This is a genomic window from Neobacillus citreus, assembly GCF_018343545.2.
Lineage (GTDB): Bacteria > Bacillota > Bacilli > Bacillales > Cytobacillaceae > Neobacillus > Neobacillus citreus.
Genome location: NZ_JAGYPE020000051.1, coordinates 1 through 40642, shown reverse-complemented (window position 1 = coordinate 40642; position 40642 = coordinate 1). Strand labels below are relative to the sequence as shown.

Below are 40642 nucleotides of genomic sequence, written 5' to 3'. Positions count from 1 at the left end.
TTTTTTTTTTTTTTGAAAAACTATTTTTCTTTTAAGAGAGAATAATCAAAACGGAATGGGAAAAATAGAATGTAAACCACGTTGTCCAAGGCCACAATGCGTAGTTTATTAAGGTGTTGCAAGTGAAAGTTGATATTTTTCCATTCTTGTGTGGTGACTGTTGAAAAAATAAACAAAATCAATCTATTTTATCCTATTGACAAGATTATTCGTTACAGTATAAAATGATAACGTTCCCAATGTGATGCAAATACCAACGTTATTTTAATTTTGGTATTGTCCGAAACATTGAGTGGATACATGTGTTGCAAATATTATCTATTTACCATGATTTAGGTAAAATGCACCAAAGTTTAAAAAAGGCTTTCACAAACGACTCTAACAAGTCTTTATTTTTTCTTCTTATTTGTAAGCACTTGCATGTGTGATAAGAGAATTCGGTGAAAGTACAGAAACGTTGAAGGCATGACAATTCTAAAAGCATCATGTGTAAAATGAAAAGTTGCAGCATAAAAAATAAAAAAATACTACATGGGGGATGACATTATGCCTTTAGTCATAATTGCTATCGGGGTACTATTATTACTTCTTTTAATTATGCGATTCAAATTGAACACATTTGTATCCTTAATCATTGTGTCTTTTATCGTCGCGCTTTTACTGGGCATTCCAGTGAAAGATGTTGTTCATTCAATTGAAACCGGTTTAGGCGGAACGCTTGGACATATCGGTATCATTTTTGGTCTTGGCGCCATGCTTGGCCGATTAATCGCTGACGCTGGTGGTGCGCATCGTATCGCCTCAACGTTAATTGACAAATTTGGTGAAAAACGAATTCAATGGGCTGTTCTAATCGCTTCATTCATATGCGGAATTGCCCTATTCCTTGAGGTTACCATTGTATTATTAATTCCGATTATCTTCTCAATCGCAAAAGAAGCAAAAGTTTCGGTTGTCAAATTAGGTCTTCCGATGGTAACGGCTGCGTTGGCTGCACATGCTTTCTTGCCGCCGCATCCAGGCCCAATTGCTGTTGCTGCTGAATATCATGCAAATGTTGGTCTAATGTTACTGTACGGAATCATTGTTGCGATCCCAACTGTTATTATTGCAGGTATTTGGTATCCAAAATTGGCTCAAAAAATTGTTCCATCTGCATTCAATAGAGAAGTCAGTTCGTCCTTTGGTGTGGCGAAATCATTTAAATTAGAAGAAACACCTGGTTTTGGAATCAGCGTTTTCACTGCCTTATTCCCTGTTATCTTAATGGCGATTGGTGCGATTGTCGATATTATGGGATTAAAAGAAAATGCGTTCATCACCGTTATTCGCTTTATCACGAACTCTGACACCGCTATGATTCTTTCCGTTCTGTTCGCTGTTTACACAATGGGCATAGCAAGAAAAATTCCAATGAGCAAGTTGATGGATTCTTGCGGTTCCGCTGTAAATGCTCTAGGTATGCTGCTATTAATCATCGGCGGCGGCGGTGCCTTAAAGCAGGTTATTGTTGATGGCGGCGTTGGTGACTATGTTGCTAAATTATTCGAAGGATCCCATATGTCACCAGTTCTGTTTGCCTGGATTGTCGCAGCATTACTACGTGTCTGCCTAGGATCCGGAACTGTTGCAACCTTAACAACTCCTGGCTTGGTTCTTCCGTTACTTGCAACTATGCCGAATGTTAACTTGGAATTAGTTGCACTTGCAACTGGTGCTGGTAGTGCCATGGCATCACACGTTAACGACGCGGGATTCTGGATGGTTAAAGAATCTATGGGCATGACTTTGAAAGAAGCATTCGGAACCTATACCGTACTTTCCACTATTGTGGCTGTATCCGGATTAGTATTTACCTTAATATTAGATATGTTCTTGTAAAAAACAAAAGGGGGCCATTTTATAGAGATTCTATAAAATGGCTCTTTTTTTGGCTAATAGGAAATTATAAATTTTTTTCAAAATTTATAATTCCCTAACGCATAAATTCAACTAGCGCCTCTGTCTTCGTCCTATCGGACTCGCCAATCGGCGAGTTTTCATTTAAAAAATATATTCTTGAAATCGCTTTAGTAATTACTTTTACTTTAGGAGAAATTCGCTTATAATTAAAATGTGTTGCAAAATGCAAAGGAACAGAACGTTTTTAAAAAATGGTTTGTTATGCATCAATAAAATAGATATAAAAATATAGATAGGTGGAAATCTGTATGAACGAGAAATACGAGCGTTTGAAAGATATCTTAAAAGAGATGGGCAATGTGGTTGTTGCTTTTTCCGGAGGTGTCGACAGTACGTTTTTATTAAAAGTGGCGGTTGATGTTTTAGGAGTGGAAAACGTTTTGGCTGTGACGGCTGATTCTGAAACATATCCATCCAGTGAATTGGAAGAAGCGAAAAAGCTCGCTAAGCTGATTGGTGCCACACACCAAGTGATTGAAACCTCTGAACTGAGTATTCCGGGCTACGCGGAAAATGACCGGAACCGCTGTTATTTTTGCAAAAACGGACTGTTCGAAGAAATTGTTCCCATCATGCGCGAGAAAGGATTCCAAAACGTGGTCTATGGCTTAATTGCTGATGATATGAGTGAACATCGTCCCGGCGTCCGCGCAGCGAGAGAGCATGGTGTCCGCGGGCCGCTACAGGAGGCAAATCTTTTTAAAGAAGAAATTCGTGAGCTTTCCAAGCAATTAAATCTGCCTACCTGGGAAAAACCATCGTTGGCCTGTTTATCCTCCCGCATTGCTTACGGTGAAAGGATCACGCAGGAAAAATTAACAAAGGTAGAAAAGTCTGAAGCATATCTAAAATTACTAGGTATCCGGCAGGTGCGCGTTAGGACACATGACGAGATTGCTCGGATTGAAGTGGAGCCTCAAGATTTGCAGTTAGTGTTAGCAAACCATCAAGAGATTCAAGAAAACCTGCAGCGCTTCGGCTATAAATATGTCACCCTTGATCTTCAAGGCTATATGAGCGGGAGCATGAATAAAGTGTTAACACCAAGCTTTACTAAAGCTGAGTCCTAATGGAAAATAGAAGAATAGAGGATGTTTAGTAGGTGAGGGGAAAATGATTAAAGCATTGGTTATTGTTCCTTATGAGGGACTATATGAAATGATGAAAGATATCCAACAAGAGGTGGAGGATTTTCAATTCGATATCGAGTTAGGGAATCTTTATGAAGGTGTGGCCATTGCCAAGGAAGCCGAAAATAATGGCTATCATGTTATCATCAGCCGCGGCGGTACAGCGTCCTTGATTCAGGAAGCGGTATCCATACCGGTAATAGATATTCAAGTGTCCGGTTATGATGTATTACGCATCATCACCCTCGTAAAGGGATTTTCGCGTAAAGCGGCAATCGTTGGCTTCTCGAATATTACGCAAGGTGCAGGGACAATCTGCAAGATTCTTGATTTGGATATTAAAACTTTAACCATTACAAAAGATACCGAAGTTAAAGAAATCTTAACGAATTTAAAAAAGCATGGCTATGAAGTGATTATCGGAGACGTGGTCACGGTTCAGACAGCCAAGCAATTGGGGCTAACAGGCGTTCTGATCACTTCAGGTAAGGAAGCGATTATGGATGCATTGGAGGAAGCGAAAAGATCCTATCGTATCTTCTCGCAGCTGCAGCAGGATGTTTCGTTATTTCAATCCATTCTCGATTGTAACGAACAACCAATCGGTGTTTTTAATAAAGAAGAGAAACTTGTATATGGGAATGAACGTTTTAATCACGAATTTCATTGGATGATTGTTGAAAATTCCAACGATATAAAAAAGCTGATTCAAGAAACAGCGTTTACAAAGGAAAAGCAAACAAGAGCCGTTCACATCAATCAGTCAATCTGGAATATTGCTGCTTGTCCTCAAGACGGTGCGATTGCTTTATTTTTCGAAAAAAATCTTTCGAACCAATCCGTTGTACAGGTTGGGGAGAGAGAAGCGAAAAATGCTATCGAATTCCGTACATCCACTTCGTATGTCTCTCTTTCTGGAAAAAGTGAATCGATTCAGAAAGTGTTAAAACAGATTGATCAATACAGTGTAAGTGACGAAGCTGTGTGGATTTCCGGAGAAAAGGGAAATGGAAAAGAATTAGCGGCCCACGCGATTTATGTGAAAAGAAATAACCTATATGACCCCTTTATTGTGTTGCAAAGTGATTTATTAAGGGCAGGGCAGCTGAAGGATTTCATGGTCGAAGACTTTTTTCAAAAACACGCTAATGGCGTCATTTATGTAAAAAACATTGATCATTTAAGCGCTGATATACAAAAGGAGTTATATCACATCGTCCAGAATGATCATCACAAAAAGATAAAGTGGCTGGTGTCTTCCGAGGACAATATGGAAGAAAAGGTCAAGAGCGGCATTTTTGATCGTGAACTGTACCAAACCTTAGGGCAGCAAAAAATTTACATCCCGCCGCTCCGGGAACGCAGGGAAGATATTGAGGATTTAATTCATGTCTTTATTTCTGATCTTCATCCCAAATACGGCAATGGGGTCGTTGGGATTCGGCCTGACGCTTTGGCGAAACTTGTCAGCTATGATTGGCCGAGCAATGTAGAACAGCTCAAACAAGTCATCGAGCAATTGTTTAAACAGACAAGTTCTTATTATATTGAGATGGAAGATGTGGCGGCGGTTTTAGCGCAATGCGAGCAGCCTGAGAAAAGGGCTGAGGCCTTAACTTCTATTGATTTAAACGGCACACTAGAAGAAATCGAAAAACAAGTTATCACCAAAGTCCTTGAGGAAGAAGGCTTAAACCAATCGAAAGCAGCCAAACGTCTAGGCATTAACCGTTCTACGCTGTGGCGCAAGCTAAAATAATAGCTTGCGTTTTTTTATGACAAAAATGATGCAAAAAGCAACAAAATGAATTTTTTTGTGATATTTTTTCTAGATATATTGCCAAATGCAACATTTTGTTTTAATATTAATATTACTGAAAGCGTTTTTAGGTGAAAAATAAAACAGCATCTAAAAACTTTATAATAAATCAATTGGTTTGTTGCAGAGCTTATCATGCCAATGTGAATAGGCGATTTAAAACCGATGAAAAATAATAAAACTCGATACAAGACAAACTAGAAATAGCATAGAAGGGGGTCGGGATGCAGGTGAAACTTGCGGTAATAGCAGATGATTTAACAGGTGCCAATGATACGGGTGTTCAATTTGCCAAACAAGGGTTAAACACGACAGTGCTATTTGCTGAGACACAATTACAGCCAGCACATTTAAGTGCAGATGTGATTGTCTTAAATTCAGATAGCCGTGCCTTAAGCGCAGAAAAGGCTTATGAAGCAGTGTTTAATCTAGCGGCACAATTGAATAAATTGTCTGTTTCAAAAGTTTTCAAGAAGATTGATTCTACCATGAGGGGAAATATTGGCCCAGAGATTGATGCCGTCATGGATGCATATAAGTTAAAAACCTCGTTTGTGGTTCCGGCTTTTCCGAAAAGCAATCGAGTGACCACGAATGGGTATCATTATGTGAATGGTGTTCTTTTAGAGGAAACGCCTATTGCTCAGGATCCTGTCTGCCCAGTAACAGAAAGCTACTTGCCTAAATTGTTGCAGGAGCAAAGTAAGCGGGAAGTCACCTTCATTTCCATTTCGGATGTGCAAAAAGGTAAAAGTCATCTATCAGAAAAAATAAAAGATCTATCCTCGGGTGATAGCTCAAAAATTATCGTCGTCGATGCAACGACTGATGAAGATTTAAAAATGATTGTCGAAGCGGCGGAAATTTTAGAAGAGAATTTCCTTTGGGTAGGTTCAGCCGGAATTGCTTATCATCTTTTCAACACAGGCAAGCGCGAAGAGGTATTGCGTCATCAACAGTCGGATGACCGGCTTCCGGTGTTGGTCGTAGCGGGTAGTGTGAATCCTGTCATTGACCGGCAAATTCAAGTTCTGAAAGACAAATATCATGTCGAAGAAATTGTCATTTCTCCGGAAGAATTCTTTTATGAAGACAGGAGAAAACGTGAAATTGAACGGGTTGTGAAGGCTGGTCAGGCATTGCTGGATAAGGGCGATTTAGTGGTCACGACCAATCGTGAGCGCGAGACCATCAATCGAGTGAAGGGTCTGCAACAGAAACTAGGAATATCGAATTTTGATGTAGGTTATACCATTGCCGAATCAATGGGCGTGATCGCCGGCCAATTAATTGATAGCAAGTTTATCTGTGGGGCGATTTTAACAGGCGGGGATATTGCTGGAGCCACCTGTAAGGTATTGAATGGCGAAGGAATTCGCGTCATTGGTGAAGTGGAGGCCGGGATTCCGTACGGGAAATTGTTCGGCGGCTTCTTTGACGGTTTGCCGCTTGTGACAAAAGCGGGTGCCTTTGGAACGGACCAAGCCCTCGCCAATGCTTTACAAACCATTACGGATGTAAATGCTCATGTTAAAGACCGCGATTGGCGTCATACTGGCACTCCGTATGTATGCAGCTAATTTTTAGATGAGCTGAAGAAATAGTGTTAAATAGGACAACCGCCAAGCATATGTCGTAATGCACCATTGATGTGTTATTCAACATATGCTTGGCGTAATAAGATGTTATAACGGGAGGAAACGAAGATGGCAGCAAATAAACCAGTTATTGCAATTACAATGGGAGACCCTTCAGGTGTAGGACCTGAAATTATTGTGAAGTCCTTGAATGACAAAAACGTCTACGAAAATTGCCGTCCCTTTGTAGTCGGCGATTTGAAAATTTTAAAAAGAGCTTTAGGTGTTACGAATGTTGATCTTCAATTAAACAGCATTGCAAATCCTGAAGAAGCTAAGTATGAATACGGAACTATTGATATTATCGATTTAGATTTAGTTTCCGAAGACCTGCCTTGGGGCCAAGTTTCTTCAGATGCAGGAAATGCAGCATTCCGCTATTTGGAAAAGTCCATTTCTTTTGCGAATGAACAAAGAATTCACGGCATTTGTACCGCTCCTTTAAACAAAGAAGCGCTGCACAAAGCAGGTCATATGTATCCTGGCCACACTGAAATTTTGGCAGAATTAACAGGCACAAAAGATTTCGCGATGATGCTTTCTGCACCAAACCTACGAGTAATCCATGTGACTACCCACATCGGACTTCTTGACGCCATTCATAAAATTAATGCTGAGCGCCAATATACAGTAATCAAGCTTGCGCATGATACACTGCAAAAAGCAGGGATCAAGTCACCAAGAATTGCAGTCTGCGGCATCAACCCGCATGCAGGCGAAAATGGCTTGTTTGGACATGGTGAAGAAGAAGAGAAAATTGTTCCAGCTATAGAAAAAGCTCAAGCAGAAGGCATTAATGTACAAGGTCCGCTTCCTGCTGATACATTATTCTTCAGAGCAAGACGCGGTGATTTTGATATTGTCGTGGCACAATATCATGATCAAGGCCATGGACCAATTAAAGTATTGGGCCTTGAAGCTGGCGTGAACATTACGGTTGGTCTGCCAACAATCCGTACCAGCGTTGACCACGGAACTGCTTTTGATATCGCTGGAAAAAATATTGCGGATGAGCAATCATTAAAAGAAGCGATTCGCATGGCGATTGAATTGGCTCCTGAGAACTTGGCAATATAATTATGATGAAATTGAAGCAAGAGGTCATTATCCGATCTCTTGCTGCCTTTGTATGTGTGAAATTCTTTTATGAATAAGGTGTTTATTTTTGAAAGGGGAGTAGTACTATGTCTTTTCCTAAAATGGCGAAAATAAGACAAAAATTTCAAGTCGAAAGTTTACAGGATATCCCTGGAACGATTGCGGAGCAATTCCAGCAAGTCAATGCCGATGAAAAAATCAAGCCGGGCATGGAGATTGCTATTACCGTAGGCAGCCGGGGGATTAACAATATCCCTTTAATCGTGAAAAGTGTGGCAGATGAAATTAGGAAGAGAGGCGCAACTCCGTTTGTTTTTCCGGCAATGGGAAGTCACGGCGGCGCTACAGCTGAAGGGCAAAAAGAGATGGTGGAAAGCTTAGGTGTAACCGAAGAATTCACTGGCTGCGAGATCCGTTCCTCCATGGACGTCGAGGAAGTTGGCGTCACATCAGAGGGAATCCCAGTTTATGTTGATAAGATTGCTTACAATGCAGATGGCATCATCGTGATGGGCCGCATCAAGCCGCATACAGATTTTAAAAATAAAATTGAAAGCGGCGTCTTAAAAATGGCGTCCATCGGAATGGGTAAGCATAAACAAGCCCTGGCATTACATACTTATGGCATTAAAGGAATCAGTGAAATGATGCCTGAAGTAGGGAAAGTGGCAATTGCCAAGTCCAACACTCTATTTGGAATTGGCATTGTGGAAAATGCTCATGAAGAAACGGCGATCATTGAAGCTATAGAACCGGACCAGATCGAAGAACGTGAAAGAGAATTATTGAAAAAAGCCTTTACCTTAATGCCAAGCCTGCCAGTCGACGAAATGGATATTTTGCTAGTGGATGAAATCGGCAAAAACTATAGCGGGACCGGCTTTGATACGAACATTATCGGCCGAATCCGGGTGTTGGGCGTTGAAGAGCCGAAAAAGCCAAGCATCAAATATGTCATTGCCTCCAATTTAAGCGAGGTCAGCCACGGCAACGCTTTAGGAATCGGCTTAGCGGATTTAACTACCAAGCGTTTATTTGAAAAAATCGATATCAAAACCATGAACGAAAATGTCGTCACCAGTACCTTCTTGGCACGTGCAAGTATTCCGATTGTCCTGGACAACGACCAAGAAGCATTGAAAGCAGCACTGCGCGCTACCTGGGGAGTGGCACCGGAACAAGCAAGAATCGTACGGATTCCAAACACCCTCCACATCGGCGAACTATACGTATCAGAAGTCATCTTCAACGAACTAAAAGACAAAGAAAACATTGAAGTATTAGAAGACCTCCAAGAAATGAAATTCGATGCAGACGGATATTTCTTACCGATGCATTGATGCATGGGGACGGTTCTTGTGCATCGTTAGAATAAACGGCTTCCCAGAGTGGGAAGCTGTTTTTTATTTTTTTATGAGAAACTGGAGTTAAGCGAATATCCACCACTCAACTTCATTTTTTAAAGGATTATTTTGTCAGTAAATAGAAATGATGATTGTATACTGTAGAGGAGGAGTTTCTTCATGGCTCATAATAGACAAATTACTTCCAAGCTAGGGTTGGATGCGGAGAATCAGATTAGGGAAATATGCAAGGCGCTGCCTGAAGTTGTGGAGCAAGTGGATGGTTTCGGCCATACATCGTTTCGGGTGAAGGATAAACCTTTTGTCATGATGGGAGAGAATGAGGGCGTAGTATCGATTTCAATCAAGACATTGCCGACTACGCAAGAGTTTCTCCTGCAGCAGCCGGGCTATTCTAAAACACCCTATATTGGACAACATGGCTGGACCTCCTTTCAGGCCAAACAAGACCTAAACTGGGAAGAAATCCTCGGATATCTTTTTGAAGGTTATTTAAGAGCTGCACCTATGAGTTTGGCAAAATTAGTCTCAAATGCCGAACGCTAAAGATGGATGAGCCAAATAAGTAATGAAAGTAGAGGTGATTTCTATTCTTGACATCGTATTATGGATTCTGATCATTGCCTGTTTTATCTTCAGCTTTATAGGGCTGGTATATCCAATCATCCCATCGGTTTTGGTTATTTGGGTTGGCGTTATGCTATACCATTTTGGGATAAATTCGAATGAACTATCTTGGATTTCGTGGACCATGCTTGCATTATTGACAATTGTTTTATTTTTGGCGGATTATTTGGCGAATCTTCACTTTGTTGACAAGGCCGGCGGTTCTAAATGGGGGATGCGGGCGGCAACAATTGGATTGATTGTAGGAAGCTTTGTGATTCCGCCATTTGGCGTCATTATTGTCCCGTTTGTATTGGTATTAATCGTTGAAATGCTGCAAAAAAAATCATTTGCGGAATCCACGAAAGTGGCGTTTGCTACCTTAATCGCCTTTTTAAGTGGAACGGTTGCAAAAGGAGTTATTCAGTTAATCATGATTGGCGTGTTTGTTTTTGATGTGATTTTATAAAAAAGCAGGCTTATTCGCTGTTTGAAAGGTCTGATTTCTTTTAGTCCCTTGAAATTCGTCGGTAATCCCTTTCCGTTACATCCCACTTTTTCATCGGAAGCAAATTAGTATTTTCATCCTATGAAACTATTCCAATTTTATTTATTTTTTATTTTGTTCCATTATCAATTTTTAAACATAAGGATATGGATAAGGAGTGGAATGTGATGAAAAATGAACGGGAACAGTTTGACGCTGAAACGCTTCAGCTTATTCAAAATAGACTTGATTATATTTACTCCATCGCCAAGAGGTATAACAATGATAACCCTGAATTAATGGACACGATTGAAAGTTTAGCTAATGTGGCAAACATGTTTGCAAAGATTAAATATGAAGAGTTGAAGGGTAAGGAAGTAACAGCAAGCCCACAAGGGTACATTGTAAAAAGACTGGGAAACTCATACTCAAGAATGAGAGAGTATGAAAAACAAAAAGAGAAGGAATTTCCGGAGTGGAAGCTCTGAGTATGAAACACAGGGACGGTTCTCGTGATTCTTTTTGCATTTTGAGGCAAAAGAACCGTCCCCGTGCATCGCTCTTTTTTTTTTGCAGAAATCGGGGTAATTTATTGCTAAGTTATTTACGATATTTGTAGATAGAATGATTATTTCTTGGGGAATAATAAGTGAATTTGTCGAGAGGTGTGATTTTTAGATCGATTCGTGACTTTGTCTATTTGCCACAATGAGGCATAAGAACCTTCCCCATGCCTCACTTACATATAATTTCCTGCCGCGGGGATAATAAAGCCAACTTATCCTCAAAATGGAGATTTGTATGCAGAGCTTAGTAAAAATCTTGATTCCCAGACAGTTGTTTATGTTGCTGATTCTTTCGACTGGATTGCTTAACCATGTGATTCTTATCCCGAATTTATTGACTGCTGCTGGACGGGATAGTTGGTTAAGTGTTATTTTGGTTTACCCCATTGCCATCTTCTTTACATGGCTGATTTACTTTATTGTCAAGAAAAGTCCGAATGAGGGCTTCTTTTCATTGATGAAACAGCGTTTAGGAAGGGTGTTCTCGACAATCCTGTTCATTCCAATGATGCTCTTTTTGTTGACAAGCTGCTATGTCACCTTAAGGGACTTAATGATTTGGTTAAGTGCCTATTTTCTTGCTGATGCTCCAATTTTTATGATTAATATTATTTTAATTTCTGTATGTTTTCTTGTCACGCTCAGCGGGATAAAATCAATGGCGATAGCGAGCGGGTTTCTATTACCAATTGTGATGCTGCTAGGGTTCTTTATTGCATTTACAAACATTCATCATAAGGATCCTAGTTTATTGTTTCCGGTTTTCGCCGAGGGTTATGCCCCTCTTATGAAAGGGGCCATTTATGGACTGGCCGGTCTCCTCGAGATATACGTGGTCATTTTATTACAGCCATATTCCCAGGAACCCATTAAATTTAGACAAATGTTCGTTTTATTATCAATTTTAACGGGTTTAATATTGGGACCTCTGTCCGCAGCCATCATGGAGTTTGGCCCAACAGACGCAGTCAATTTTCGCTATCCTGCCTATGAGCAATGGCGTATTTTAAGTATCGGCGAGTATATCTCTAATTTGGACTTTTTCGCTTTATACCAATGGCTGAGTGGAGGATTAATCCGGGTAGGATTATTCATGTATCTGCTTTGTACATTTTTTACTTCGAAGAAGCAACCCTACAGGCTGAACCCAAAGCTTGTTGTCGTTATGTATCTCCTTTTATTCGGTCTCATGATGATAAAAGTCGAGACTTTTTATTTCTATAAGGCTGTTTATCATTACTTTTTACCGGCATGCATGGTGTTTTTTCTAGTACAAATCCTGTTATCTGTTGTGCTTGTATTAGTTTTTAATAAAAAGGGTGATCATCATGGCAAGGACACGCAGCTCGACTCCATTTCATAAAACAGGTACAGATGAAAAAGCCGAAGAGCTAAAAAATCAATTTGCGAGGAGTCAGGATTTCCAATGTAAAGTGCATCATATAGGACAGGAAAGCTTTGAAATGATTTATTTTGAGAGCATAATCGATGGGTATTATTTAGATCAATACATCCTGCCTAAGCTTGGTTTTCATAATGAAATTCCTCTAAAAAACAAATTTAAATCCCTTTTTCAAGCAGAAGATATGACTTTGAAATCGATTGAAGATTTATCCGATTTGCTTTTTGAAGGAGAAGTCCTATTCAAAATCGATGATGTCCTTTTAAGTATTCTAGCATGCGACTTTCCAAAACGAATCCCTGAAGAATCAGCGCTTGAGACTTCGATAAGAGGCCCAAAGGACGGATTTGTTGAGGATATAAAGACAAATATATCCCTTGTCAGAAGAAGGTTGAATAGCTCATCATTATGTCTAGAAAAATACACCATTGGAAAAAGAAGCAAAACAAAAGTGGCTCTCATGTATTTAGAAGATGTCATTGATCAGAGAGTCCTTGATGAGGTTCACAAAAGGCTGGATAAAATCGAAACTGATATTTTATTGAGTATTCATGAACTTGAGTCATTTGTTCGGGATCGGCCGTATTCTGTATTTCCTACTATGGATTATACAGGGAGACCGGACTTTATTGTTCAGGCATTGAATCAAGGTCGATTTGCTCTGCTAGTGGACGGGAATCCTACTGTATCTGTCGCCCCCACTAGTTTACTGGTACAGACCAAATCTCCTGAGGACAATTACATCAGTTATGCTTATGTTTCAATCGAAAGGATCATCAGACTGATAGGGTTAATGATATCTGGCTTTTTACCCGGTTTGTGGATCGCCTTATCATCCTTTAACATTGAACAGATTCCATATACACTGGTAGCGACCGTAGCAGTCTCCCGTTTCGGTCTTCCTTTGTCTTCGCCCATTGAAATGGTGATCATTCTCTTTTTATTTGAGCTATTTAATGAAGCTGGGGTACGCTTGCCGCGGGCGATCGGGCAAACCGTAGCGGTATTAGGAGGCTTAATTGTAGGGGATGCAGCCATAAGGGCAGGCTTGACATCTCCCACTATGCTGGTCATTACTGCAATCACCTATATTTCGTCTTTTACGTTAGTGAATCAAACATTAAGTACAGGAATCACGGTTATCAGGTTTTCTGTTATTTTACTTAGTACTTTTTTCGGATTATTTGGAGTGGTGAGCGGCTTTATTTTAACGATATTTTATTTTTCAACGCTTTCTTCCTTTGGGGTTCCTTACCTTGCATCGGTAGCACCTATAAGCCTAAAAGGAATATTGAAGTCATTTTTAAGATTTCCTAATAGCTTATACAAATCAAGAACCGCCTCAACGAGCCCAGATGACCCAACAAGGGGCGGTAATCCGTCATGAGAATAATGAAAATCGTATTGGTTCTCTCATGTTGTCTAATCTTTACCGGCTGTACGGGAATAAAAAATATTCAAGATGTAACTTATATCGTGGCAATTGGTATGGATTATGATGTGAAAAAGAAGGAATATACTGCGTATATTCAAGGTTTGAATTTTGCCAATGTAGCAAAGACAGAGGGCGGCCGGCCTGTAGAACCGATTCCGACTTTTGTGGCATCAGCCACTGGTGAAACACTAAATTTGGCAGTAAGTAAATTATATAAAAAGTCCGAACCGCCTTTATTTTTTGGACACGTTAAGACGCTGGTGTTAAGCCAACGTTTAATCCAACACAAAGCGAAAGAAGTCATTGAAGAAGTAGGCAGAAATCGTTCGCTTCGCCCAACACTTAGAGTCGTAACGACAGAGGAGGATATCCAAAAGGTTTTTAATGTAAAAGCATTATTTGACTATCCGGCGGTGTATACGGTGATTTTTAAAAAAGATGGCAGTGACCTGGCCGAGGATGAAATAAGGCCCACCACGCTCATGCGTTTTTTAAGAGACTATTATGAACCGATGGGGGCGGCCAAACTGCCTTTAGTCAAAATTGATAAAAATAGTTGGAAGACTAAAAAGAATTTCCCCATTTTATTTTTTAATGGATATGCTGTGTTTCAGCACAAAAAATTTATCAAAGTTCTTCCTTTTAATGATGCAGTTTATATTAATTGGCTGCTCGAAAACAGGGTTGCATTAGACCGAAAAGTGCTGGATAACGGAAAGCTGGTAGCTGCTGTCAGGCTGACTACGCCAAAAATGAAAATTAAATACGAAAAGGGCACAGCTTCACCAAAGTTTTCAATAGAGCTTTTTGCGCATGCTGACTTACTGGAAAAAATAGAGGATATCCCCATGAAAAAGTTACATGAATTAATTGAAAAAGATATAAAAATGAACATTGAAGCACTTTATAAAAAAGGGGTAGACGACCAGATTGATGTCCTAAATGCCGGGGAAAAATGGTATCGGGCCCACCCTAAACAATACCAACAATTAAAAAAATCAAAGAACTTTTATTTAGATAAGAAGTCCTTAAGTAAAGTTAACGTTAAGGTACAAGTCTTTCATTATAATGCCTATAAATATGACCTACGAGGCAACGGGGATTTCTGAGGCATGGGGACGGTTCCTGTGCATCAATTTAGTGAGGCACAAGAACCGTCCCCATGCGCCATTTCCAGTAAAAACCAGAGGACAAAATGTAACCGTTTCCATTATAATAGAGATAGAAAGAGGAAAGGGGATGCAGCAATGGAACTATTAATGGAACTACTAGTCAACAACCCGTCGGAGGAGCCTTGTGAAGAAAATTCCCCAGCAATAGATGAAGAGAATTACGATGTGTCTGACTATGATTATAATAAGAGGATATGGTTTTAATAGATGGAATGTGGGGACGGTTCTCGTGCGTCAATGATGCACGAGAACCGTCCCCTTGCTTCACCCTCAGTGAATAAAATGGTCGGTATTTTTATCAATATATAAAGTGCCATCCTTTTGCAGTTCTGCGTAAAAGACTTCTGACAGGTCTGTTCCTGCTTGGGCTAATTGTTCGTGGACCCAGGCCATATTTAGGTTCAATGGCTGAAGGTTCTCATCAATGATTTTCCCGTCCGCTATCACCTGAATAGGAATCGGGATCTGCGCAGCTTGAGGCCCCCCCACGCCATTTGCCTGTGCCGGCAATGGTAAATCCCCGCGCTTCAATGGCTGCTTTTGTTCCTTCAGCAAAACAGACAATTCTCCATTTGTCTCCAAAATCGCATAATCCACCTCCTCGATCGAAAAAACATCCTTATTCCTTAACAGGACCTGCAGTTCATCCATGTCGAGGCGCTGTTTTTTCAAGACATGCTCGAGTATTTTCCCCTGCTTGATAACGATGACCGGTTCCCCTTCAATAACCTTGCGGAAGGATCTTGATTTGACATCGAAAAACGCCACGAGCAAGGTCAGTCCGCACCATGTTAAAAGGCTGACAAAGCCTGAGGAAACCTTTAAGGTTGGGTCAACCGACAACGCCCCGGCAATCGCTCCAATGGAAATGCCGGTGATATAATTAAAAAAGGTTAGCTGTGAAACCTGCTTCCGGCCCATTAGTCTGGTTAATAGAAAAAGCACCACAAAGGCACCGACTGCCCTCGCGAAAATCTCTACCACGAATCTCTCACCACCTAAATTGTTTATAAGCAATAGATTTTTTTTTATTTTCACCGAAAACTATCAAAAATATGCGAGAAAACCTAGCAGGAACGCGGTGGCGTTTCTTGTCTAAATGATGCATAAGAACCGTCCCCGTGCCTCACTCCTTCCTAGCTATGACCTTTTTCCTATGTTTCTTCCATTTCTCTTTATTGGCAGAAATAGTATAATGAGAGGAGAGTATTTTGAATATTTGGCAATAAATGTATTTTATTGGAATCTACTAAGGGATATGTCTTGAAGGAGCGGGGTTTTACATATGAAGGTCATGTCGATTGCTGCCCTTTTTGATGAGCATATGGGGATGAATGAAGCGTTAGGAAAATTAGTTGAGAGTCCGGAATTAACGATATGGTACAGGGATTTGGCGAAGGATACGTTATGGGTTTCGAAGGGAAACGCCGCCATCTATGGTTATACACAGGATGATTTCATGAATAACCCAACTCTGTGGCAGAAAGCTGTTTACCAGGACGACCGCTGGATTCTTGACGATGCGATCGCCCGGCAGCTGGAGGGCAGCCCGACGACCGTGGAATATCGCATTATTCGTTCGGATGGCGAGGTAATATGGATCGAGAATCGCTCCCATTCGATTTTGGACTCGAATGGAAAGGTCATTGCTATTAGCGGGTCGACCTATGACATTACCGAGCAAAAGAGAGAGTCCTTACAATTGCAGGAACAGCTCATCATGAACGAAAAAAGATATAAGTCACTCTTTAACTACAACCATGATTTAGTGTGTTCCCTGGATCTGAATGGGAAAGTGACGAGTGTTAATAAAAGCTGTGAAGCTTTAACTGGATATAGTGAAACAGAATTGATGAGTAAGTTTTTTAAAGATTGGGTTTATGAAGCTGACCTGCCTAAAACCTATCGGGCTTATAAACTTGCCAAAAATGGGCATTCCGAGCGGATGGAATTAAGAATCGTCCATAAAAGCGGAGACATTCTCTTCACTAGTACAACCACCATTCCGATTATGATTGATGACAAAATGGTCGGTGTGTATTGTATTGTCAAAGACATTACCAAACATAAAAAACTGCAGGAGGAATTAGAAGGCAATAACCTGCGTTACAAATCGCTGTTTGAACATAATGCTAACTGTGTCTACTCTTTTGATTTACATGGATATTTTACAAGCTGTAATTCCGTGTGTGAACAACTTACGGGCGATCGAAAAGAAGAATTACTTAAGCCGGTCTCTTTTCACTCGTTTATTGTTCCGGAAAAACTGCCAGATACCATCTATCATTTTGAGCAATGTAAAAAGGGCACACCGCAAAATTTCCGAACGTCAATCAAGAATCGAAAGGGTTCCATTATCCATTTAAACGTGACGATTGTTCCGTTAATCGTAAACGGACAAATTAATGGCGTCTTTGGCATTGCACAGGACATTACGAAACAGGTGAAAATTGAAGAAACCAATGAGCATATGGCCTACCATGATTATTTAACTGGCCTGCCCAATCGAAATAAGTTAAATACTACCCTTTCGAAGGAATTGGCTCTTGCCCAAAATCGAAGCCAGCAGGTAGCTATTCTCTTTTTAGACCTTGATCGCTTCAAACTGATCAACGATACACTTGGTCATACAACAGGAGATCAATTGTTAAAGGAAGTAGCCGAACGGATGAAATCTTCCCTCTATGATAAAGACATTGTTTTCAGACAGGGTGGGGACGAATTTATCATTATATTAAAAAATGCCGATCGCGATGTCGCTTCCATCGTATCGAGAAGAATACTCGATATTCTGAGTGAGCCTTTCCAAATCGAAAACTATGATATTTTTACATCTCCGAGCATTGGAATCAGCATGTACCCGGAGGATGGCGAAAACGTGGAAATCCTCATCAAAAAGGCCGATTTCGCCATGTACCATGCCAAGAATGACGGAAAAAATAATTTTAAATTTTATTCCCAAAAAGAACGTAAATCCAACATGAATCCATTAAAAATCGAGATGGACCTCCATAAGGCGCTGGAAAAAGAAGAGCTGCTTCTTCATTACCAGCCAAAGGTTAATTTAAAAACAGGGAAAATAACCGGGGTGGAGGCGTTAATCCGCTGGAACCATTCGGAATTCGGGATGATTGCTCCCGGTACCTTTATCCCGATTGCGGAAGAAACTGGGTTGATCACTCCGATTGGCGAGTGGGCCTTATATACCGCCTGCAAGCAATGCAAGGACTGGCAGCGCAAAGGTTTTTCCACCACGGTCTCAGTCAATCTCTCGGCCCGTCAGTTTACGCAATCCAATTTGCATGAAACCGTTGCAATCGTCTTGTACGAGACGGAGTTAGAGCCTCGATTTTTAGAGCTTGAGATCACGGAAAGCATGACGGCCAGCATTGAACGGACTATTTATACGTTACAGAAGCTAAAAAAGCTTGGTGTACGGATTAGTATCGATGATTTTGGAAAGGGATTTAGTTCGTTAAATTACCTGCAAAAATTCCCGGTAGATACATTAAAAATTGATCAGGCATTTGTTCAGAGCCTGCACAAAAACCCTAATGACGAGACGATTGTGAAAACCATCATATCGATGGCGCATAATTTAAATTTAAGTGTGGTGGCGGAAGGAATCGAGACAAAGGAACAGCTATTGTTCCTGCAGCAGCACCTTTGTGATGAAGGGCAGGGTTACTTTTTTACAAAACCTGTACCGGCTGAAGAAGTTGAAAACAATTGGTTTGACATTCAGCAGATGGTGAAGGAATTCGGCTTATCGCAGGACGTCAACGAACGCAAGTGGGCGGAAGAATTTGTCCGGATTGCGAGGAAAGAATTAAATGAAACCATCCGCCTCCAACAAGGGATGACCTTTAAGTATAAAAAAATTAATGGTCGTTTCATTCATACCCTGTGTGATGGGGAGTTGCTGTATCGGCTTGGCCTTATCCCTAGTCTTGTGGTAGGAAAGAGTTTAGCAGAGTTTTTACCTAAGGAGTATGCGGAAGACAAGGAAGTTTATTATCAAAGGGCTTGGGACGGGGAAGAACATGTTTCCTACGAAGGGGAAGTCAATGGGGTCACCTATCTGGCGGCGTTAAGTCCGATAAAGCGGGGCGGCGAAGTGGTCGAGGTCATCGCTTCGTGTGTGGATATTACGGAAAGAAGAAAAGTGGAAAAAGCCTTGCATGATAGTGAAAATAAGTACCGGTTGATTACGGAAAACATGACCGATTTGATTACTTTATTCAATCAGGATGGAACCTGCGTCTACGCCACTCCGTCCCATCAAACCGTTCTTGGCTACACACCCGAATTTTTCATAGGACACAACAATGAACACCTGACTCATCCGGAAGATGCTCCCCTTATGAAGAAGACATTCGTCGAGGTGTTGGAGACGAAAACACCTTGTAAAGTGGAGCTGCGCTTGTTACATGCGAATGGGGATTGGAGGCTGCTGGAATGTACCGGTACGCCAGTTATTGGTGAAAATGGCGAAGTGGAACATATCATGGTGGCCAGCAATGATATTACGGAGAAAAGAAGAGCAGAGGAGCTGCTATCGAAATCGGAAAAATTATCATTGGTGGGCGAGCTGGCGGCCGGTGTTGCCCATGAAATCAGAAATCCGATGACATCGATTAAAGGATTTATTCAGCTATTCCAGCAGGGCATCATCAGGGACGAATACTTTGATGTGGTACTTGGCGAGTTCGACCGGGTGGAGGACATTATTAAGGAGTTTCTTTCCCTGGCAAGGCCACAAGAAATCCAGCTGAAGCAAGTGAATATTCCAGTTTTGTTAAAAGAGGTGGAGACCTTAATCAAATCGGAGGCGCACCTGAAGGATGTGGAAATTCTGCTGGAAATAGAGCCAGATCTCCCAGCGATTATGTGCGATACCAACCAAATCAAACAGGTGCTGTTGAATCTCTGCAAAAATAGTATGGATGCGCTGGATACCAAACGAAAAGGTCTCATTAAAATCACGGTAGGGGTTGAGTGTGACCAGCTGCTGCTTCAGGTCATCGATAACGGAATTGGAATCAGTGAGGAGCGTATCAAAAGACTTGGTGAGCCTTTTTACAGCAACAAGGAAAAGGGGACAGGCCTCGGCCTGATGATCTGCTTTAGAATCATCAAACAGCACAACGGAACGATCACCTTCCAAAGTAAAGGAAACTGCGGCACCACCGCGCAGGTAAGGCTGCCGTTATAGGAGATAACGCGTATGACAACATTGCAAAATCAAAAACTATCAGAACGATTCGAAGTGGCCTTTAACCAAATACATGCCTGGCTGCAGCGGAATATAGTGGAGGAACGATCCGATAAGTTTACCGACTTGCTTCGGTCAGGGTTTCCGCGCCACTCGATTATTCGAAAGTACTACCATGACTTGAAAATGTTTGCCCGCCTCCGGAACTCCATTGTCCATGACAAGGTGGAATTAGGGTTTTATATAGCGGAGCCGCATGAGACTGTCGTCGATAAAATCGAACTGATTGCCGAGTTGCTCGTAGAGCCAAAGGCGGCATATTCGATCGCTTCTAAACCAGTATTCTACTATTATGAAAATGCAAAACTGAAGGATATCTTAACCGTCATCCAAAAGAAATCCGTTTCGCTTTTTCCTATTTATGATGAGACCGGTTTTAAGTGGCTGTTAACGGCGGAGGAAATCATCGGTTGGTTTGCCAATCATCTAACCGGCAACAGTATCGTGATAGACGAAGTAGAAGTAAAAGAGCTGTTTTCTGAAAAAAGAAATCGCCGTGTCGAGTTTGTTGGCAAAGATATTGATATCTTCGAGGTAGAAGAGATTTTTGAACAATATCACTTGAAAAATCAAAAGCTTGAGGCCGTCATCATTACGGAAACCGGAGAGCAGCAGCAAAAACCGCTCGCCATTGTCACCTCTTGGGATTTGGTAGAAATTGATGCGATAGAGTAATGGTATTTTGATGGGGTCATGTTCGAACACGATAACAAGCCGAATTTTGCCGGGAAAATATATAATAAAAAGGCCCTTATCCATTAAGGGCCTTTTGTTTGTGCGCCCGGCTGTTCAGGCTCTGCTTTAGCCTTCGAGTCTTCCTCATAATTGGTCAGCCCTGCACTCGTATGGGCAAAGTTGTTGCGGTCGCCGTGAATGTTGCCTAGGCCCTGATTGTGTTTTTTATTGCTTTTAAAATCCTCGATGAAGTTGTTGCCGATACTGAACACGGAGGCGGCCTGAATGCTGCCAATCTTGATGTTACCGATATGAAAGGTCGGCGATAAAATGGGGGATGCCACGGATTACTCATCCTTCCTGCCTTTGGTTTTGATCCAATAGCCGTGAGTTAGTGTGTTCTCATTTCCTGATAAAGTCCCGATTACTTCGTTTATCGTCGTGTCGCTGCGAAACTGTTTATGGGTATTCTTTTTTCCAAAGAACACCCCCGATGTATCGCTGATATTGGTAATGTTGATCTTTCCCAACGAAAGTTTCATCCGAATTCAGCCCATTTCTTTTTTCGTTATCATATTCAGGGCGTGGGCGAATGACACAACTTTTCCGGGGGTTGGGCGAAATTCACCCATACATGCACTGTTCATTTGAATTCAAATTTAATGGAAGTATAACCGTCAAAACGAATAACCTGCAGGCCGAGATTTTCGTGGGGGAAGTGGGGAACCTGCCTTTAGCCGCCATTGCGGAAACGGAAGCCTTTAGAGGTTTTGGTAATGTTTTCGTTTGAGGGCGCGGCCTCTTCTTCAGACATGGCCTCTTGTTTTAGCTCCTGCTTGTCAATCTTTTGGATAATCGAAGCGGCGAAATCATCAGAGCTGGTAATATTCGTGCCAATCAGCAGCTTCCCGCTTAGCTCATCAATTTCGATGTTATCTAATTGAAAGGTGATGTTCTCCAGATAATCGATTTGTACTTTATCGATATGGATGCTCTTTCCGTTTGGTTCCTGCTGCTGCTTTTCAAGGAGCTCAATCATCCGGTCCAGCTTATCTAAAAGAAGGGAGTTTATTCCGTCATCGCTTTTCGTCTGCTTCTTCTTCCGAGAAAAAAACTTGAACATAAACTCCCCCCTTTGTTACGAATTTAAAAGGCTCGCCCAAATACTGCCTACTTCTAACTATATGACTTTGTTGGAGCGGTTATTCAGTGGTCTGGCTCGAGTGGTTGGGAAAGGATTGGGGAGATTTCACGGCAATTTTTGGCTGTTACTGTCCATATCAGCGGGTCCTACGGACATTTTAAGTTAATATTTTGCTGATTTTGTCCGAAGAAGTGGTACATTCGGACAATTTTTGTTAATTTGCCTCCGATTTTGTCCGAAGGGCTCGGTACTTCGGACAATTTTTGTTGAAATTCCCCTAGTTTTGTCCGAAGAGACCAGTACTTCGGACAATTCGAGTTAATATTTTGCTAGTTTTGTCCGAAGAAGCCCGTCATTCGGACATTTTGCATTCCTTTGCCCCTAGTTTTGTCCGAAGTAACACCTCCTCCGCCAAAAGACCCATTCCTCCCCCCAGCCCTTCTCCCCCTTAACGGTCTTGTGGTAAAATAAACCTGAATTTTCCTTTTAAGTGGGTGATGGCAATGCCTGTGTTAAGGCTGTCGAGAATAGAAAAAAGAACGAAGGTGGAGGGCCCTGGCTTAAGATACTGCATTTGGGTTCAAGGTTGCCCAATTCACTGCGAGGGCTGTTTTAACCCGCATACGTGGGACCCTAACGGCGGCCGCTTAATGGATATTGACGAAATCTACGAAGATATCAAACGTACTCTTGAAGCATCACCTGAACTAGAAGGCGTCACCTTTTTAGGAGGAGAGCCGTTTAGCCAAGCCCAGGCGCTCACCACCCTTGCGCAAAAAATAAAAGAGTTGAACCTATCAATTGTGACGTTTACAGGCTATGAATATGAAGCAATTTTGAAGTCGCCCAATTCAAGCTGGCACAGCCTATTAAAGGAAACGGATCTATTAATAGACGGTCCTTATATCCAAAGCCAGCATGACCTCGGCCGTCCATGGATTGGTTCGAAAAACCAGCAGTACCGCTTTTTGACGGATGTATATAAGCATCTCGAAGCAAAGCTGAGTGAGATTCCCAACAAACTAGAAATACGGCTCCATCCCGACGGCACGATATCCGCCAACGGAATGGCGGAGCCTATCGATTTACATATGTTGCTAGAACTAGATTACGAAAGAAGGAGATAACGAAATGAGTCTTGAAATTGTACTGGTTCCGTTGGCGATTGCGGTTACAAAAGAGGTTGTCGAAGGAATCGCCAACCGTTCGCAAAAAAACGATCAGGACTATACCGTCCTTCCGACTAGAATGAAGGATGAGTCCCTTCTCCAGCAAGCGCTCGAGGAGTGGAGCTGCTCGTTCCGAAAAGCAGAGACACTCGATTCACTAAAAACAAACAATGAAAACGAAGTGACGTTTATCGTCAACGAAGAGGGCAGCTACTCGCTTGTCCTCCCGAAATCAGCCGATATCAAGGCATTCGAGGAATGGATTGAGAAGGTGGAGGGCTCCTACACCCACTACCTGCAGCAACGAGTCTATCAACATTTACTGGAAAAGGCAAAGGAACAGGGAATGATTTTAGAAAAAGAAGAACTGCTAGAGGATCATTCCATTCAGCTCACCTATTTGGTGAATCGATAAAAGGGGGAGCAAGACTTGGCGAAAGTATATACAGACAGGGGCAGGAAATGGGAGATGTTGAACAGCTGGTGGATCATCTTCACGTTTCTGCCGATCGGCATGACCAGTTATATTGCATTTTTCTATGCCGGCACCAAAGTGAAAAACAAACGCTGGCGAATCTATGGGCTTGTTTATCTGGCAATCTTCCTTCTGGCATTTATCCCAACCTACACTGAATTCGAAGCGATGATTTTTCTGGCCTTGTGGATTGTTCCGATTATCCACGCCTTTAAAATCCGCCCAGCCTATTTGGTTCAGTTAGATGTGTTAAAGGCCAATGAAAAATTGTATCTGGACCAAGAGGTTTCGAAGCTTAGGCGGGAGGCGGAAGCGAAGTTTGGCAAGACGCAAAAGCCACCGCAGCCGAAAAGTGAGGCCCGCGCGAACCAGCAGGAGGCAAGCGCTGCACCAATGACCCCGCCCATCCAGCCGCTTTTTTCCAATGACCAAGGAATCAGGAAGATTAATATTAATCTAGCATCGGAAAAAGAAATTGCCGCTATCCCTGAAGTTGGGATTATTTTAGCAAAAAAAGCCGTCGTCAAACGCGAGGAATTGGGCGGTTTCCAATCTTTTGAACAGTTCGCGCAAATCATGGGATTGAAGGAGCACACGCTGGAAAAAATGAAGCAGCGTCTGATTTTCTCCGAAACTGACCATACTGATACACATATCCATTCTGGAAGAGTCATTGATTATTAAATAACTAGGGTAAGCCGGGGTGAGTTCCGGCTTTCTGTTTATACATAAGTAAAAGAAGGAGGAGAACCATGGCTATCGTCAAACAAAAAGGAACGAGAACACTTCTGGCAAACCTACTGAAGGCCAGATTTCCTTATTTATATATCCAAACCTGGGAGGAAGACCGCGTCCTATCCCTAATTCGCTCGGTAGCACAGGATTCGGAACTGATTAAAACACCACGCGAAGTATTTACCTGGAGCATCACAAAGGGGATTCAGGACCATAACCGGCAGTCGGTCGGCATCGGTGACAGCAAACAGCCGATGAAGGTGCTCGAGTTTATTGAAAAGCATGATAAACCGAGTATCATTGTGCTTCAGGACTTTCATATCTATTTCGGCGGACAGGGGCGGCATGCCGACTTTCAGGTGATCCGGAAGCTAAGAGATATTTTATTAAAAATAAAGCAAAGCCCGAGCCCAATTAATGTCATCTTTACGTCCCCGTTTCTCGTGATTCCAGATGATTTGCAAAAAGACATCACGATTGTCGATTTTGACCTGCCAAACTTCCAAGAAATTCAGGCAGTACTCGACGAGATGATTCGCGTCAATCAGCAAACGGGCCGGATTCAAATCTCCTTAACCACCGAAGAAAAAGAGCGACTTGCAAAAGCCGCACTAGGGCTGACCTTGTCAGAGGCAGAAAACGCTTTTGCCCGCGCAATGGTTGAGGATGGCCGGCTGGACATCAATGATGTAAATGTCATCTTGCAAGAGAAGGAACAAATCATCAAGAAAACAGGTATTCTCGAATTCATCGCCAGCGATTTAAAAATCGAAGACGTCGGCGGACTAGAAAACCTCAAACGCTGGCTTTCAAAGCGGAATAAGTCGTGGCTCGATTCGGCCCGCAAATATGGCTTGCCTGCGCCAAAAGGGGTGCTGATTACTGGTGTTCCCGGCTGTGGAAAAAGCTTAATCAGTAAAGCGATCAGTTCCATGTGGCAGCTCCCACTTTTAAGGCTCGATATGGGAAAAATCTTCAGTGGACTCGTCGGCAGCAGTGAAGAAAATATGCGCAAGGCGATAAAAACCGCCGAAGCAATTTCCCCGTCCATCCTCTGGATTGACGAAATTGAAAAGGGATTCAGCGGCATCACAAGCGGCGGGGACAGTGGGACCTCATCACGGATCTTCGGACAGTTTTTAACATGGATGCAGGAAAAAACAAGCCCTGTATTTGTCATCGCCACCGCCAATAATATTTCCGGCCTGCCGCCGGAATTGATGAGGAAAGGGCGCTTCGATGAAATCTTCTTTGTCGACCTGCCGACGCTTAGGGAGCGAAAAGAAATTCTTAAGGTGCATATCCAGAAGCGCATCAAGGATGAGGAAGTAAAGGGCGATTTCCAGTTAACGGATAACGTGCTGGACACCTTGGCAAGAAACTGCGACGGCTTTGTCGGCGCCGAAATCGAACATCTGGTCATTGATGCCTTGTTTGAGGCTTATTCTAATGACCGGCCGATTCGCCTCGAGGATTTCGAACGGGCGATTGCCAATACGGTGCCATTGTCAGTTACCCAGGCTGAGCAAATCCGCGGAATCCGCGAGTGGGCTAACGTCCGTGCCGTTGCAGCCACACCGCGGGAGGATCTCAAGGAGTATGGAAAAGACTCTGTGCTTATACCAGGCGGCGGATTGGAAAAGGCAGACAGCCAGGGTTATGCAGATGATGTCCGCTTTAACCGCGGCGGCAGGACAATCGATTTCTAAAAAGGGAGTGAAGAGGGTAGATGGAGGAAAAACTTCAAATCCGCATTTTTCCCGATGGCCGGATTGAGGCGGAAACATTGGGCATTAAAGGGGAAAAATGTACGGATTATATATTGATATTAGAAAACATTCTTAACGCCCAGGCCGTCCAAGCGGAATATACGAAGGAATTCTACGAAACCGAACAAGTAAACCTAGAGCAAACCCAGCAGAATACCTTAAAATAAACCAACTAGTTGGCTTTATCATAACCTGAACTCGCCCTTGTATGGGCGAGTTTTCTTTGTGCAGGGATTCTAAATACTTCTTTATCTATGGAGCAACAAAAATGTCTTTAAACTATAAATATCCATGCTCTAACATATCAAGTATTTTTTTGGCAAATAATAAACTTGTTAACAATAAATCGAGGAGGCCTAGTATGCAGCAGAATCAACAAGCTAAACCAAATACAGCATCTGTTATGAAACCAGAATTTGCCGGAACGGATGCTCAACAAGTTAAACAACAAATTCAAAAGGATGTAAGCGCAGGACAAGGTGCCATGACTTCCCGTGAGGCAGGAGCAATGCGCGATTAAAAAACCACTCTAAGTGGTTTTTTATTTTTATTCAGCTTACCCACGTGAAACTCCTTCCTATAAAATGGTAATTTAGTCTCTTTTTGTAGGACATTAGTTATGTGAGAATAAGATTATGGATAATTATGGAGAATCCCAAGCTGGTTTTGCAGCGTCAGAGATAGCATGCAAGGAGAAGAATGATGAATGTTACGTTAATTAATAAGGAGAGAATTCACTCGATATCCTTGCCGGAAAAGGTGCGGGGACAGTATTGGATCTACGATTCCAATGGCAAATCCTCCCGAAAACTGATCGGCATTGAAGGGGTCAATGGAGAGTGGATTTTAAAATCGAATAAGGATGTGAAGGTTCTCGACAATACCGGGAAGCCGATCCGAAATACGGTCTTGCAGCCGTTAAGCATATATAATTTAGGGCTTTCTACCCAGGACCAAAAAACGATCATTTTCACAGAGCCCACCACGGACGACCGACAAATTTTTACAAAATACTTGGTTGACCGAGATATCGAGATAACCATCGGCCGGACCGAGCAGAACGACATTGTGCTGGCCAATCGTTTTGTCTCGGCATCCCATGCGAAGCTGTCCTTTCATAACGGCCAGTGGCGCATCGAGGATCAAAACAGTTCAAACGGAACCTTCGTCGATGGCGAAAGAGTGAAAAGCAAAGCCCTAAAGATTGGCGACACTATATACATAATGGGTTATAAAATGATCCTCGGCAGCTATTTTGTTGCTTTTAATAATCCGGACGGAACGCTAACCATCAAGACCCATGCGTTAAAGCCGTTCATACCGCAACCGGTTGAAACCCCGGATGAGGAAGAAGAGTACGAAGTGCCGGAAGTTGACTACTTTTACCGTTCGCCGCGTTTTAAGCGCGATGTCGAAAAAGCGGTTATCAAGATCGATTCCCCGCCGCCGAACGCGATTGGCGAAGAGATGCCGATGATGCTGGTAATTGGCCCGTCGATGACGATGGGGATGGCCTCAATGGCGACTGCGCTTTTTGCTGTCAACAACGCGATGGCGACCGGCGATATTTCAAGGGCGATTCCGTCGATCGTCATGTCGTGCAGCATGCTGCTTGGAACCATCCTCTGGCCAATTCTAACCAAAAAGTTCGATATGCGGCGCAGACGGAAAAAAGAGAAAATTCGCCAGGAAAAATACAAGGATTATCTCGACCGAATCGCTGTCGTCTTTAATGAGGAAGCGGAAAAGCAGGAGGAAATTCTCCGGGAAAATCATGTTCCCATCAGCGATTGCATCAACCGGATTGAAAATGTCCAGCGCAATCTGTGGGAGCGCGGCCCCGGCCAAAACGACTTTCTGAAATTGCGGGTCGGCACAGGCAGCGGCCTGCTTGCAGCAGACCTTACCTATTCGGAGAAAAAATTCTCGATTGACGATGATAACCTGCAGGAAGAATTGTACACCTTGGTGGAATCGCCAAAGGTTTTGAAAAATATTCCAATCACTCTATCTTTATATGAAAATCATATTTCTGGCGTCATCGGCACCCGCAAGCAGACAATCGAGTTTGCCAAAGGGTTGATTTTTCAATTGGCTGCTTTATATAGCTACGATGAAGTGAAAATGATTTTCGTCTATGACCAGGAGGAGGAAGCACAATTCGGCTTTACAAAATGGCTCCCTCATGTGTGGAGCAACGATAATAAATTCCGCTTCATTGCCACCAACAACAATGAGGTGAAGGAAGTTTCGGCGTATATCGAAAAAGAAATCGAAATCCGTGCGGATACCAATGACAGCGAGATGGAGGATGTCAAGCCGTACTACATCGTGTTTGCCCTAAGCAAAGAGCTCGCCTTCAAAGCCGAGATGCTGAAGCAGGTGTATGCGAAGAAAGAAAACCTGCATATCAGCGTCGTCACTTTTTATGATGAACTGAAGAACCTGCCAAAAGAGTGCTCGATGGTGGTGGAGCTGGAAGAAAACAGCGGGAAGCTGTTCGACAAAAACGATATTACTGGGAAGACGACTTCTTTTACACCGGATATCTTCCTAAACGGTGCCGACCCTTACCAGTTGAGCGTGAAGCTGGCCAATGTTCCGCTTGATGAGCTGGCCAATTCCTTTAACCTGCCGCAAATGGTCACGTTCCTGGAATTATACGGTGTGGGCAAGGTGGAGCACTTAAACGCTTTGACCCGCTGGAAGGACAACGACCCGACGAAGTCACTGGAAGCGCCGGTTGGCGTCGACACTCTCGGCGAATTGTTCAAGCTTGACCTGCATGAAAAATTCCACGGCCCGCACGGCCTAGTCGCCGGTATGACGGGTTCGGGTAAAAGTGAATTTATCATTTCCTATATCCTGTCGCTGGCGGTAAATTACCACCCGCATGAGGTGGCGTTTATTCTAATCGACTACAAAGGCGGCGGGATGGCGAAATCGTTTGAAAAATTGCCGCACACAGCCGGCATCATCACGAACCTGGACGGCGCGGCGATCAAACGCTCGCTGGTGTCCATCGAAAGTGAATTGAAGCGCCGCCAGGCTATTTTTGCCGAGGCCAGCAAGCTGGTTGGCGAGAGCAATATCGATATCTATAAATATCAAAAACTATATCGCGAAGGAGTCGTCCGCGAGCCGCTTCAGCATTTGTTTATCATTTCCGATGAGTTTGCCGAACTGAAAACGCAGCAGCCGGAGTTCATGACGCAGTTAGTCAGCGCCGCTCGGATTGGCCGGAGCCTGGGCGTCCACTTGATTTTGGCTACACAGAAGCCGAGCGGTGTCGTCGATGACCAAATCTGGAGTAACAGTAAATTCCGGGTCAGCCTGAAGGTACAGGAGCGGGCCGACAGTATGGATATGCTGAAGCGTCCGGATGCAGCCGAGCTTACCGATACAGGGCGATTTTACCTGCAGGTCGGATATAACGAATTGTTTGAAATGGGGCAGTCCGCTTGGGCCGGAGCGCCATACTATCCGTCCGATAAGGTGGTTGTGGAAAAAGATAACAGCGTTGTCGTCATCGACCGAAACGGCCGCCCGATGAAACAGGCGAAAATCGATAAACGGAAGAGCTTGTTTGCGAAACCGAAAAAGCAGCTTGATGTGATTACTGAATATTTAAGTAATATCGCGGATGAGGAACAAATCAAAATCCGCCCGCTCTGGCTTGAGCCAATTCCAGCGCTAATCCTCTTGGATGATATTCGGAAAAAATACAAAGCGGATCATGGTAAGTGGCTGCCGCCAGAAAATAAGCCAGCTGATCTCCAAGAGGCCGTCAGTGAAATTGCGGCAGCATCGGAAACCGTTCAGGCTGACTTACGGAAAACGGCCCAGGCCGTTAGCCGAGCGGAGTCCTATAAGCTTAATCCGGTCATCGGCGAATACGACGATCCGGTCCACCAGCAGCAATGCCTGCTTCGCCTGCCGCTCACCGACGAAGGCAACACGATCATTTACGGAGCAGCCGGTACCGGCAAGACGACCTTCTTAAATACGATGGTTTATTCGCTCATTCATGAGCATACCCCGGACGAAGTCAATCTCTATCTATTAGACTTTGCTTCGGAAACATTGAGGGCTTTTTCAAAAGCGCCACATGTCGGCGATGTCATCCTTTCGTATGAAAGCGAAAAAGTCAGCAACCTGTTTAAAATGCTGCAGGGCGAAGTGGAAAAGCGGAAGAAGCTGTTTGCCGATTACGGCGGGGATCACCGGTCCTATGCCGAGGCAACGGGCCAGAAAGTTCCGGCGATTGTCGTTGCTATCCATAATTTCTCTGCATTCACTGAGATTTATGATGAAAAGGAAGATGCAGTCTCCTACTTGTCGCGTGAAGGCACAAAGTATGGAATCTATTTCGTCCTCACCGCACTTGGAACCGGCGCTGTCCGCTTCAGGCTGCTGCAGAACTTTAAGCAGCTAGTAACCTTGCAATTAAATGATGAGGCCGATTATGCAACGGTCGTTGGCAAGACGGATGGCTTATTCCCATCGAAATTCAAAGGCCGCGGCCTCGTCAAGCGGGATGCTATTTATGAATTTCAGGTCGCGCAAATTACCGCCGAACCCGTGCCATATCCAACTATTCAAGCAGAATGCGAGAAGCTGCAGGAAGCCTGGAAAGGAACAGCCGCTAAGAGGATTCCGATTTTGCCAGAAAAAGTGGACCACGAATTCCTGGCTGAATATTGCGGTTCAAAGGGAAGTCTGAGCATTCCAATTGGCGTGGAAAAGAACTCGCTGCAAATTCACTATTATCCGTTCGGCAAATCCTATATCCATATGATTCTATCATCCGGAAGGGAACACGAGTTGTTCGTCCATGATTTATCCCAGTTCATGGTGCAACAGGCAGGCTTAGATATAACTGTGATTGACGCTGAGCAAAGTTTTATTGAGAAAAACAATGCCGGTTTCAAATATTATTCAACAACCAAAGAGTTTGAGGAGATAATGGCAGATCTTTTTGATCTCGTCGTTTACCGCAACAACACCTTCAAAGAGGCACTGGAAGAGGGCCGGGAAGTGGCGCAATTTGAGCAAAAGGTGATTATCATCAATTCGGTTGCTGCTTTAAAAAATGCTCTTTCGAATCTGGGGGCTGAGAAACTTGGCTTAATTCTGGAAAAGGGCGACGAAAAGTATAACGTGACTGTTATTTTTGCTGAACAATCCAAGAATCTTTCCGGGCTTACCTTTGACAAATGGTACAAACAACATATTCACAGTGGAAATGGTATCTGGATTGGCAGCGGCATTACCGAGCAATTCCAGCTCAAGCCGGCCAAAACCACTTCCGAAATGCGCGAGGAGATGCCGGCAGAATTTGCTTACTCCCTTCAAAACGGGAAGGCCGTCAAGGTCAAGCTATTAAACTCGCAAAAGGAGAATGATTACAGCGATGAATAAAGTACTCGTGGAGATTTTCCTTCCTGCTGCCGCTCAAAGCTACGAAGTGTATATTCCGTTGGAAAGCCAAATGAGCGAGGTTCTCACTCTGGTGTCATCCCTTCTGGGCGACCTGTCTGATGGCAAGTACAAAGCGACAGGCAGCGAGGTCTTATGTGATGCTGAAACAGGAATTATTTTCAATATTAACATGCCAGTTGCCGAACTAGGCATCAAGAACGGTTCGAAACTCATGTTGATATAAATTTTTACAAAAAGAGAAAGGAGAATGACAAATGGCGAAAAGAATTAGAGTCACACCTCAAGAGCTTGAGGCGGCATCCAAAAAATTAGCCGAACTATCCGAAACCTATACAGGTATCTATACCCAGCTTATGCAGGCAGCAAACACAATGGGTGAAGCATGGGAGGGCGAGGATAACCTTGCTTTCGTTGATCAGATCAACGGCTTCAACCAGGATTTAAAACAAATGGCCGATAAGCTTCAAACAGCAAGCCGCACGCTTGATACGCAGCGCGCCAACTACGCTGCTACTCAAGAAAACAATATGGTTCAAGTTAGAAAACTAACAAACTAGGAAGGAGTGACTAAACAATGGCAGGTTCCATTAAAGTAAGCACGGCCCAGGTGGCTGATATTGCGAATACGATTGAAAGACTGAACCAACAACTGATGGAAGAATTAAAAAACAGCCAAAGCACGATTAAAAATCTTACCAATACATGGGAAGGGGAAGCAGCACAAGCAACTGTTTCCGCTTACGACGAGTTTTCTGCGAAGTACTTCCAAACCTATTACGACATTCTTGATAACTATGTAAAGTTCTTACGTGTCAATGTTGACCAAGGCTACTTTGAAACAGAAACAGCCAACGTTAACTTGGCTGACGCTTTTAAATAAACGAATTTTCGGAAAAAAATATGACGCTAAAGGTGATGGCATGCCAATCGCCTTTAGCTTGACTTTGAAAATAATTCCGCCCGGATGAAATAGATACTGATACTTGGTTTTTCTCAAAGAAAGTGGGTATTAATATGCTGAAAAAAATATTGAAAAAGGTGAGTGTCATCGCAATGGGACTATCAATTTTTAGCTTGATTGGCTGTAGCGAAATGGATAAAGAGCAGGCCGCCGATGTCGAAAAGCTGCTCCAAAAAAAGTATCACCAGGAATTTGAAGTGACCCATATTGGCGGCCGATATGGGACAGCGACGAATGATACGGTTACCACTTATGTCCACCCAAAGGACCAGAAGGACTTGGTATTTAAGGCGGTTACGACAAAGGATGGAGAGCTCGTGAGTGATGGCTATATTCCAAGTCTGATTAGCAAGTCCTTCAATCAAATTATCACTCGGGAGCTTTCTTCTGCAGGAATTGAGAGTGAAACACACACAGTAGCGATGGAAGCAGACAGTTCGGCGGAGACCAATCCGGATATTTCTTTGGAAGAATACGTTAAGGCTTATAAACCAGGCTATTTTTCAGGAGATATCATTGTCAAGGAAAAGCCTGATCTATCACCGGAACAGTTTGAAAAGGCACTGACTGCGGCGTATCAAGCCGGGGTAAACACCGCCTATCAAGTGACTGTTCATGTGATTGCGGAAGATGAATATGACAAATGCGTAAAGAAATTTAAAGAGGTTCCTTATGTCACCAGTTCATGGTTTATTGACTACAACGTTGTAAAAGAATTTGACGCAGTTGCGGATGCCAATGGCTATCATTTTGCCGATGCTTCGGCAACAGCTAAGGACGGTGAATAACATTGGCAGATAAGACTGCTTTAACAGAGCAAGAATTGAAGTTTGCCACCGATATCGCTTATCTGGATCTGGAACTCCTAAAAGACAAATCGCGCAAAAACATTCCTGGTTCTGTTGGTGCAGGACAAAGCCCGGACAATACTGTCGGGGGGCTTTTGAAAATGAAGGCGGACGGTAGCTCAAACTATTCACAGGGCCATTTTGATCAGTTGACTAAAGGCAAAGACGTGGGTAAAGATCAAAGTGTCAGTCTAGATGCAGGTAAAATCAATCAACTGCCTAGTGAAGCGATGGATTGGAAAATTGTCAAAACGTTTGACCAAAATAACCCTGGGCAATCAGGTTTCTATGGTGTCGTTATAGAGACCGATAAAGGCTTAATCGTCTCCTTCCGCGGCAGCGAATCGCCCTCAGAGTATCAAAATATTCAGCAGGACTGGCTCAAGGCTGATGCTGCTTTAATCTCTGGCAGGCTTACAGACCAACAAAGAGATGCGCAGCGATTTATCGATGAGCTTAAAAAAGACGGCTATTTTGACAAGTATGACAATATTTCGTTTGCCGGGCATTCGTTAGGGGGAAATCTTGCGGAACACGCGACCTTCTACGCGGCAAAGCTTGGCTTGGCCGACCGGATTGATAGAACGATCAGCTATGATGGACCGGGCCACTCCAACGACTATTTGGAAGCGCACAAAGAGGAAATTGCTTTGGCAACGAGTACGGTACAAATGGATCATGTTCTGCAATCTCTGGTAGGCGGCATACTGCAGCATGCCGATGGGGTGAACTATTTTTATGCCGATTTAGTCGGAGAAGGTGCGGTTCAGCATGGTACGGAAAATGTACACTTTGATGAAAATGGCAATATTGTGCGAACCGACCAGCCTAATGCTTTATCCACCATCATCTCAAAGTATATTACATCGCCATTTACGCAAGGCTTGGACCGCCTTATTAGTCCTGCGGTAGGTTCTTTTTTAACTACTGCTTTGGTTGCCATAACTGACGCCGGCTGGAAACTAAAAAATGCCTTATATCAAGATGGAAAAATGACCACTGCCGGAAAAATTCTAGCGGTAACCGTGACAGTCGCTCTCGTTGTCACAGCCATCGTTGCGGGCCCTGCTCTGTTGGCGGCAACCGTTGCCCTGGTGGAATTTGCGTTTGTTGCGATTGGATATGTGGCACTGTTTGTTGCTTCGGTGATTGCATTTGAGGTTCTAAGTGATGTTGCCGATGCAGTTGCGGCGTTTGCGGCCTATGTGTTCACGGACTTGATTCCGGAAATTATTGACCGGGTGGCCGAAGGGGTGGCCCAATTTGCGAACTGGACCAAGAAACAGCTGACAGAATTCCGGGATATGCTGGCAGAGAAATTTAATCATTTTCTTGGCGACTTGAAAAATCTATTTGGTTCCGGTCCGAAAGCTGTTCCGACGCCGCATATTCGGATTGACACCTATAAACTCAGGGCTTACGCGAATCGGCTGGATTCGGTGAAAGCGCGGATTTCCGAAGTCGATTCGAAATTGAATTATCTCTATCTATCAGAAGGCCTGCTTGACATCATCCATTTGGCGATTGCAGAAAATCTGCCGACAAAAAGGCAGATGAATAAAGTCATAGATTACTTGCGGGATACGGCCGCCGACTTTGACGAAGCAGAAAATCGGATCATGAGTATTTAAGGGCAGGGGGAGAAAGAATGAGCGGTTTAAGCAGTGCAAAAGCAGAATTAAGCAGTATTATTTCCGAGCTTGAGTCCATCGAAGCGGGGCTCCGCCATGATTTTAAAGGGATTGGCAGCGAAGTCGCCGCGGCCCGCATCCGTGATTTTATTGAGGAATGTGAAAGGGCAAAGCGAAGTTTAAGCAGGGTAAATCCATCTAATCTATCAGAAGCCTTTTTAGCGAAATTAGGGATAGGCAAAGGCTGATAAGGGGGCAGTGAAGCGATGAGTCAAATAAAAATTGATACGGCGAAGGTCGTAAACACGGCCAGCCGGATTACCACGATCAATCAGCAAATCGATGCTGAGTTTGCACGAATGGAGAAGGCCATCGCGCATTTGAACGGCAGCTGGCAAAGCAGAGCTTCGGATCATGTCATCGGCCGTTTCCATTCTATTAAACATGCTTTTAAAGACAGCCGGTTTCAGGTGATGCAGAACTATTCCAAATTCCTTGTGCAGCAGGTATCGGACGGCTACAACAAGACGGAGACCGTCAATACAAATTTGGCAGACTCTTTTAAATAGGAGGAACGGAAAATGAGCTCTTTCATCGATGTCGATTACCGGGAGTTTGAAAAGGCGGCTTCCGCTGTGGAGGACTATGTGGATAGGCAAAAACAAAAGATGTCCCAGGCGAATCAAGAGGTAGCCTCCCTTGGGGCAGGCTGGCAGGGCCAGGATTTTGAACGGCTTCAGTCCAAATGGAATGAGCTGGATAACACCGGTTCCACAGCCGTAAACCTGCAAAAGAGCCTCAAGGATTACGCGGATGTGCTCCGGTATGTGGCCGATCAATATAAAAAAGCGCAGAAAAAGGCGATTGATCGAGTGAATAGTTTATAAGTTTAGTATTTTAAAGCAGGAGATAGCTATGGGAAAAACAACTGTTGAACAGCAGGCAAATAAATATTTGGTCGTGAACAAGCTGATTGTACCCGAGGCCATTAATGAACGGGAACTGAAGGGCATTGCAGCGGGACTGTCTGGCAGTCTTTTGCCGGTTACGGCCGAGAAGACGAAAAAGGGACTCGTTCTAAGGTGTTATGTCGAGGGGATGATGACGCTGCAATCCTATTTCAGCGGGATTGTCAGTAAGAAAATGTTCTTGGGGACGATGGCCAGAATTGCGGCGGTTGCCAAGGAATGTGAGAAAAACTTGCTAAATGTAAGCAATCTCATGTTGAATTGGGAAACGATTTTTCTCGACCCGCGGACGAAAGAGGTCAAATGCATTTACTGGCCGATTGTCAACAACCAAAACGCGAGTGTAGTGCCTGACTTTTTTAACGATATTACCTTTCGGGTAGTGTTTAATAAACACGAAGACAATGGCTATGTGACCTCCTATTTGCAATATTTCCGCAGCCATAGCCCATTTTCAATTAATGGTTTTGAAAAATTATTGTTTGAATTGCTGGGGAAAACAGTCGACAACAAGGGGTACCTGCCGTCCGGTTCGACGGGCAGTGTGGGCGAAGGTCCGCGGGAATCCGGGAGGATTGGGTATGGGACCGGAGCTGGGAAAACCGGGAATGCGGCCAGCGAAAAAGCTCGCCCCTCGAGCATTGCCTATAATCCGTTTGGCAATCAATATGATTTTTCAAAAAAATTAAAGGCATGTCCGCAGTGCGGGGCCAACAGTATGGAAGATGCCAAATTTTGCTCGGCGTGCGGGGCGCCCTTGGAGGGGCTGGCGGGCAGGCTTAAGGCTGCTGCGGAAACAAAAGAGCCTTTTGCGGCAGTGCCATCCGAAACGGAACATTTCAGTGGAACGACGGTTTTGGGTGTTGAGGATATTGGCGGGACAACGGTACTTGAGGCTGATGTGTACGAAGAACCCCGCTTCCCTTATCTGGTCAGGGAGAAGACGCAGGAAGAAATCAGCGTCGACAAACCCGCCTTTCGGATTGGCAAGGAGCGCAGCTTTTGCGATTATTTCGTTTCCAGCAATAATGCCATCAGCCGCAGTCATGCAGATATTATCACAAAGGGCGGCCGCTATTATATCATCGACAATAATTCTACCAACAAGACTTATGTCGATGGCCGGGTGATTCCGGTTATGAAGGAGATTGAAATCTTTTCAGGTACAAAGCTGCGCCTAGCTAATGAGGACTTTACTTTTTATATATAGACTGTTTGGCGTCTACGGACAAAACCAATGGGAAAAGTAGAGGAAGTGTCCGTAGGAATTGCGTCTACGGACAAAACCGTTGGAAAAATCAGAGGAAATGTCCGAAGGCAAGGCACCGATTATTTAGGCGAGGAGTTTAGACAATGGAAGTGTTATCCACGGCAGTTACAGATAAGGGGATTAAGAAACCGACGAATCAGGACAGCCTGCTTATAAAGGTTGCCGAAACATCGATGGGAGAGGTCGTTTTAGCTGTCATTTGCGATGGGATGGGCGGACTCTCCAAAGGGGAAGTGGCCAGTGCCAGTGTCGTTCGTGCGTTTTCAGAGTGGTTTGAAACTGAACTTCCGGAACAGCTTGCCCGGAAGGATTGGGACGATATCCAGTATCGCTGGGAGCGGATCATCAAAGAGCAAAACCAACGGATTGCCGAGTATGGGCGCAGGGTGAGAATCCAGCTAGGCACGACGATTACTGCGCTGCTTCTCATCGACACCACGTTCATGCTGATTGGCCATGTCGGAGACTCGCGCGTCTATCGAATCGGGGAGAGGCAGCTTGAAATCCTGACAGAGGACCAGACGGTGGTCGCTAGAGACCTGAAGCGGGGTACGATTACGCCGGAGCAGGCTAAAACTGACCCTCGGCGAAATGTCCTCCTACAGTGCATCGGGGCATCAAAGCTGGTTGAGCCTGAATTTATCCATGGCCGCGCAACCCCTGGCGAAGTCTATATGCTTTGTTCCGACGGGTTCCGCCACATGCTTACCGAGGAGGAAATTTTCCAAGCATTCTCCCCGCAGGTATTGACGGACGAAGCGGTAATGGAAACACACGCAATCACTTTAGTGGAGCTTAATAAGCAAAGACAGGAAACAGACAATATCACTGTGCTGCTTGTAAAAATTCAGTAGGGATGGGGATTTCACGTGGCAGCAATTGGATCCGTTATAGATGGAAAATATGAAATACTGAAGCAGATCGGCCAAGGCGGGATGTCCAAGGTGTACCTGGCCATGGACAAACGCCTCAACAAGCAGTGGGCCGTGAAAGAGATTGAAAAAAGAGGCAGGGACAAAAACAACGAGGTCATTATCCAGAGTGCCATCGCCGAAGCGAACATGATTAAACGCCTCGACCACCCTTCTTTGCCTCGGATTGTCGACATCATCGACAACGGCAAAGTTATTTTTGTCATCATGGATTATATCGAAGGGGAGCCTCTGAGCAAGATTATGGAGGAGTATGGCGCCCAGCCCCAGGATCTGGTGATTGAATGGGCGAAGCAGCTTTGTGAGGTGCTCGATTATTTACATACCTGCAATCCGCCGATTATTTATCGGGATATGAAGCCTGCAAACGTGATGCTGAAGCCGGACGGCAATCTGAAGCTGATTGACTTTGGGATTGCCCGTGAGTACAAGGAGCAGAATCTTGCAGATACGGTGAGTTTAGGGACAAAGGGGTACGCAGCACCGGAGCAGTTCGGCGGGAAAGGACAGACCGACCCCCGTACAGACGTTTACTGCTTAGGCGTAACACTCTATCATCTGGTGACCGGGCACAACCCATCCGAGCCTCCTTATGAGCTTTACCCCATCCGCCAATGGAACCCCTCGTTGTCGGGCGGTTTGGAACGGATTATTGAAAAATGCACCCAGCTGAATCCGGATGATCGTTATCAATCGTGTGCCGAGCTGATGTATGCGCTGAACCATTACGAAGAGGCTGATGACCTTTATCGCGCCAAGCAAAAGAAGAAGCTGCGCGGTTTTTATGCGCTGGCGGGGGCTGCTGTGTTGAGCCTGGGCATTGGCATTCTTGGACAGGTGATGAATATTCAAACGAATAATGCCGATTACAATAAAACGGTTCAGATGGCGGAGAAGGCTGCAACCGATAAGGCGAAGATTGATTATTTTTTAAAAGCAATCGATATTAAGCCGGTTGAAACGAAGGCCTATTTGGGATTGCTCGGCGCATTTAAGGGGGATGCTGCCTTTTCAGTCGAGGAGGAGGAGCAGTTTAAGAAAAAAATCAACGCCCACCTTATCGAGTTTCGCGACAATCCAGAGTATCCGGACCTCGCTTTTGAAGTCGGAAAAATGTATTGGTATTACTACGACTATGGAAAAAGTGAAAATAGCGACAATCAGATTACGAGAATGAAAAGCTCCATCCAATGGTTCGAGGATGCCGTCCAGTACGGCTCGAAAAAAAACGATTATTACGAGATGGCCGTCATTTACCGCGATATCGGCCGTTTTAACCAGAATATCACCCTCCACATCGAAGAGGCTTCGGACAAAGGCAAATACAAGCCGTATTGGGAAAACATCAAGGGGCTGATTAAAATGGTTGATAAAAGCCCAGAAGAGAGTGAAATTGTAAAACTTGAACTCTATAAATTGACGATGTATTCGATTGAAACCTATGCCCGAAAGTTTAAATTGGATGGCGTGAAGGAAAGCGACCTTCGTGCGGTGACAGAGGCCGTCAAGCAGAGTACCAAGGATGTCGAGGTCACCGCAGAGAAGACGGAAACAATTAAGAATGACGTTGTCGACCGCTTTGCCCTCACCGAAAAAGCTGTTGATAACGCTTTTCGGAAGGAATAGGGGGTGAGGAACATGGGAGCAACAGCATGGCAAATCATTTCCATCGTCGGATATTCCCTCGCCGCCGTATTGTTCATTGTGACCGTGTTTTTATTTTTCAAAATGAACATTTTGGCCATTATCGGCGATTTGTCTGGTCGAACCGCCGCCAGGCAGATTGAGGAAATCCGCGAACGAAACAAGATGACAGGCAGCAAGCGCCACCAGCCGGATGCCTTTAATCTCGACCGCGGGTCGTTGACGGAGCCGGTCGGGGTTCGCAGGCTGTGGACGGGGCGGACTGGGAATACAGGCAGGACCGGAAATACGGGAAATACGGTCATGAACGGGAACACGTCTGGTGGTACGGCGAGGCCGGGGGATACTGTTAGCCCTGGATTTACTGGGATGGCTAGAGGGAATACGGTAAGTACTGGCACCGAGTTTAATACTATAAACACGGGTTTTACTGGAAAAGTAGATCCTAGAGTTTTCGAGAGTGGCTCCTCTGAAGCAACCGAAGTGCTGGCGAATGCCGGGACGGAGGTGCTTTTCCAGGCAGATGAACATCTACCAGAAGGTACGGCTGTCCTTTTAAATGAAACCGAGGTCCTTCTTGAGAGCAGTACGGAGGTGCTGTACGAAAGTACAGAGGCATTTGAGCCTGGTGTAGTGTTGCTGGATTCAGGAACCGAAGTATTGGATTCAGGGACCGAAGTCTTGGAAAGCGGCACGGAGGTTTTAATAGAAACAAATGAAACAACCGTATTAAACCCTGCCGTTGAATTGGAAGATGAAGAAAATGCCCCAATTGTAAAGGTAGAATTTAGGATAATTAGAGATATCAAGATTACGCATACGGATGAAGTGATTTAGAAAGATTCATAGGACCACAACCCGTACAAAGGGAAGCTCAAATGGTCTTATAAAAGGTTCATAAGACCAAAACCCATGTGGAAAAGGGGCCAATTGGTCTTATAAAAGGTTTATAAGACCAAAACCCGTGTAAAAAAAGGGGCCAATTGAGGTTAGTCTAAAAAGTGGACACGTAAAAATGAGATTTAG

Annotated in this window: 38 protein-coding genes; 34 read left to right on the top strand and 4 right to left on the bottom strand. The window is 43.9% G+C overall.

Annotated elements, in window-relative coordinates; genetic code table 11:
- Positions 1–546 precede the first annotated feature (546 nt).
- From KHB02_RS22125 to KHB02_RS22065, 13 genes are all read left to right on the top strand, one after another.
- A complete protein-coding gene (locus KHB02_RS22125) occupies positions 547–1881 on the top strand; it encodes a gluconate:H+ symporter (protein WP_213143921.1) in 1335 nt (444 codons plus the stop codon).
- A 329-nt stretch (positions 1882–2210) separates the two neighbouring features.
- A complete protein-coding gene (gene larE / locus KHB02_RS22120) occupies positions 2211–3032 on the top strand; it encodes an ATP-dependent sacrificial sulfur transferase LarE (protein ID WP_213143922.1) in 822 nt (273 codons plus the stop codon).
- Between the two features lie 43 nt (positions 3033–3075).
- Positions 3076–4851 (top strand): PrpR N-terminal domain-containing protein, encoded by a 1776-nt coding sequence (locus KHB02_RS22115; protein ID WP_213143923.1) that lies wholly within the window; start codon positions 3076–3078, stop codon positions 4849–4851.
- A gap of 284 nt (positions 4852–5135) precedes the next feature.
- A complete protein-coding gene (locus KHB02_RS22110; protein WP_241114016.1) occupies positions 5136–6491 on the top strand; it encodes a four-carbon acid sugar kinase family protein in 1356 nt (451 codons plus the stop codon).
- Positions 6492–6617: 126 nt separating this feature from the next.
- Complete coding sequence (pdxA, locus tag KHB02_RS22105) at positions 6618–7625, top strand: 4-hydroxythreonine-4-phosphate dehydrogenase PdxA (protein ID WP_213143924.1); 1008 nt, start codon at positions 6618–6620, stop codon at positions 7623–7625.
- Between the two features lie 107 nt (positions 7626–7732).
- Positions 7733–8986, top strand: a complete 1254-nt coding sequence (locus tag KHB02_RS22100; protein ID WP_213143925.1) for a nickel pincer cofactor-dependent isomerase, group 22 — start codon at positions 7733–7735, stop codon at positions 8984–8986.
- Between the two features lie 183 nt (positions 8987–9169).
- Complete coding sequence (locus tag KHB02_RS22095) at positions 9170–9556, top strand: MmcQ/YjbR family DNA-binding protein (protein ID WP_213143926.1); 387 nt, start codon at positions 9170–9172, stop codon at positions 9554–9556.
- A 22-nt stretch (positions 9557–9578) separates the two neighbouring features.
- Positions 9579–10085 (top strand): DUF456 domain-containing protein, encoded by a 507-nt coding sequence (locus KHB02_RS22090; protein WP_213143927.1) that lies wholly within the window; start codon positions 9579–9581, stop codon positions 10083–10085.
- Positions 10086–10291: 206 nt separating this feature from the next.
- Positions 10292–10591: a hypothetical protein gene (locus tag KHB02_RS22085; protein WP_213143928.1), complete on the top strand. Its 300-nt coding sequence runs from the start codon at positions 10292–10294 to the stop codon at positions 10589–10591.
- 313 nt (positions 10592–10904) lie between these two features.
- On the top strand, positions 10905–12032 hold the full coding sequence (locus KHB02_RS22080) for a GerAB/ArcD/ProY family transporter (protein ID WP_213143929.1): 1128 nt from the start codon (positions 10905–10907) through the stop codon (positions 12030–12032).
- Positions 11998–13458 carry a spore germination protein gene (locus KHB02_RS22075; RefSeq protein WP_213143930.1) on the top strand — a complete coding sequence of 487 codons (1461 nt, stop codon included), beginning with the start codon at positions 11998–12000 and terminating at the stop codon, positions 13456–13458. The genes KHB02_RS22080 and KHB02_RS22075 overlap by 35 nt, the downstream gene beginning before the upstream one ends.
- Positions 13455–14615, top strand: a complete 1161-nt coding sequence (locus KHB02_RS22070) for a Ger(x)C family spore germination protein (RefSeq protein WP_213143931.1) — start codon at positions 13455–13457, stop codon at positions 14613–14615. Before KHB02_RS22075 ends, KHB02_RS22070 begins: the two co-directional genes overlap by 4 nt.
- 3 nt (positions 14616–14618) lie before the next feature.
- Positions 14619–14882 (top strand): hypothetical protein, encoded by a 264-nt coding sequence (locus KHB02_RS22065; protein WP_241114015.1) that lies wholly within the window; start codon positions 14619–14621, stop codon positions 14880–14882.
- 66 nt (positions 14883–14948) lie between these two features.
- Here KHB02_RS22065 and KHB02_RS22060 read toward each other — a convergent pair whose 3' ends face one another.
- Positions 14949–15662 (bottom strand): DUF421 domain-containing protein, encoded by a 714-nt coding sequence (locus KHB02_RS22060; protein WP_241114014.1) that lies wholly within the window; start codon positions 15660–15662, stop codon positions 14949–14951.
- 301 nt (positions 15663–15963) lie between these two features.
- Between KHB02_RS22060 and KHB02_RS22055 the strand changes: the two genes are divergently transcribed.
- Together KHB02_RS22055 and KHB02_RS22050 are read left to right on the top strand one after the other, a co-directional pair.
- Positions 15964–19893 (top strand): PAS domain S-box protein, encoded by a 3930-nt coding sequence (locus KHB02_RS22055; protein WP_213143932.1) that lies wholly within the window; start codon positions 15964–15966, stop codon positions 19891–19893.
- 12 nt (positions 19894–19905) lie between these two features.
- Positions 19906–20628: a calponin homology domain-containing protein gene (locus KHB02_RS22050; protein ID WP_213143933.1), complete on the top strand. Its 723-nt coding sequence runs from the start codon at positions 19906–19908 to the stop codon at positions 20626–20628.
- A gap of 83 nt (positions 20629–20711) precedes the next feature.
- Here KHB02_RS22050 and KHB02_RS22045 read toward each other — a convergent pair whose 3' ends face one another.
- The 3 genes from KHB02_RS22045 to KHB02_RS22035 all read right to left on the bottom strand — a co-directional run bounded on the left by KHB02_RS22045 (position 20712) and on the right by KHB02_RS22035 (position 21751).
- The gene (locus KHB02_RS22045) at positions 20712–20972 is read right to left on the bottom strand and encodes a hypothetical protein (protein WP_213143934.1); all 261 of its coding nucleotides are present in this window, start codon (positions 20970–20972) and stop codon (positions 20712–20714) included.
- A gap of 3 nt (positions 20973–20975) precedes the next feature.
- Positions 20976–21158, bottom strand: coding sequence for a hypothetical protein (locus tag KHB02_RS22040; protein WP_213143935.1), 183 nt, complete (start codon positions 21156–21158; stop codon positions 20976–20978).
- 203 nt (positions 21159–21361) lie between these two features.
- Positions 21362–21751 (bottom strand): hypothetical protein, encoded by a 390-nt coding sequence (locus KHB02_RS22035; RefSeq protein WP_213143936.1) that lies wholly within the window; start codon positions 21749–21751, stop codon positions 21362–21364.
- A 524-nt stretch (positions 21752–22275) separates the two neighbouring features.
- Between KHB02_RS22035 and nrdG the strand changes: the two genes are divergently transcribed.
- The 19 genes from nrdG to KHB02_RS21940 all read left to right on the top strand — a co-directional run bounded on the left by nrdG (position 22276) and on the right by KHB02_RS21940 (position 40453).
- On the top strand, positions 22276–22899 hold the full coding sequence (gene nrdG / locus KHB02_RS22030; RefSeq protein WP_213143937.1) for an anaerobic ribonucleoside-triphosphate reductase activating protein: 624 nt from the start codon (positions 22276–22278) through the stop codon (positions 22897–22899).
- A gap of 4 nt (positions 22900–22903) precedes the next feature.
- Positions 22904–23356 (top strand): DUF1257 domain-containing protein, encoded by a 453-nt coding sequence (locus KHB02_RS22025; protein ID WP_213143938.1) that lies wholly within the window; start codon positions 22904–22906, stop codon positions 23354–23356.
- Between the two features lie 15 nt (positions 23357–23371).
- On the top strand, positions 23372–24100 hold the full coding sequence (locus KHB02_RS22020; protein WP_213143939.1) for a ComEA family DNA-binding protein: 729 nt from the start codon (positions 23372–23374) through the stop codon (positions 24098–24100).
- Between the two features lie 68 nt (positions 24101–24168).
- Complete coding sequence (locus KHB02_RS22015; protein WP_213143940.1) at positions 24169–25860, top strand: AAA family ATPase; 1692 nt, start codon at positions 24169–24171, stop codon at positions 25858–25860.
- Positions 25861–25880: 20 nt separating this feature from the next.
- Positions 25881–26087, top strand: coding sequence for a DUF2997 domain-containing protein (locus KHB02_RS22010; protein ID WP_213143941.1), 207 nt, complete (start codon positions 25881–25883; stop codon positions 26085–26087).
- Between the two features lie 194 nt (positions 26088–26281).
- On the top strand, positions 26282–26440 hold the full coding sequence (locus tag KHB02_RS22005; RefSeq protein ID WP_213143942.1) for a hypothetical protein: 159 nt from the start codon (positions 26282–26284) through the stop codon (positions 26438–26440).
- A gap of 179 nt (positions 26441–26619) precedes the next feature.
- Positions 26620–31341 (top strand): type VII secretion protein EssC, encoded by a 4722-nt coding sequence (gene essC, locus KHB02_RS22000; protein ID WP_213143943.1) that lies wholly within the window; start codon positions 26620–26622, stop codon positions 31339–31341.
- The gene (locus tag KHB02_RS21995; RefSeq protein WP_213144477.1) at positions 31334–31585 is read left to right on the top strand and encodes a ubiquitin family protein; all 252 of its coding nucleotides are present in this window, start codon (positions 31334–31336) and stop codon (positions 31583–31585) included. Before essC ends, KHB02_RS21995 begins: the two co-directional genes overlap by 8 nt.
- Positions 31586–31616: 31 nt before the next feature.
- A complete protein-coding gene (locus KHB02_RS21990) occupies positions 31617–31919 on the top strand; it encodes a WXG100 family type VII secretion target (protein ID WP_213143944.1) in 303 nt (100 codons plus the stop codon).
- Between the two features lie 17 nt (positions 31920–31936).
- The gene (locus KHB02_RS21985) at positions 31937–32242 is read left to right on the top strand and encodes a WXG100 family type VII secretion target (RefSeq protein ID WP_213143945.1); all 306 of its coding nucleotides are present in this window, start codon (positions 31937–31939) and stop codon (positions 32240–32242) included.
- A 134-nt stretch (positions 32243–32376) separates the two neighbouring features.
- Positions 32377–33111 (top strand): hypothetical protein, encoded by a 735-nt coding sequence (locus tag KHB02_RS21980; RefSeq protein WP_213143946.1) that lies wholly within the window; start codon positions 32377–32379, stop codon positions 33109–33111.
- Between the two features lie 2 nt (positions 33112–33113).
- The gene (locus tag KHB02_RS21975; protein WP_213143947.1) at positions 33114–34802 is read left to right on the top strand and encodes an Mbeg1-like protein; all 1689 of its coding nucleotides are present in this window, start codon (positions 33114–33116) and stop codon (positions 34800–34802) included.
- A 17-nt stretch (positions 34803–34819) separates the two neighbouring features.
- On the top strand, positions 34820–35050 hold the full coding sequence (locus KHB02_RS21970) for a hypothetical protein (protein WP_213143948.1): 231 nt from the start codon (positions 34820–34822) through the stop codon (positions 35048–35050).
- 18 nt (positions 35051–35068) lie between these two features.
- A complete protein-coding gene (locus KHB02_RS21965) occupies positions 35069–35371 on the top strand; it encodes a WXG100 family type VII secretion target (RefSeq protein WP_213143949.1) in 303 nt (100 codons plus the stop codon).
- Between the two features lie 12 nt (positions 35372–35383).
- On the top strand, positions 35384–35689 hold the full coding sequence (locus KHB02_RS21960; RefSeq protein WP_213143950.1) for a WXG100 family type VII secretion target: 306 nt from the start codon (positions 35384–35386) through the stop codon (positions 35687–35689).
- A gap of 28 nt (positions 35690–35717) precedes the next feature.
- Positions 35718–36980, top strand: coding sequence for an FHA domain-containing protein (locus KHB02_RS21955; RefSeq protein ID WP_213143951.1), 1263 nt, complete (start codon positions 35718–35720; stop codon positions 36978–36980).
- 143 nt (positions 36981–37123) lie between these two features.
- A complete protein-coding gene (locus KHB02_RS21950) occupies positions 37124–37894 on the top strand; it encodes a PP2C family protein-serine/threonine phosphatase (protein ID WP_213143952.1) in 771 nt (256 codons plus the stop codon).
- A gap of 15 nt (positions 37895–37909) precedes the next feature.
- Entirely contained in the window at positions 37910–39598 is a 1689-nt protein-coding gene (locus KHB02_RS21945) for a serine/threonine protein kinase (RefSeq protein ID WP_213143953.1), read from the top strand.
- A 12-nt stretch (positions 39599–39610) separates the two neighbouring features.
- Positions 39611–40453, top strand: a complete 843-nt coding sequence (locus KHB02_RS21940; RefSeq protein WP_213143954.1) for a hypothetical protein — start codon at positions 39611–39613, stop codon at positions 40451–40453.
- The last annotated feature ends 189 nt before the right edge of the window (positions 40454–40642 follow it).

Excerpts from the sequence above, each read along its gene's own strand:
- KHB02_RS22125 (WP_213143921.1), top strand. The coding sequence starts at position 547 with ATGCCTTTAGTCATAATTGCTATCGGGGTACTATTATTACTTCTTTTA.
- KHB02_RS22035 (WP_213143936.1), bottom strand. The coding sequence starts at position 21,751 with ATGTTCAAGTTTTTTTCTCGGAAGAAGAAGCAGACGAAAAGCGATGAC.
- KHB02_RS21955 (WP_213143951.1), top strand. The coding sequence starts at position 35,718 with ATGGGAAAAACAACTGTTGAACAGCAGGCAAATAAATATTTGGTCGTG.
- nrdG (WP_213143937.1), top strand. The coding sequence starts at position 22,276 with ATGCCTGTGTTAAGGCTGTCGAGAATAGAAAAAAGAACGAAGGTGGAG.
- KHB02_RS21970 (WP_213143948.1), top strand. The coding sequence starts at position 34,820 with ATGAGCGGTTTAAGCAGTGCAAAAGCAGAATTAAGCAGTATTATTTCC.
- KHB02_RS22010 (WP_213143941.1), top strand. The coding sequence starts at position 25,881 with ATGGAGGAAAAACTTCAAATCCGCATTTTTCCCGATGGCCGGATTGAG.
- KHB02_RS22085 (WP_213143928.1), top strand. The coding sequence starts at position 10,292 with ATGAAAAATGAACGGGAACAGTTTGACGCTGAAACGCTTCAGCTTATT.
- KHB02_RS22075 (WP_213143930.1), top strand. The coding sequence starts at position 11,998 with ATGGCAAGGACACGCAGCTCGACTCCATTTCATAAAACAGGTACAGAT.
- pdxA (WP_213143924.1), top strand. The coding sequence starts at position 6,618 with ATGGCAGCAAATAAACCAGTTATTGCAATTACAATGGGAGACCCTTCA.
- KHB02_RS22050 (WP_213143933.1), top strand. The coding sequence starts at position 19,906 with ATGACAACATTGCAAAATCAAAAACTATCAGAACGATTCGAAGTGGCC.
- KHB02_RS21960 (WP_213143950.1), top strand. The coding sequence starts at position 35,384 with ATGAGCTCTTTCATCGATGTCGATTACCGGGAGTTTGAAAAGGCGGCT.
- KHB02_RS21965 (WP_213143949.1), top strand. The coding sequence starts at position 35,069 with ATGAGTCAAATAAAAATTGATACGGCGAAGGTCGTAAACACGGCCAGC.
- KHB02_RS22005 (WP_213143942.1), top strand. The coding sequence starts at position 26,282 with ATGCAGCAGAATCAACAAGCTAAACCAAATACAGCATCTGTTATGAAA.
- larE (WP_213143922.1), top strand. The coding sequence starts at position 2,211 with ATGAACGAGAAATACGAGCGTTTGAAAGATATCTTAAAAGAGATGGGC.
- KHB02_RS22065 (WP_241114015.1), top strand. The coding sequence starts at position 14,619 with ATGGGGACGGTTCCTGTGCATCAATTTAGTGAGGCACAAGAACCGTCC.
- KHB02_RS21980 (WP_213143946.1), top strand. The coding sequence starts at position 32,377 with ATGCTGAAAAAAATATTGAAAAAGGTGAGTGTCATCGCAATGGGACTA.
- KHB02_RS22090 (WP_213143927.1), top strand. The coding sequence starts at position 9,579 with ATGAAAGTAGAGGTGATTTCTATTCTTGACATCGTATTATGGATTCTG.
- KHB02_RS22015 (WP_213143940.1), top strand. The coding sequence starts at position 24,169 with ATGGCTATCGTCAAACAAAAAGGAACGAGAACACTTCTGGCAAACCTA.
- KHB02_RS21985 (WP_213143945.1), top strand. The coding sequence starts at position 31,937 with ATGGCAGGTTCCATTAAAGTAAGCACGGCCCAGGTGGCTGATATTGCG.
- KHB02_RS22055 (WP_213143932.1), top strand. The coding sequence starts at position 15,964 with ATGAAGGTCATGTCGATTGCTGCCCTTTTTGATGAGCATATGGGGATG.
- KHB02_RS22025 (WP_213143938.1), top strand. The coding sequence starts at position 22,904 with ATGAGTCTTGAAATTGTACTGGTTCCGTTGGCGATTGCGGTTACAAAA.
- KHB02_RS21995 (WP_213144477.1), top strand. The coding sequence starts at position 31,334 with ATGAATAAAGTACTCGTGGAGATTTTCCTTCCTGCTGCCGCTCAAAGC.
- KHB02_RS22080 (WP_213143929.1), top strand. The coding sequence starts at position 10,905 with ATGCAGAGCTTAGTAAAAATCTTGATTCCCAGACAGTTGTTTATGTTG.
- KHB02_RS22095 (WP_213143926.1), top strand. The coding sequence starts at position 9,170 with ATGGCTCATAATAGACAAATTACTTCCAAGCTAGGGTTGGATGCGGAG.
- KHB02_RS21990 (WP_213143944.1), top strand. The coding sequence starts at position 31,617 with ATGGCGAAAAGAATTAGAGTCACACCTCAAGAGCTTGAGGCGGCATCC.
- KHB02_RS22110 (WP_241114016.1), top strand. The coding sequence starts at position 5,136 with ATGCAGGTGAAACTTGCGGTAATAGCAGATGATTTAACAGGTGCCAAT.
- KHB02_RS22070 (WP_213143931.1), top strand. The coding sequence starts at position 13,455 with ATGAGAATAATGAAAATCGTATTGGTTCTCTCATGTTGTCTAATCTTT.
- essC (WP_213143943.1), top strand. The coding sequence starts at position 26,620 with ATGATGAATGTTACGTTAATTAATAAGGAGAGAATTCACTCGATATCC.
- KHB02_RS21950 (WP_213143952.1), top strand. The coding sequence starts at position 37,124 with ATGGAAGTGTTATCCACGGCAGTTACAGATAAGGGGATTAAGAAACCG.
- KHB02_RS22115 (WP_213143923.1), top strand. The coding sequence starts at position 3,076 with ATGATTAAAGCATTGGTTATTGTTCCTTATGAGGGACTATATGAAATG.
- KHB02_RS22100 (WP_213143925.1), top strand. The coding sequence starts at position 7,733 with ATGTCTTTTCCTAAAATGGCGAAAATAAGACAAAAATTTCAAGTCGAA.
- KHB02_RS21940 (WP_213143954.1), top strand. The coding sequence starts at position 39,611 with ATGGGAGCAACAGCATGGCAAATCATTTCCATCGTCGGATATTCCCTC.